Here is a 56,028-nt window from a genome sequence, read left to right as displayed (position 1 = left end):
ATGCCAAAGTGGATGCGCTTTGCACTGATGAACACGATTCCAACCCACATGAGGGACTTTAATCAGGGGTTTTCCCTGAGGAAAGGTGACGTTTTGTTCAGTGTTAAAGCGACGCACAGTGCCTTGGAATAAGCCTAAGCATGTACTGGGGCCTTCTTCGCTTGACTCAAATAGCATTTGCTCACCCACACAAATGCCAAGCAGGGGCTTATTAGCGGCGGCATGTAAGACCGCAGGTAATAAGCCCGAGTGGTGTAAGTGCTGCATGCAGTCGGGCATGGCGCCCTGCCCTGGTAAGACTACACGATCAGCTTGCAAAATAGCGGAGCAGTCGCGGGCTAGCAGAACATGGGCGGCCGGAGCAGCCGCTTGCAGTGCATGAGCAACGGAGAACAGGTTGCCCATGCCGTAATCAACAATGGCGATAGTGCTCAAGATGAGTGCACCTTAGGTAGGTTTACAGTACGCCTTTAGTGGATGGCACCACGCCTTCATTACGTGGATCGTGCTCTAACGCCATGCGTAGTGCGCGGCCAAAAGCTTTAAACACGGTTTCGCATTGGTGGTGTGCGTTTTCACCTCGCAAATTATCAATATGCACGGTAGCCATGGCATGGTTGACAAAGCCTTGGAAAAACTCACGAGCTAGGTCTACGTCGAACTGTCCAATACGAGCACGTGTGAAAGGCACATCATAGAACAGACCGGGGCGCCCAGAGAAATCTATCACGACGCGCGATAAGGACTCGTCCAGAGGCACGTATGCGTGACCATAGCGGCGTAGACCTGCTTTATTGCCTATGGCTTTGGCAAAGGCTTGGCCTAGCGCAATGCCGATATCTTCTACTGAGTGGTGATCGTCAATGTGATTGTCACCTTCACAGTAAACGTCCAGATCAATTACGCCGTGACGGGCAATTTGATCCAGCATGTGATCTAGAAAAGGTACGCCACTTTGTAGCTTGTGGGCGCCTGTGCCATCGATATTGATGGCGACTCGAATGCGAGTCTCGTTAGTATTGCGGGTAATTTCAGCGGTACGCATGGCAAATGGCCCCATTTGAGGGATCAAGAGAGTTTTAAGCGAAATTCCGCGCTAGCGGCGTGGGCATATAGGCCCTCGCCTTTGGCCAGCGTGGCTGCGATAGGTCCTAGGGATTGTGCCCCCGATTCAGAGATCTGAATAATGCTGCTGCGTTTTTGAAAGTCGTAGACTCCGAGAGGCGACGAGAAACGAGCGGTGCGGGAGGTAGGTAGGACATGGTTCGGGCCAGCGCAGTAGTCGCCTAACGACTCTGAGCTATAGGCGCCCAAGAAAATAGCGCCAGCGTGGCGTATTTTCCCTAATAAGGAGGTAGCGTCCTGAACGGAAACTTCTAAATGCTCAGGGGCGATATGGTTACTGATGCGACAGGCTTCATCTAAATCACGTACCTTAATTAAGGCTCCACGATCAGCTAGGCTGCGACGAATAATGTCGGCGCGTGGCATGCTAGGCAACAGGCGTTCGATAGCTTGTTCGACTTGATTAAGGAAGTTGGCATCGGGGCATAACAGGATGGATTGAGCCAGTTCGTCATGTTCAGCTTGTGAAAACAAGTCCATAGCAATCCAATCCGCAGGGGTCTGACCATCACAGATAATAAGAATTTCACTGGGACCAGCGATCATGTCTATACCCACCACGCCGAAGACACGTCGCTTGGCAGCGGCGACATAAGCATTACCGGGGCCAACGATTTTATCCACGGCAGGAATGGTGGCGGTACCGTAGGCTAACGCCCCTACTGCTTGGGCGCCACCTATGGTGAACACACGGTCCACGCCGCCCAACGCCGCTGCCGCCAGTACGATGGGGTTGCGAAGGCCGTCGGGAGTGGGCGTCACCATAACAAGCTCGGCAACACCTGCCACCTTGGCAGGGACTGCATTCATGAGCACAGAGGAAGGATATGCTGCTTTACCACCAGGCACGTACAGGCCCACTCGGTCTAGGGGCGTGACTTGTTGACCTAGCACCGTGCCATCTGGCTCGGTATAAGTCCAAGATTCGGTGCGTTGGTGCTCGTGATATCGACGTATACGTTCGGCCGCTTGCTCGAGCGCGCGTCGCTGATCAGTGGGCAGGCCATCTAGGGCTGCTTGCAGTTCTGTGCGGCTAATTTCTAGCTGTGCAGCCGATTGCACCGTTAAATGGTCAAAGCGCGCCGTGTACTCAAGCAGTGCAGTGTCGCCAGTATGCTGAATACGATGCAGAATCTCGGCGCAAGCCGCTTCGATAGAAGCATCTTCGGACGCCTCGTAGGCAAGTAAAGATTTCAGTTCTTCATCAAACTGGGCAGATTCGGCATTTAAACGGCGTATGAGCGACATAGTTTATATATGAAAGCTTGGTTGCAAAAAGAAGTGTATCCCGATTTACTTATGCTGAGGTTTGTTCGACCGAGGCGTGCATGAAAGCGTCAATTAATGGTTGTAATTGTGCTCCGCGGTTTTTCATGGCCGCTTGGTTAATAATTAGGCGCGAGGAAATTTCAGTGATCTCTTCAACCTCAACCAGGCGGTTGGCCTTAAGTGTGCTACCCGTGGAAACCAAATCGACGATAGCATCGGCTAGACCGACCAAGGGAGCAAGCTCCATTGAGCCATAGAGCTTAATCAGGTCTATGTATACCCCTTTGCTGGCAAAATGTTCTCGTGCGGCACGCGTGTATTTGGTAGCAATGCGCAGACGTGAGCCTTTCTTGACCGCTGTATGGTAATCAAAGCCTTCTTCAACCGCTACACACATGCGGCAGCGTGCGATGTTTAAGTCGATAGGCTGATATAAGCCGCCCGGGTGCTGCTCCATGTGTTCATACAGCACATCTTTGCCTGCTATACCAATGTGGGCAGCGCCATATTGCACGTAGGTGGGCACGTCGGAAGCCCGCACAATAATCAATTGTAGATCAGGGGTGCTAGTGGGCAGGATAAGCTTACGGGAGGACTCAGGACGTTCCAGCACGTGAATACCAGCTTGCTCCAGCAAGGGTAAGGTTTCATCAAAGATGCGTCCCTTAGATAAGGCGAGCGTAAGCGGCTTGTTCGGGCTGGGTGATTTCATGCCTGTTCCTTGCTAAGACGTTCAATGTGAGCACCGATGGCCTGCAGTTTGCTTTCCATGCGGTCGTAGCCTCGGTCTAGGTGATAAATACGTTCGATAGTGGTTTCGCCGCGCGCCGCTAAGCCAGCAATGACTAAACTAGCAGAGGCGCGTAAATCGGTAGCCATTACCGTAGCACCACTGAGCTCTGGCATGCCTTTTACCACGGCGACATTCCCATCTATTTCAATATCTGCACCTAAGCGATTGAGCTCCTGCACATGCATATAACGGTTCTCAAAGATGGTTTCGACAATAGAAGCCGTGCCATCTGCGATAGCATTGAGCGCCATAAGCTGTGCTTGCATATCGGTAGGGAAGCCGGGGTATTCGGTAGTGCGAAAACTGACTGCCTTAGGGCGTGTATTCATGTGCCCGCGTATGGTGTTGGGGCCTAGCTCAAGCTGCAACCCCGCTTCACGTAATTTGTCGAGCGTTGCGCCTAGTGCGTCGGCGTTGGTGTTATGCAGGGTAATATCGCCGCCGGTGGCGGCCACCGCACATAAGAACGTACCGGTTTCGATGCGGTCGGGGCAAATGGTGTGTTGGGCGCCGTGTAAGCGCTCTACCCCATCAATCACAATTCTGTCCGTACCGTGCCCTTGGATGCGGGCTCCCATTTTTATCAGCAGTTCGGCCAGATCAATAATTTCGGGTTCGCGTGCTGCATTTTCTAAGATGGTTTGGCCTTCAGCCAGCGTGGCAGCCATCATCAGGTTTTCGGTACCGGTGACAGTAATCATGTCAGTACGTATCGTGGCACCTTGGAGGCGTTTGGCTTCAGCGATCACAAAACCATGCTCTACGCGTATGTCGGCACCCATCGCGGCTAAGCCTTTGATGTGTTGATCGACGGGGCGCTGACCGATAGCGCATCCGCCTGGCAGGCTAACACGAGCATGGCCAAAGCGTGCCAACAAGGGGCCTAGCACCAGAATCGAGGCGCGCATGGTTTTGACCAGCTCGTAGGGCGCCTCAGAGCTATCGATGTGCTCAGCTTGTAGTTCCACGCTAGCACCGTCGCGTACTTGGCGTACACCCAGCATAGCCAGAAGCTTCAGCGTGGTGTCTATGTCGCGCAGACGCGGTACATTATCCAGCTGTATGGTGTCTGCGCTAAGTAAACTGGCGCATAAGATGGGCAGTGCGGCGTTTTTTGCACCGGAAACGATCACATCGCCGTTCAGACGCTGCCCGCCTGTAATGCGTAATTTATCCATTCGGATTGGCCTTGTATTCATCGGGAGTAAGAGTACGCATGGACAAGGCATGAATTTCAGCTTTCATGCGTTCACCCAAGGCGGCATAGACGAGCTGATGGCGTGCAATAAGGCGCTTGCCTTCAAAGGCTTTGCTGACGATGAGGGCTTCAAAGTGCGAGCCATCGCCCTGCACTTGCAGAACTTCATGCTCAAGGTTGTCGGCAATATACTGTCGTACTTGTTCTGGTGTCGGCAACATAGGATTAATTCCGTAACTTATAACCTGAGGCCAGCAGGCGTAACGAGGCGAGGCAAAGCAGGATGAAAACCCCTGCTACCACCGCTAGGCTATGCCAAGGCGAAGCATCAGATTGAGTAAAAAAGCCATAGCGAAAGCCGTCTATGGTGTAGAAAAGCGGGTTCCAGTACGACACAGCTTGCCAGAATGGCGGCAGACTATGAATGGAGTAAAACACGCCGGATAAAAAAGTGGCGGGCATAATCAGAAAGTTCTGGAAAACCGCTAATTGATCAAACTTTTCTGACCATAAGCCCGCGATCAGCCCTAGGGTGCCCATAATGCCGCAGGCCATGACGGCAAATAATATGACCCATAGCGGATTATGCAAGGGTAAATCCGTAAAAAACAGGGCTACCACCCAGACGCTGATGCCTACACATAAGCCGCGGGCCATAGCAGCCAGCACATAGGCAGCGAATATTTCCCGGTAGGACAACGGCGGGAGCAAGATAAACACCAAGTTGCCGCTAAGCCTACTTTGTATGAGCGATGAGGAGGGGTTAGCAAACGAATTTTGCAACATGCTCATCATCATCAAACCTGGGATGAGGAAGGATGTGTAGGGAATGTCGTGGTAAATGCTGACTCGCTCTTCTAAAACGTGGGCAAAGATCAGTAAATACATCAGGGCGCTCAGTACCGGTGTTGCTACTGTTTGTAGCCCGACTTTCCAAAAGCGCAGTAATTCTTTGCGTAATAAGGTGGGAAAGCCCGAACCCATGGCCGGTTGTGGTGGTAAAGAGCGCACGGGGGTGGCTAATTTTTTGCCCTCGTCTGTGGGGACTCCCCAGCGTTTGTTCTCTGGGCTTGATTTCATAGGGCTATCCCTTGTTTGCTTTCATCATGCATGATGCGCACAAAGGCGGCCTCTAAGTCTGTGCTGCCTGCTCGCTCCATGATGGCTTGGGTGGTATCGAGGGCGACTATTTTCCCCTGCTTAAGTAAGGCGAGTCGGTTGCACAAGGCCTCGGCCTCCTCGAGGTAGTGTGTCGTGAGCAGGATGGTGTGACCTTGCTGATTAAGCCCCACGATAAATTCCCATAGGGTGCGGCGCAAGTCTACGTCTACCCCTGCGGTAGGCTCGTCCAGAATAATGACGGGTGGCCGGTGGACTAAGGCCTGTGCTACCAGTACTCGTCTTTTCATGCCGCCTGATAAGGCGCGCATATTGCTATCGGCTTTATCCGTGAGCGCCAAATTAGCTAAAATTTCGTCGATCCAGTCATCATTATGTTTCAAGCCAAAATAGCCTGACTGCAAACGTAAGGTTTCACGTACTGTAAAAAAAGGGTCAAACACAAGTTCTTGCGGGACGACACCGAGGGAGCGTCGAGCTTGCTGGTATTGGCTGCGCACATCGTGACCACAGACGCTGACTGATCCGCTAGTGGGAATAGTCAGGCCTGCCAGCATGGAAATAAGCGTAGTTTTACCTGCCCCGTTAGGGCCTAATAAACCGAAAAATTCGCCCTCTTGAATAGTCAAAGAGACGTTATCTACGGCAAGAAAGCCTGCACTGCTCGTGGAGGCTGAAGGTATCAGGCGTTGTAAAAGGCTACGCGGTGAGGCAAAGCGTTTACTGACGTTAGTAAAGTTAAGAGCTGACATGTTCAATCAATAAAGCCCGATCCACCAATTGGATCAGGCTTTACATTATAGGCTAGAGTCAGGGTTGGTAAAAAGTGTCTGACTTATTGAGTTTGGGCTTGAGAGTTTAGAGCTTTGATTAAACCGTCTATGCCTGTTTTGGCAATTTGTTCGGCAAACTGATTGCGATAGTTCTGTATCAGCCAGATGCCTTCTACGTTGAGGTCATAGACGCGCCAGCCTTCAGGGGTACGCTCTAGGCGGTAATCTACGCCTACCGGTGAGCCGTTAGGCTGGATGAGCGACGAGCGTACAACGACATCCTCCGCTTTGGGATCTCCACGGAAAGGTAGGATGGTGAGAGCAGTGCGTGTGTCAACATGGGCAAGTGCGCCGCTGTAGGTACGGATCAAGGTATTTTTAAAGGCCTCGGTCAGATCCTTGCGCTGTTGCTCATCGGCTTGGCGCCAGTGACGGCCTGCAGCTAAGCGGGTGGTTTTTTCGAAATTGACGTAAGGCATCACATAGGTGTTGACGGCCTCTGTGATGGCGTTGCGATCTCCCTTGCGAATTGCCTCGTCGGTTTTTACAGCGGCTAGCGCATTGCTAGCAACTGCTTCTACAAACTCGGCGGGTGGGCCATTAGGATTAACCACTTCCGTGTTGGCTTGCGCAACAGAAGCGACGCAAAACAGGATTAGGGAAGCGGCACAGGTAATGAGCTGCTTGCGAGGCAGCGCAACACTTAAAAAACCCAAATGGGGGAGAGAGAACGTCATACAAACAGCTCCAGAGGCAAAATATAAAGCGCAGATGAAAAAGTGAGGTATTTACTCATCGTCTTCATCATCTGAGTAGTCAGGTAGCCCATCAGTGTCGGCATCGCCGGTACGGGCACGTAACTGAGCTTCTCGGCGTTGTAAGTAAGCGTCGCGTATGAAGCTGTATCGGTCAAGGGCAATTTCGTTAATAAGTTTCTCTGTATCGAGCAGGTTTGCACGAGCATCTACGGCATCTAGGGCCAAAATGCTGTTACGTACGGGTACATTACTGAGGTCAAAAATAGGCCCTACACCTGAGGCGCCGGATAGAAAGCCCAACCCTGCTCCACTGGCATCACGCACAGTGCTGGGGCCTAAGAAAGGCAATACAAAGTAAGGGCCAGCATCTAGCCCCCACACACCCAAAGTGATGCCAAAGTCGTTTTGTATGCGGCGTGAGCCGTTCATGGTGGCGACATCTATGCAGCCGCCTAGGCCCATGGTGCTGTTAAACAGCACTCGCCCGAGAGTATTGAAAAAATCGTGCGGCTCGCCTTGTAGGAAGCTGTTTAACCCGGACCAGATGTCACGTAAGTTGTTGAACATATTGTGCACGCAGGTGCGCACAGGCTGGGGAGTTAAGGCCACATAGCCAGAGGCAACAGGTTTAAGGATGGCGCCATCGATGGCATCATTAAAGGCAAAAACAGAGCGGTTGTAGCTTTCCCAAGGATCTTGGGGCGGAGGGTTAGGCACGGAGGTACAGGCCGTAGCCAGCAGCACGGTGGCCGCGATGACCGGAAGTTTTGCCCAATGCAGCGAGATTTTTTTTGAGGTGTTTGAGTTCATGATGCGTATCAGTGCGCCGCTAAGGCGCCAAAATGCCGGTAAAGGGGGCGAGAGCGGCTTAGTCGGACTCTTTGCTCGCTGAGTTATAGAGGAATTTACTGATCAGCTCCTCAAGCACCACGGCGCTCTGGGTGTACTTTATCGTACTGCCATTTTCAAGGTTTTTATCATCGCCACCTGCTGTCAGGCCTATATATTGCTCACCTAGTAGCCCTGATGTCAGGATAGAGGCCGAGGAGTCATCTGGAAATTGATACTTTTCATTCATATCTAGGGTGACCACGGCGCGAAAATCCGTATTATCAAAGCTAATGTCTTTGACACGGCCTACTACTACACCACTGCTTTTGACGGCAGCACGGGGTTTCAAGCCACCTAGGTTATCAAAGGCGGCAGTGACTTGGTAGGTTTTAGCGAGCGAAAATGAGCTTAGGTTACCCGCGCGTAGGGCCAAAAATGTCAAGGCAATCAAGCCAAGTAAAACAAATAGGCCTACCCAAAAGTCGGTTTTGTCTTGTTTCATATCCAAACAGTTCCGAATCAGAATTCTAGCTAAACATGAGTGCGGTCATAAGGAAGTCTAGCCCTAATACGGCTAGCGCTCCGCTGACTACGGTTCGTGTAGTGGCTCGGGACACCCCTTCTGGAGTGGCTTTTGCGGTCCAGCCCATATACAAGGCGATGAGTGTCACAACGAGACCAAATACAATACTTTTAATGACGCCGTTGAGTACATCGTTAACCGCATCAACGCCGCTTTGCATTTGCGACCAAAAAGCACCTGGGTCGACGCCAATCATCACGACCCCCACTATATAGCCCCCTAAAATGCCAACGGCCGAAAATACCGCGGCAAGTATGGGCATGGCGATTAAGCCGCCCCAAAAGCGGGGTACTAAGATGCGACGTATAGGGTCGACCGCCATGACCTCCATGGCTGCCAGTTGCTCGCCTGCTTTCATCAAGCCAATTTCGGCCGTTAAAGAGGTGCCAGCCCGGCCCGCAAACAATAAGGCTGTCACTACAGGGCCGAGTTCACGCACCAGAGATAGAGCGACCAATAAGCCTAACGCCTCTTCGGAGCCGTAGCGGTTCAAGGTGTAATAGCCTTGCAGGCCTAAGACAAAACCAACAAATAGCCCGGATATGGTGATAATCAGCAAGGAGTAATTGCCGATAAAGTGTATTTGTTGCGAGATGAGCCGCGGCCGCTGAAAAAGCAAGCTGGAGCGGGCCAGTATGGAGCACAGTAAGCGAGTCAGCGCACCCAGGCTATAAACGCTAGCGCGGCTGGCAGAGCCTACAGCAGAGATAGAATGGTTAAAGAGACTCATTAGGCTGATTTCTTGGCGGTTTGCCAAGCTTTAAAGGCGGGAGTTTCAGGGTAGTGAAACGCAATTGGGCCATCAGGGCGTCCGTGCAGAAATTGATCGACAAAAGGATCAGCGGAGGCCGATAGCTGAGTGGGCGTACCTTGTGCAATCAGCTTACCTTGACCGACGAGGCAGACATGGTCGGCAATGGCGAAAGACTCTTGCACATCGTGGGTAATCAACACGGAGGCACAGTTGAGCTGATCGGTTAAGTGGCGGATAAGCTGCGCAGTAATACCCATAGAGATAGGGTCTAAGCCAGCAAAAGGCTCGTCGTACAGGATAAGTTCGGGTTCAAGCACAATGGCGCGCGCCAAGGCAACTCGTCGGGCCATGCCACCGGAAATTTCAGCGATCGATAAGTGTGCGGCGGCGCGCAGACCAACGGCATCCAGCTTATCGAGCACGCGTTGAAAAATCTGCTGTTCTGACACTTCCGTGTGTTCGCGCAAGGGGAACGCCACATTTTCAAAAACATTGAGGTCAGTGAATAAAGCACCTTGCTGAAACAGCACACCCATACGCTTACGTACGGCGCGCAGCGCATGCTCGTTTAAATGGGCTAAATCTTGGCCAAAGGCACTGACTTGTCCGGCTTGTGCTCGAATTTGTCCTGTGGCGGCACGCAAAAGTGTTGTTTTTCCGGAACCTGAGCCGCCCATCATGGCAACAACTTGGCCCCGATAAACCTCTATATCGATCCCGGCAAGCACGGTAAAGTCGCCGTACCCTAAGGATGCGGCGGACAGTTTCAGTACAGGCTGGTCAATATTTGCGGCGCTCATAAGCAAAAAATTCAGTACACGTGACCCGCTATTGTAGCGTTTGCTGAACACTAGGCTCAAATATATACGATCAGCTAGTGACGACCTTGATTTAAGGGGGGGTAAATCATGATCGTCGAGTGAGGCAGGCTAGTCTGTTTCGCGACGTAGCCGGTGTAATGAGTTACTGGTAATGAGTGTGTAACGTATGCAAAGCGTGCTCAATACATTGTCGTACTTTGGGTGCTAGCTTGCTAGCCCTCTCTACATCATAGTGATAGGGGCGCGATTCGTCCATATAGCAAAGTTGCGCCAATTCAAGTTGAATGGCATGCACGTGTTGTTGGGGTTGCCCATAGTGGCGGGTGATATACCCTCCCTTGAAGCGGCCGTTAGCCACGGCGGTGTAATGACCTCCTGCGCTGGCTAGCTCGGCCAGCTCTTGCGCTAAACCAGGTAGGGCACTGCGATCGCTAGCGCTACCAAAATTAAAGTCATGTAGCCGGCCCTCGAATAAGCGGGGTAGATAAGCGCGTATGGAATGGGCCTCCCAGAGCAGCACATAGCCATGCTCTTGGCGTATTCGGGCTAGCTCGGCCACTAACGTTTGGTGATAGGGGTCCCAGTAGAGGGCGCGGCGCCGGTCACGCTCCTGCTCTGTGGGGCGTTGACCTTCGGCATAGAGCGCCTCATCAGCAAAAGTGTCTACGGGCAGTAGGCCTGTGGTGTTTTGCCCTGGATACAAGTTTTCGTCATTCGGAGGACGGTTTAAGTCGATGACGTAACGAGATAGACGAGGTTGCAAGATAGAGGCGCCCAATTCGCTGGCAAAGCTGTATAGCTGATCTAGATGCCAGTCGGTATCGTCTCGGTGCTGGGCTACCGGTGTCATCGTGGCCAGAATATCAGGTGGTATTTCTGTGCCCAAATGAGGAATGGAAATCAGTAAAGGGCTGGTGCCACGGCTTAAAACGGCATTACTAGGCATAAGTAACCTCAAGTAGTTTGCAAGAGTTCGTGTAAGGTGTGTTGATAACGCTGCCATGCTTGATCTTCTTGAGCGTGGCGTCCTTCTTGGATCACTGCTTGGCCGGCGACATACACATCGCGTATAGGTTGGCTACCGGCTCGCTCAGTAAAGACTAAAGCCGACAGCCAAGTTTCTGGTTTGTGTCCAGCCAAGATGGGATCGTGTAGATCAAGCACCATGAAATCGGCCTGTTGTCCGATTTGTAAACCGTGTACGGGTCTTGCGCTTGCTTGGGCGCCCCCTTTTATGGAAGCATCAAACAGATAGTCGGCGACGTGCGCTTGTGCGGGGTGGCACAGTACATTGCGCTGTCGATGCAACAATCGCTGTCCATATTCTAGTAAGCGTAATTCTGTACGCCAGTCAACGGCGATGTGACTGTCTGAGCCTACTCCGATCGCGCCTCCAGCCTCTAAGTACTGAGGGGCAGGAAAAAAACCATCGCCTAAATTTGCCTCGGTGCTAAGGCAAAGCCCCGCTACCGCTCCGCTAGCTGCCGCTTGCACCGTTTCTTGCTCGTCCATATGGGTAGCATGCACCAAGCACCAACGTCGGTCTACCGAGGCGTTGTCTAGGAGCCATTGCACGGGGCGTTGACCATGGTGGTTGAGGCTGGCCTGTACTTCGGCGATTTGCTCGGCGATGTGGATATGAATGGGGCTGTGGGGAAAGTGCTCATCCATTAATGTCAGCATGGTGCGCAGACTGTCGGGCGATACGGCTCGTAATGAGTGGGGGGCGACACCATAGCGACGGTGTGCTTGTTCGGGATACTGCTGACGTAAGGTGAGCAGTAGTTCTAATAATGCCTCGGGCTGGTTTAAGAAACGCGCCTGATCCTGACGCGGTGGTTGGGCCCCAAAATCACTGTATTGATACAACACGGGTAAAAAGCTCAGGCCTATGCCGGCGTCTTGACTGGCCTGTACGACGGCGGCAGCTAAGGTGTGCTGAGGGGTGTAAGCTTGGCCATCGGGCTGGTGGTGCACATAATGAAACTCACACACCGAGGTGTAGCCCGCTTTAAGCATCTGGATATAAAGCCAATGGGCAATGGCTTGTATATGTTCGGGCCGTAATTTGAGCGCAAAGCGGTACATCAGGTCGCGCCAACTCCAAAAGCTATCTTGCGCTTGGCCACGATACTCGGCCAAGCCGGACATGGCACTTTGGAAAGCATGGGAGTGTAAGTTGGGCATGCCGGGCAAAACGGCACCTGGCAACTGATGCAGGGAGCTACCCGGCACAGATTGGTAGTTGGCGTGAATGTCGGTGAGTCGGCCGTGCTCATCCCAACTAAGTAAAACATTTTTTTGCCATTGGCCTTCAATGCGTGCCCATGGCGCTAGGACGCTATGTGTCATCGTATCGCCTCGTGGGTAAAGCTAATTTTTCCGTGTCTTACAACTTGCGTGCAGCGCGGCAGCCCCATCCAATAAGCAAGCTCGGACAGGTCCTCAATGTCCCATACGGCAAAGTCTGCCTTGTGCCCTGGTGCTAGGCGCCCGCTAATTGAGGGATGGCCTAAAGCTTGTGCCGCGTGTCGCGTCACTCCTGCTAGGACTTCAGCAACCGAAAGACGAAATAGCGTGCAGCTCATGTTGAGCATAAGCAGTAAGGAGCTACAGGGCGAGGTGCCGGGGTTGCTGTCGGTAGACAGAGCAATGGGAACGTCGTAACGGCGCAAGAGCTCAATGGGAGGGAGTTGTGTTTCACGCAGAAAATAATAAGCGCCTGGCAATAGCACGGCGACGGTGCCACTGGCTTTCATTGCTTGCACACCAGCTTCATCTAGGTATTCTAGATGGTCGGCTGACAATGCGCGGTACTGGCAGGCTAACGTTGTACCGCCCATGTTTGAAAGCTGCTCGGCATGAATTTTGATCGCCACATTTAGATCTTGTGCTGCCTTAAAGACTCGTTCAGATTGCTCCAGACTAAAAGCAATGCGCTCGCAAAAGACATCCACGGCGTCCACCAAGCCTTCGGCGACCAGAGTGGGCAGCATAATCTCGCAAACATGGTCAATATAGTCGTCCGATCGTCCAGCATACTCAGGGGGTAAGGCATGGGCACCTAAAAATGTGGTGCGAACGGTGATAGGAAAGTGCTTGGCCAAGCGTCGGGCGACGCGTAGCATTTTGCGTTCGCTGTCTAAATCAAGCCCATAACCCGATTTGATTTCGATTGCCGTGACGCCCTCTGCCATTAAGGCGCGTAGCCGTCGGCTTGCTTGATGATAAAGCTGGTCTTCGGAAAGCTCGCGGGTGGCTTTTACGGTAGAGGCAATGCCACCGCCTTGGCGGGAAATTTCCTCGTACGAGGCTCCTTCCAAACGTAGCGCAAATTCGCGCGCTCGATTGCCGCCGTACACCAAATGTGTGTGGCAATCAATCAGGCCCGGCGTCACCCATTGACCTTGTAGGCTATGGCGTTGTGAAATGTGCGCGTACTGTGCTGGCAAGGCCTCTTGGGGGCCCAACCAGCGTATTTCTTCATCCTCTACCACGATGCAGGCTTGTCGAATGACCGTATCAGGATTTGCCTCGGGGGCCAGATGTAAGTCGGTCCACAAAGAAAGTGTCATAAGGTCGCCTTTTTAAGTAAGAGAGTGAATATGTGTGTAGACCAAGCAATTACCCGTTGATTGGGGCTGTACCTTTAGCACTTGCTGGTGTTCGTGTGGTTGTCTTATCCACAACGTGTCGCCTGCTTCAAGGCGATGGCTAGCATGTCCGAGTATGATCTCGTGCGCCCCCACGGCACAGTGCAACAACGTGTGCCCTGCCTCTAATAAGCCACTGTAAGGTTCAGTCCAAGCCTGAAGCGTACCTTGCGCCCGATCGCGCCTGACCATCAGGTTGAAGTCCGTGGTGGAGCCATGCGGCAAGGTTGCATAAATTGAGGCCTCGCCGGGAAAAGAATAAGGCTGATAGGGCAACAAGGTATGCTGTGTTGTGTCGCTGTGCAGCACCATGCTGGTGCCGCTGAGCAGCATGATATGTCTGTCTACATCAGGAAATTGGGAAAAATTACCCTCTTGTTCGACGGCGGCGATACTGACGCGCCAGTCGAAGTGTTGAACATCACTTTGCTCAGGGTAGATCATGATCTCCCTAGTGCTGCCTCCGCCGTTTTTCCAGGGGCTGCTATGCAGGCTCCGGCCAGGAATGAGCAGCAGGTGTTGGGTTGGCAATACCATATGCATCCTCGGTTTAGTTGTATATACAATTATGCGTGATTCCGCATGCTCCGACAATGTTTGAGGGGGCGGAAAGTCATGGGATCAGGGTAAATACGGGGCTGGCGAGCTGGTCGTTAGGTACTTGACGCTTGCGTAAGATCAATCTTGGTGGCAATGTAGTGTTTACGCTATATATAAAAAGTAAGCGGCGTGCATGCGCCCAGCCTATGAAGTCTATGGTTTTTGCTTCAGCAGGTGTAAGGCATCGGTATCAATATGTTCTTCTATCAGGATAATTCCTTATTATGGATTCCCTCTCTGTTCCCTTTTCCAGACGCGCTCAACAATTATCAGGCTCAGCCATTCGTGAAATCTTGAAAGTCACTGTGCGGCCTGAAATTATTTCTTTTGCAGGGGGCCTGCCCACTCCTGCAGGTTTCCCTGTGGCGGAAATTCAACAAGCGTTTGATAAAGTCTTTGCGGAACAGGGGCGTGTCGCGTTGCAGTACGGGCCAACTGAAGGTTATACCCCTTTGCGCCAGTGGGTTGCGGACGAACTTGGCAAAGATGGCGTGGCCATCTCCGCCGATGAAGTACTGATTGTGAATGGTTCTCAGCAGGCTTTGGATATGCTGGGCAAGCTGTTCATTGACGAGGGTAGCAAGGTGCTTGTTGAGTCCCCCAGCTACTTGGGTGCCTTACAGGCTTTTTCCGTGTACGAGCCCGAGTATGTTGCAGTGCCAACGGACGAGCATGGCTTACTGCCCGAAATGATTTCTGGTCCGCAAGCAGCCGGTGCACGCTTTATTTATGCTTTGCCAAACTTTCAAAACCCAACTGGCCTGACATTAAGTTTAGAGCGTCGCCAGGAATTGGTTGAGCGTTGTGCGGCCGCCGGTATACCCGTGGTAGAGGATGACCCCTACGGCGAATTACGTTATGCAGGCAAAGCATTACCTAGTTTATTGAAATTAGGCCGTGACGTAGGCGCCTCAGTGATTCGCTTGGGTACCTTCTCTAAAGTGTTGGCTCCTGGTTTGCGTTTGGGTTATATCGTGGCCGATCGTCGTGTGATTGATAAGCTGGTACAGATCAAGCAAGCGGCCGATCTGCATACCTCTACCTTGACACAAATGGCCGTATACGAGACCGTATCCACCGGCTTCTTGGATCAGCATTTGCCAACCGTACGTGATATTTATCAGCAACAGTGCCAGTACATGTTGGATGCTATGGACGAACACTTCCCAAGTACGGCGCAATGGACACGTCCCGAGGGGGGGATGTTTATTTGGGTAACTTTGCCTGCCCATATTGATGCCACAGAACTATTGCAAACCGCCATCGAGCACCATGTAGCCTTTGTGCCTGGTGCACCGTTCTTTGTGGAAGGAAGTGTCCAGAAAAACACGTTACGTCTGAGTTTTGCGACGGTTCCCGAAGCAAAAATTCGCGAAGGCATTGCCACTTTAGGTAAATTGCTGAAAGCAGTAAACTAGGGCTTCGTCACCCTTATCATGCCCTCCTCCGAGGGCATGAGTTTTTTTGCCGCTGTAGCTTATGAGTCAGCCTTCTGCCCTCCCAACTCCTGCTCAGGCACGCCCTGATCTATCCGATATGCGTCCTGATGATTGGGTCGCGCATTACTTACCCGCTGCTTGGGGGCCCTATGCTCGTTTGGCACGCCTAGACAGGCCCGTTGGCACTTGGCTTACCTTGTTGCCTACCTTAGCGGCATTGGTACAGGCTGCCGACGGCGTGCCTACGTTTTGGCGTTTGCTAATTTTCTCACTGGGCGCCTTGTTAATGCGCGGTGTGGGCTGCTGCTTTAACGATATCTTTGATCGAGACATCGATCATCAGGTCGAACGCACCCGCTTTCGCCCCTTAACCAGTGGCCAGTTGAGGCTGTCTCAGGCCTTGTGGTTTGTATTGGCGCAGTTGCTCGTATGTGCGGTATTGCTCATGGCGATTAATAGCTATAGTCGCTGGCTAGCCGTGGTGCTGCTGCCCATTGTGATTATTTACCCCCTATGTAAGCGCTTTACCTACTGGCCCCAAATTGTTTTAGGCATAGCATTTAATTGGGGCATGTTGATGGCGTGGTCCGATACTCGGGGCATTGTACCTATCGCTGCTGTGTTGATGTGGCTCGGGGCAGTGCTGTGGCAGGTTGGCTATGACTCTATCTACGCCTATATAGATCGCTCCGACGATGTGCGCTTAGGCTTACATTCTACTGCGCTTCGTTTTGGTCTAGACGGTAAGCGGTGGATTAGCGGTTTTTATATTGGCGCACTAGTGTGTTGGCTGGTGGGCGGTGTGTTAATGGGTATGGGCTGGGCGTATTATTTGTTGATGCTCATGATTGCCTTGCACTTTACCTGGCAGATGCTAGCCTTTGATGTGAATCAACCTGAAAAAGGGCTGCCCTTATTTCGTGCCAATATGTGGGTGGGCGCAATGCTAGTAATTGCTGCGTTAGTCGGCGTTCAATAGATTACCATTTGGTAATGTTCGGGTAATTACTGTTGAGCGATAAGCCAAACTTCCCTACCATGGCGCCTTTTCTCCCACAAAAAATAGTTGTGGGAAGCGGGATAAGCGAAGCCATTACGCCTTTTCCTTGTCATAAGGTTTTTTCACAGCGAGTTTGGCGTTATGCTTGCTAGGCATCATTTATGGCCTGAAATTTCCCGTAATAAACTCAAGTAGTCCGTAAAAAGGGTAGAAGCATGCCTAGTACTTTGGAGCTAACAGCGAGCATATTGTTTGCTGTGGCAATCATCCACACATTTTCCGTCCCGGTTTTTGCCCGTTTAGCGAACAAAAACGGCGCTCATGCTGGCCTTTGGCACCTTTTGTCTGAAGTTGAAGCCGTGTTTGGCGTTTGGGCATGTGTTCTGGTTGCCTATATTGCTGTGTTTTTAGATATTGGTCAGGCCATTGAGTATTTGGAAACCCGCAATTTTACTGAGCCTGCCTTTGTCTTCACGATTATGGTGGTGGCCGCGAGCCGGCCGATTATTGAACTCGTCAATCGTCTAGTGGCGGTGTTTGCTCGGGTGCTCCCCATGAGCAAAGAAGTATCCACCTACTTCGTCATTATGTGTATCGTGCCTTTAGCGGGCTCGTTTATTACAGAACCGGCAGCCATGACCCTAGCAGCTTTGCTGTTACGCAGATTGTATTTCCGTCATCCAGGACATGCAGGGTTCAAATACTTAACTATCGGTGTTTTGTTCGTCAATATTTCTATTGGTGGCGTCTTAACCGCTTACGCTGCTCCGCCTGTTCTAATGGTGGCCGGAACGTTTGGCTGGGATAGCGCCTACATGGCTACACACTTTGGTTGGCGTGCCGCCGTGGCAGTCTTTCTGAATGCCACCTTAGTAACGGTGTTGTGCCGTGGTGCATTGATTGAAATGGGGAGCATGGGCTCAGAGGACAGCGGGAGTAAAAATAAGCCTGTGCCTGCGATCGTAATTGCTATTCACGTAGCCTTCTTAGTCGCGGTAGTCTTAGGCGCACATCATCCCATTTTATTTTTGGCCTTGTTGATGCTGTTTATTGGTTATGCCCATGCCTATCAACAGTATCAAAACCCGTTGCTGATTCGTGAAGGGCTAATGGTGGGCTTCTTCTTGGCGGGCCTAGTAGTGTTGGGCGGTCTGCAAAAGTGGTGGTTGCAAGACCTGTTAGGAGGGCTGCAGCCGATAGTGTTGTTCTGGGGCTCTACTGCCTTAACTGCTTTAACTGACAATGCCGCTCTGACGTATTTGGGCTCCTTGGTTGAAGGCACCAGTGAAACTTGGCGTTATATGCTGGTGGCCGGTGCGGTTACCGGTGGTGGCTTGACGGTTATTGCTAATGCTCCTAACCCAGCAGGCTTCTCCATCCTGAAATCTAATTTTCCTGATGGTGCCATTTCCCCATTGAAATTATTGGCTTCTGCTGCGGTGCCTACCTTGATTGCCGCGGGAATGTTTTTATTACCTATCTAAGTCAGGTTGGCCTTTAGGCCAGCCTGACTTTTCTGCTACCTTGGGTGTTCTTTCGTAAATGGGATACCCATGCTTGCTGTATAGCGCTAAAATAAGCCGTTCCCGTATGGAGGCAAACTTGGGTAAGTTTGCTTTTCCGTGTATTCGTTTCGGCTTTTTTTAGGATTGAGTCGTGCCCATATACGCTTACAAGTGCAGTGCTTGCCAGCATGAAAAAGACGTGCTGCAAAAAATGTCAGATCCAATATTGGTTGATTGCCCCGCTTGTGGTCAGCCCACTTTTGTCAAACAAGTGACTGCGGCGGGTTTTCAGCTCAAGGGTAGTGGTTGGTATGTTACAGACTTCCGTGATAATGCCAAAAAACCGGCGGCCGACTCAAGTGCGGCCAGTAGCCCTGCTTCCACGACTAGCTCTTCATCCTAATTGGATATAGGCTTTATGCGTTTCTTTAAGCGCTACCTAATAACTGGCCTGCTGATCTGGGTGCCATTGGTTATTACACTTTGGGTGTTGGTATTGCTTATCGACACCTTGGGTGGAATCGTGCCCGAGTTTCTCAGTTCGCAGGCATTATTTGGTTTAAGCATCCCAGGCTTTCGTATCCTTTTGGTGCTAGTGGTATTATTAGCAACGGGCTTATTCACTGCCAATTTTATCGGACGTGCTTTTGTAGAGCGTTGGGAATCCCTGTTAGGGCGGATTCCCTTAGTGCGCTCTATTTACAATTCGGTAAAACAGGTTAGTGATACGGTGCTTGCCCCTGATGGACAAGCGTTTCGCGAGGCCGTGCTGGTGCAGTTTCCCCACCAAGGCTCATGGACAATTGCATTTTTGACAGGCGCGCCAAGCGGAGCGGTAGCGGATTTATTAGAAGGCGAGCATGTCAGTGTGTACGTGCCCACTACGCCTAACCCCACGTCTGGCTATTTTTTAATGATGCCGCGTGACCATGTGCGCAAGCTCGACATTACGGTCGATGCTGCGCTTAAATACATTGTTTCTATGGGAGTGGTTGCCCCGTCTGGGCGCGTTGATGCGCTTGCAGATGAGTCCTTGCCGCCACCTTCCATGCCTATTTGAATTTTATCTTTATATCGGAGTCATCCTAGATGCGTACGTGTTATACCGGCGAGGTTTCTAAAGCATACCTGGGCCAGACGGTCACTTTATTTGGCTGGGTACATCGTCGCCGCGATCACGGAGGCGTAATTTTTATTGATTTACGTGATCGCGCTGGTTTGGCGCAAGTGGTTGTAAATCCCGATAACGCTCAGGCTTTTGAGATTGCGGAGCGCATCCGTAACGAGTTTTGCTTGCGTATTACCGGCACAGTACATGCAAGGCCAGAGGGTACCGTTAATCCCGACTTGCAATCGGGCGAGATCGAAATCATTTGCGATGAAATCGAAATTTTAAATGCTTCGATGACTCCTCCCTTTCAGCTCGATGATGACAATCTGTCGGAAACCACACGTTTGACGCACCGAGTCCTAGATTTGCGCCGTCCGCAAATGCAGAACAACTTGATGCTGCGTTATCGCGTCGCGATGGAGTCACGCAAGTTTTTGGATGAGCTTGGCTTTATTGATATCGAAACACCGATGCTCACCAAAAGCACGCCTGAAGGTGCGCGCGATTACCTTGTGCCGTCGCGTGTGAATGCGGGCGAGTTTTTTGCCCTGCCTCAATCACCACAGCTATTTAAACAAATGTTGATGGTGTCTGGGTTTGACCGTTACTACCAGATCACTAAATGTTTTCGCGACGAAGATTTGCGTGCCGATAGGCAGCCTGAGTTTACGCAAATCGACTGCGAAACGTCTTTTCTCACCGAAGAGCAGATCCGTGATATTTTCGAGTCCATGCTGCGCCATATCTTTAAAACGGTGCAGCAGGTCGAGTTGCCTGATCCATTCCCCACCATGACCTGGCACGAAGCCATGCGTTGCTATGGGTCAGATAAGCCTGATTTACGCGTTAAGCTTGAGTTCACTGATGTGGCCGACTTAATGCAGGACGTTGACTTCAAGGTGTTTTCGGCTCCGGCTAACGATCCTGGCTCACGCGTGGTCGCATTGCGGGTACCAGGTGGCGGTAGCATGCCTCGCAGTGAAATTGATGCCTACACAAAATTTGTGGGTATTTATGGTGCTAAAGGCTTAGCCTACATTAAAGTCAATGACATCACCGCCATTCCTGAAGGATTGCAATCACCTATCGTGAAGAACATTCACACTGATGCTTTGCAAAAACTGCTCGAGCGTACCGGTGCTCAAAATGGTGATTTGATTTTCTTTGGCGCTGATAAAACCTCTGTGGTCAACGATGCGATAGGGGCGTTGCGCATCAAGATTGGTCATAGTGAATTCGGTCGCGAACAGGGCTTATTAGAAAAATCCTGGAAGCCATTGTGGGTGGTGGACTTCCCCATGTTTGAATACGACGCCGAAGAAGGTCGTTACACGGCTGCGCACCATCCTTTCACTAGTCCTAAAGATGGCCACGAGGAATACCTTGAGACCGATCCCAGTCAAGCCTTAGCGAAAGCCTATGATCTTGTGCTGAATGGCTGGGAAATAGGCGGCGGATCGGTGCGTATCCACCGTGCAGAGATTCAAAGTAAAGTATTTAATGCGTTGAAGATCGGTCCTGAAGAGGCTAACCTGAAATTTGGCTTCTTGTTAGATGCGCTCCAGTACGGTGCCCCGCCACACGGTGGATTGGCATTTGGCTTGGATCGCCTGGTTACCCTAATGGCAGGGGCCGACTCTATTCGTGATGTGATTGCTTTCCCTAAAACGCAGCGTGCACAGTGTCTGTTAACCCAGGCACCGTCCGAAGTAGATGAAAAGCAGTTACGTGAGCTGCATATACGTCTGCGAGCGGTAGAGCCTAAGTAAGTTGTTTATTCAGGAGGGCCGGTGTCGATTATCCGCGTAGTAAGTTACAACATACACAAAGGTAAGTCAGCAACGGGGGGACGTGACTCATTAGCTGACTTGCGTCTGGGCCTGTACGGACTGGCCCCGGACCTTCTGTTTTTACAAGAAGTGCAAGGTCGAAACGACTTGCGCGGTAACCTTGACGCGCAGCACGAGTCCCTAGCTGCTGCGCTATGCATGAATACGGCGTATGGTTGTAATGCAGTGCGACAACACACCGATCACGGGAATGCCTTGTTGTCGCGCTTCCCTATTCTGCAGTACGAAAATCAAGATATTTCCGATCACCGCCTTGAGCAGCGAGGGCTGTTGCATGCGGTGATTGATGTGGGCGGGCGACCTGTGCATTGTATCGTGGTGCATCTGGGCCTGTTTAAAAGCGGGCGCACGCGGCAAACGCAAGCACTACTAGATCGGATTAAACGCATTGTGCCCGATGATGAGCCCTTGCTTATTGCGGGTGACTTTAACGACTGGAACAACCGTTTGGCCCCTATTTTCGTTGAGCAATTGGGGCTGTACGAGGTGTTTTCTTTTTCCCCTCAGGGGCCAGATGACTCGCGGTTTCGCTTGCGGGCACCCTTAAATTGGCTCAAAGCGAGTCGCAGTGCAGGGTTACCCGGCGAGGCCGCTAGTGCCATTGAGCTGGGCGCTAATGGGGCGGCTCGTATGACGCCCCCGCCACGCACTTTTCCTTCGATTTTTCCATGGCTACGCTTAGATCGTGTTTACCAACGTGGCTTTGCTGTTCGTAATGCGAAGGTATTGCAAGGCAGCCCTTGGACGCAGTTGTCTGATCATTCACCTATACTGACCGAACTCGAACTTCCTTAATCCCGTCGGCTTATTTTCTAAGGCGGTATGCCTATGTCTAAGTTGCTCCGTCGTTTATCCTGGACCACAGGTAATCAGGTGGAGCTATTACACAATGGCGGTGAGTTCTTTCCGGCCTTGTGCTTAGCGATTGATCAAGCACAGGTCAGTGTTCATCTGGAAACGTATATTTTTAGGCTAGATCACGCCGGTCAGGCTGTGCTGGACAGCTTAAAACGCGCTTGCGCGCGCGGGGTACGGGTGCGTGTAGTGGTGGACGGCTTTGGCAGTGCTAAGGATTTAACGCGCTTAGCGGAGCAGTTTGCACGGATGAAGGCGCGTTTTCGTATTTACCGTCCTCCTCCTCGTGCGTGGCGCGATAGTTGGCTAAGCTTGCGCCGTTTACGTCGCCTGCATCGTAAAGTAGCGGTGATTGATGGGACGATTGGCTTTGTAGGGGGCATTAATATTCTGGATGACTTTCAGGATGTACCCAATGTTACTGGTCAAGCTAGCCCCCGGTTTGACTTTGCAGTACGCTGCACTGGGCCGGTTGTTGCTGGGCTAGAACGGGCCCAATATGCACTGTGGTTACGTATGTCGTGGCGTCGCCGTACCGATTGGGATACGTTCACCCAGCGGTTTCAGCTTTGGGCACAGCGCCGTCAGCAACGCCTGCGTATGCGTTATCAGTCGCAGGTCACAGCCGAAGGGCGTACGGCGCTGTTGCTACGCGACAATGTGCGCCATAGGCAGAGTATAGAGCGCGCGTATTTGCACCTGTTAGCGCAAGCCAGCGAAGAGGTCATTATTGCGAATGCCTATTTTTTTCCCGGTCGTCGCTTGCGTAAAGCACTTAAACAAGCGGCCCTACGTGGTGTGCGTGTACGTTTATTGCTGCAAGGGCATGCCGAATATTTTTGGCAGTATCGTGCTAGCTGTGCCTTGTACCAAGAGCTGTTAGATAATGGTTTAGAGCTTTATGAGTATCAGGCTAGCTACCTGCATGCTAAGGTGGCGGTAATAGATGGCTACGCCATGGTGGGCTCGTCCAACCTAGACCCTTTTAGCCTTTTACTTGCACGTGAAGCAAACTTGTTGCTGGCCGATACAGACTTCACGCGGCGATTACGAACCATTTTAGAGCATGAGCTAAGTACGCATGCCAGTCAGGTAGCGGCCGATGTTTGGTTGCGACGAGGCTGGCTTGGGCGTTGGGTAGATACCTGCGCATATGGCCTTCTGCGGCTTGGAGTGTTACTTACCGGTAAGTCGTCGCGTTACTGATGATGAGTGCATGTCGAGTAAATGTTTATACATATATGTAGATTTTTGCATATAGATTTAATTGCTCTAGGCTTATATCATCAGTATTTTTGCAGCAACACATACCAGGAGGAAATCATGAAAACACGCGCAGCAGTTGCCTGGAGGGCGGGTGAGCCGCTCACCATCGAGGACGTTGAACTGAGCGGCCCGAAGGCAGGTGAAGTGTTAGTGGAAATCAAAGCCACTGGTATTTGCCACACTGATCTCTACACTTTGTCAGGCGCTGATCCCGAAGGCCTGTTCCCGGCGATTTTAGGCCACGAGGGGGCGGGTGTCGTGCTGGAGACAGGGCCTGGTGTTAGCAGTCTGCGTCCCGGCGACCACGTGATTCCTTTATATACACCTGAGTGTCGTCAATGTAAGTCGTGTTTGTCGCGTAAGACGAACTTGTGTACAGCCATTCGAGCTACACAGGGCAAAGGTTTAATGCCCGATGGTACCTCGCGCTTTACCATTGGTGGAAAACCGGTGCATCACTACATGGGTACGTCCACCTTTGCCAATCACATTGTGGTGCCCGAAATAGCATTAGCAAAAATCCGTAACGATGCTCCGTTTGATAAGGTGTGCTATATCGGCTGCGGAGTGACCACAGGCTTGGGGGCCGTACTGTTTACTGCCAATGTTGAGGCCGGTGCGAACGTGGTGGTTTTTGGTTTGGGCGGTATTGGTTTGAACGTGATTCAAGGCGCCAAAATGGTGGGTGCGAATAAAATCATTGGGGTCGATTTGAATCCCGAACGTGAAGCCATGGCGCGTAAGTTTGGTATGACCGATTTTGTGAACCCCAACGAGGTGGAAAACGTCGTCGACCATATTATTCAGCTTACCGATGGCGGCGCTGACTATAGCTTTGAGTGCGTGGGTAATACCAAAGTGATGCGTCAGGCACTTGAGTGTTGTCACCGTGGCTGGGGGCAGTCCATCATTATTGGTGTTGCCGAAGCCGGGGCCGAGATTCAAACTCGTCCTTTCCAGTTGGTGACAGGCCGTGTCTGGAAAGGCTCCGCTTTTGGTGGCGCCCGTGGGCGTACCGATGTACCTAAAATTGTCGATTGGTACATGGAAGGTAAGATCAATATTGACGATTTGATTACTCATCATCTGCCCTTAGAACGTATTAACGAGGGCTTTGACCTGATGACCCGCGGTGAATCAATTCGTTCTGTGGTTGAATTTTAAGCACTGATTAGTAGGTAGACAGGCAGGCGCTGGGCGAGTGGGCGTCATCAACATCTGTCTCATAGTCCTAGCGCCTTTTCTGGGCGCTATTTACTCAACCCTGTGACAAGCTGGCCTAATCAGCAAGTCCTGTTTTGGAGTCATTATGAGTCACAGTCTTGAACTGTTAAGCGAACACCGTTGCTTTGATGGTTGGCAGCGTTTTTACAAGCATGAGTCGCAAGCCATAGGTTTACCTATGCGGTTTTCTGTTTATTTGCCACCGCAATTGCAGGCACAAGCAGAAAAAGATGCCACAAGTGGCGCCGCCTTAATGGGCCAGGGCAAAGTTCCTGTATTGTTCTTCTTGGCAGGGCTGACCTGCACAGAAGAAACGTTCATGATTAAAGCGGGTGCTCAACGTTATGCGGCTGAGCACGGCTTGATGTTAATCACTCCGGATACCAGCCCTCGCGGTGCGGGTGTAGAAGGTGAAACTGATCATTGGGACCTGGGTGTAGGAGCCGGCTTTTATTTGGATGCGACCCAACCTGGTTGGAATCAAAACTACCGCATGGAAAGCTATGTTACGCAAGAGCTTTTCGAGATTGCGACACAAGTGTTGCCCGGTGACAGTCAACGCATGGGCATTTTTGGTCACTCGATGGGAGGGCACGGTGCGCTGACATTGGCATTGCGTCACCCAGGAAAATATCAGTCGGTTTCCGCGTTTGCGCCTATTTGTGCACCGTTACAATGCCCTTGGGGTGAAAAAGCCTTTAGCACTTATTTGGGGGCAGACAAGGCGGTATGGGCGGAGCATGACGCCAGTGTCTTAATGAGCAAGGTGCGCAATCCTTATCCTGCTGGAATTCTGGTCGACCAAGGCTTGGCAGATAACTTTTTGCCCACCCAGTTATATCCCGAAGCCTTCGAGCAAGCGTGTCAGCAAGCGGGGCAGCCGTTAACGCTACGTCGTCATGAAGGATATGACCATGGGTACTACTTTATCGCCACCTTTATACAAGATCATATGGAATTTCATGCCCGTCATCTGAAGTAAATACTTCTTGGGTAGAATGCAAGTTCGTCCAGCTTAGGTTGGACGAACGTAAAAATGGGTTGAACTTTTTTACCGTGGCTGTATCTAAACACAGTATTAAAGATTAGCACTCATGCTCAACGAGTGCTAGAATCAAGAAGTTATCCTCTGTTCAATTGTCTAATTTCTTGTACCCAAGAGCCTTTGACAATATAAGGAATCGCCCATGACATATGACACGCAAGCTGTGGCCTTAGCGCCAAGTAATGATCTTGTCGCAGCCGTCGCCAACCCCGGCGCCTTGGGCACCATAGAAGCGTATATTAGCGCGGTGCAGCGTATGCCTATGCTGACAGCCGAGCAAGAAGCAGAATACGGACGTAACTTGCGCGATCACGATGATCTAGAAGCCGCCCGTAGTCTTATTATGTCGCATTTGCGCTTGGTGGTGTCTATTGCCCGCCAGTACCTAGGCTATGGCCTGCCGCATGCCGACCTGATACAAGAAGGTAATGTAGGCTTAATGAAAGCCGTTAAGCGTTTTGACCCAGATCGTGGTGTGCGTCTGGTTTCGTTCGCTGTGCACTGGATTAAAGCAGAAATCCATGAATATGTGGTGCGCAATTGGCGCATGGTTAAGGTGGCCACTACCAAAGCACAGCGTAAATTATTTTTTAACTTACGTCGCATGACTCCAGATGGTCAAACCCTAGACCCTGAACAAATCGACGATATTGCCCGTGAATTAAACGTACGTCCTCAAGATGTCACCGAAATGGAAGTGCGTATGTCAGGCCACGATATGGGCTTAGATGCTCCCGTCGAAGACGAAGATATCTACGCACCTATTTCTTATTTATCTGACGACGATCTAGAGCCCTCACGGGTCCTTGAACAACGTGACAACGATCACTTGCAAAGCAGTGGGCTGGAAAGCGCACTGGAAGCGCTTGATGAACGCTCGCAGCGGATTGTACGTGCCCGTTGGCTGCAAGACGATGGCACCGCCACCTTACATGACTTGGCGGGCGAGTTTGGTGTCTCGGCAGAACGGATACGCCAAATTGAAGCAGCGGCGTTTAAAAAGTTGCGTTTAGCGTTAGCCACTGCGGCGTAAGCGTGGCAAAAAACAGTTACACTTTAGCCGGGAGATCAGGCGAACTAAGTTGAAGCATTGAGGACTAACCCTTATACACATTGATTATTACGTTGATGTGTATCGTCCGCTTCTGCTTCTCCTCTTCCCCTCCCTTTTGAAGCGGATGTTTTCTAAGGCACCTGTTACTCAGGTGCCTCTTTTTTTATATATTTTGCATTTCCTTCCCTAGCTTGTCGTACGTACACGATAGAATACGACGGTATAGCGAAGGCCTCAGAGCTATTCTGAGTTCTATGTCGCTATCGTTAAGGGTTATGTCCCGCTACAGCCCATGGTAGAGCGTGGGAGGAAAAAAATGCAGATTGAGCAGTTTGTTTTTGGCGTCGCTGGTTTACTGGCACTGGTTGCTTTTATGCCGGTGTTAGCCGGCCGCTTGCGGTTACCGTACTCTGTATTACTGGCAATTATCGGTTTTGCTCTTGGGGTGACGTTGCACCTGCACCAATGGGCACCCAAAGTGCTGGGCGACTTTCTGAATACTCTCCAGGCTTTTCAGATTTCCTCCGAAACCTTTCTTTATCTGTTCTTGCCCATCTTATTGTTTGAGACGTCGCTGTCTATGAATTTACGGCGTTTACTGGACGATGTAGGCGCTATTTTAATGATGGCAGTCGTGGCAGTAGTGGTCTGTACGTTTGCCGTGGGTTTTGCCCTGAACGAAGCCTCGCATTATGGTCTGTTGGTATGTTTGCTGTTAGGCGCCATCGTTGCCACCACTGATCCCATCGCTGTTGTAGGGGTTTTTCGCGAGGTGGGCGCGCCCAAGCGTTTATCTACCTTAGTAGAAGGTGAGGCGCTCTTTAACGACGCGGCTTCAATCGCACTGTATACCGTTCTACTAGCGGTGCTCACGCAAGGTGGCCATTTATCCGGATCTTTGGTTTTACAAACATTTTTAGTGAGTTTCCTTGGTGGAGGCTTGGCAGGTTATTTCTTTGGGGTGCTAGCCAATCAGTTATTTATTGTTTTGCGGGGCTGGCCCGCTGCAGAGGTAACATTAACGATTGCACTGGCCTATCTTTCTTATTTTGTGTCTGAGCATTATCTACAGGTGTCGGGCGTCGTGGCTACCGTTATTGCTGGCTTGGTAGTGGGCTCTAACGGGCGCACGCGGATGTCGCCGGTAACCTTTGAGCTGCTACGTAGTTCTTGGACGCAGATGGGTTTTTTAGCCAATTCGCTCATTTTCCTTTTTGCCGCCATGCTGATTCCTCGACTGATGGCTGACATCAGTTGGAAACAGGTGTTTTTAATTGTTTTGTTGTTTGCGGTCACCTTGTTAGCTCGTGCAGTGATGGTTTTTGGCGTCTTACCTTTGCTGGGCCGTACGCGTTTCGGTAATAAAGTCAGTGCTCCGTATTGCACGGTGATCTTGTGGGGTGGTTTGCGCGGTGCAGTCTCGCTTGCCTTGGCGTTGGCGGTGACAGAACAGCAGGCTTTACCGTATGAGATGCGGCAGTTTATCGGGGTGGCGGCGACAGGCTTTGTATTGATGACATTATTCATCAATGGTATGACGCTGCGACCGCTTATCCGAGCATTGAAGCTCGACCGCCTAAGTCCTGTGGAAAGCAGCATACGTGATCAAGCGGTGGTGTTGGCCCTCGATGACTTACAAGAACGTATCCAAGGCTTTGCTCACAGCGAAAATATCCCCGATTCAATTACTAAACGTGTCAGTAACGTATTTGATTCGGCTCGTTCAAGCGTGGCCCTGCCGCATATACAGGCTCTTACCCTAGAGCAAAAAATCAATATTGGTATGGGAATGTTGATCTCCCATGAAATTGAGAAATATTATGAGCAGTTAAGCGCGCAAGTAGTTGATTGGAAAAGTGCAGAAACTTTGCTGGCCCGCGCCGAAAGCCTAGCAGATGCCGTTCGGGGTGGCGGTATAGCTGGCTACGAGGCCGCCATAGCGCGAGATATGCGTTATAGCTATCGCTTCAGAGTAGCATTGCGTTTGCATTACTTGTTTGGTTTTCAGGCTTGGTTGGCTTTTGAACTTGGCCAGCGTTTCAGTAATTTAATGGTCAAGTCGGTGATTACTCGTCGTTTGACGGCATTCATCCATACGGAACTTAAGCCTTTACTCGGCGACGAGGCATCAGATCGCATACTTGAAATACATAATTTGCGGGTTAAACAGTTGGAAGTGTCGTTGCACGCCTTGAGCCTGCAATACCCTGCTTTTTCGCATTGGCTACAAGAACGTTATTTGGCGCGTATTGTGGCAGCCCAAGAGCGCAGCCGCTATCGCAGCATGTTGTCGCAAGCCTTAATCAGCAGCGAACTGTACGTAGAGTTGGTACGAGAATGCGATGCGCGGTGGTCATACGTGAGCAAACGCCCCGACGTGGACTTCATTATGAGCGCTGCAGACCTCATTCAGCGGGTACCCATGTTGCAAGGCGTAAAGCCAGAAACGCTTAAACATTTGCTCAAAAAAATGAGGCCGCGTCTAACGTTACCGGGGCAGCAAGTGCATTTGCGCCAGGGCAGTACGCACAATATGTATTTTATTGCCTCGGGGGCTTTATCAGTGGATTTGCCTGATGGTACTCAGATAGAGCTTGGAACGGGTAATACAGTGGGTGAGCTCACGATGCTGTCGGGGGTAGACCTTGAAGGAACCGTGCGCTCGCTCAGCTATAGCCGTTTATTGATGCTGCACGGCAAGGATTTTGAGTCCCTAATGGAGCAGGATCCGTTGTTGAAAGAGAAAATGCAGGCAGTCGCTGCGCAACGCAAGCGAGCTTATGAGGTCTGGCGCGAGTATCAACAAGGCAAGTTTGAGCCTACTACTGACAAGCCTGTGTTTCAAGTGGCAACGGCTCTTAGTGCTGCATCGGAGTTTGTGGGGCCTATGTCGCCCACCGATCCAGTATTGCCACGCAGTACGGATATGCCGCACTAAGTACAAGCCTCTGTAAGCTGGTGATGCTATGGGTTAGGGAGCACTAGACGTATATCATGGGCGAGTTCTTCAGGGGTGGCGTCACCTCGTAGTAGCGAGCGTGCTTCCCCTTGTGGATCGATGATGTAAAACGAGGAAGAGTGATCCATGGTGTATTGCCCCGGTTTTGCTCCAGGGGCACGTGCATAAAAAGCTTTAAAGGATTTAGCGGTTTTGGCTAACTGTGCTTCCGAACCCGTCAGCCCATCGAAGTCGTCGTGAAAAATTTGTACGTAGTCTTTCAAGACATTTGGTGTGTCACGTGCGGGGTCCACAGTAATCATCAGAACCTGTGTTTTACTGGCATCAGGGCCCAGTAAATCGATAGCTTGTGCGAGTTGCGTCATGGCAGTCGGGCAAATATCTGGGCATTGTGTAAAACCGAAAAATCCCACCACTACTTTACCTTTGTAGTCTTTCAGACTGCGTGGCTGACCTGCTGTGTCCACCATGTCGAGATCCTTGCCTAAATGCGAGCCAGTGATATCGCTACCCTTAAAAGGCAGGGTGGGTTGATCTGGGCTACAAGCGTTCAGACTGAGGGTAAGCACCGCTACGCCACTTAAAGCGAGGCAGCGTTTGATTAAGGTGGCAGCAGGTTTAAACATGATGGGTTACTAGTCACAAGAGAGGATTCAGCCAATGGTCTAACAGCAACGCTCCAAATAGCAGCGCTAAATAGACAATTGAATATCGAAATAGTTTACGCGCTAAGGTATCTGAATAGTCTTTATACAATTGGTGGGCAAGAAAGATAAAGCGTAGGCCTAGCGCTAATGCGGCACTCAGATACAGCAGGCCATTCATGAGTATGATATAGGGCAGCACGCTAGCAGCAAGTAAAACGTAGCTATACAGCACAATATGTAGACAAGTGAAGTGTTGCCCATGCGTTAACGGCAGCATAGGTAGACCGGCTTCTTTATAGTCATGACGGCGATATAAGGCCAAGGACCAAAAGTGCGGTGGCGTCCAAATAAAAATAATCAGCACCAGTAACCAAGCTTGGGCTGGGACTTGGTTAGCAATGGCGGCCCAACCTAGTGCGGGGGGCATGGCGCCAGCAAGCCCTCCAATTACTATGTTTTGCGGTGTCAGGGGTTTAAGTATGACGGTATACACCACGGCGTAACCGATAAAAGTGGCTAGAGTCAGCCACATGGTTAATGGGTTAACGCCATAACGGAGTATCAGTATGCCTGCACTGCCTAACAGCATGGAAAATACTAATGCTTGGTTTGAGCTAATTGTTCCGCTGGCCGTACCGCGCCTAGCCGTACGCAGCATACGTGCATCAAGCTCTCGCTCAATTAAACAGTTCAACGCGAAAGCGGCGGCGGCAAGCATCCATATGCCAACCGTGGCTGCCAGTACTGTTCCCGGGTCGGGCAAGCCTGGGCTGGCCAAGAACATACCAATAACGGCACAGAATACGGCCAGTTGGGTAACTTTAGGTTTGGTCAGTGCCAGGTATTGGCGCAGAGTGGAGTGAGGGGTGAGAGACTGACTCATCATAGCGCTTTCCTTGCAAAAATAAGGGGGGGTACGAGAGACGAATTAAGATCGTCACGCAGCTTAATACCAAGGCTGCGGCCCCCCCGTTGTGTAAAACGGCGATGAATAAAGGCCAACGAAAAAAAATGGTGCTCAGTCCAGTAATGAGTTGGGCGCACAGCAACCCCAACACCAAGGCTGCGTAGCGACGCAGAGCGGGGTCAGGTAGCAGTCGGTAGGCACTCACTCCCAATAGCAAAAACACGAGCCATGCGGTATTTCGGTGTACCCAGTGAATGGCAGTTAGAGCGTTTTGGGGTAGAGGCTCCCCTGAGGCTTGTAGGCCCAGAGGGCGCAAGAAGGTATACCCTTGTTGGAAGTCCATCTCGGGTATCCATTTGCCATGGCAGGTGGGAAAGTCCAAGCACGCTAACGCTGCATAGTTGCTGCTCACCCACCCACCTAGAGCGATCTGTATGATCAGCAAGCCAAGAGCGACAATAAGCCACGGACGCATTGCTTTGGAGGCGGCTGTGGGTGTTGGGTATGGGCTGGCCCGCGTGGCTAAACAAGTCATTAGTGCCAGCACGCTTATGCCTCCTAACAGATGAGTGGTGACAACGATAGGCATAAGCTTGTGGGTGACGGTCCAAGCGCCTAAAGCTCCTTGCAGACAAACAGTAAACAGTGTGAGAGTTGCCAGTGTGGCGGATTGCCGCAACGCTTTTTTGTGGCGCCATGCCATCCAGGCGATAGCGATAATCAGTAGGCCGAGACTAGCGCCGACGTAGCGGTGCACCATTTCTATCCAGGCCTTAACCCAGCTTACGGGACCATATGGCATCTCAAGGTAGGCGTTGTGTATGGCTTGGCTAGCGCCAAACGGGCTGATGCTGCCATAGCAGCCGGGCCAATCGGGGCAGCCTAAGCCCGAGTCACTCAGACGTACGAAGGCGCCAAACATAATGAGGTCTAGCGTTAAAAACCACGTTAGATACACAAGCGTGCGATAACGCCGTTCAATAGCACCCATGAAAACTATCCTATCCGTGAGTATTGCAACAGTTTGCTAAGATCTTTGCGAACTCGTAAGGGGTCGGCATCAGGAGGAAACATCAGCATTAGATTGCCGTTGGGATCAATCACCCACATACCCGCATGTAAGTCAGATACGTTGTGATCGTGGTGGAGGGGCAGGGGCAAGAAGTGCTGGAGTTGCTCAGTGGAGGCTCGTAGCATGTGTGTGCCCTGATAGGCCTGCTGAATACGTGCACTAGGGGTGATCTGATCGGTAATTAACCAGACGCGCGCTACGCGGCCTACGTTTTTACCTTGGCTGGCGTGTGAGTTACGTAAGATAAATAATTTGCGTACGCAGCTCTCGGGGCAGGCGCCTGAGTCTACGTTCAGCAAGACCCATTGCCCGCGTAGGCTTTGTAGGTCGAAGTTGTCACCTTGTAGGGTATGCAGGGTTAAGTCGGCCGCGCTCGGAACGGGCCGCTGCGGTTCAATCAAATGGCCATAATTACTTTGTCCAGGGGGGCGCAGGCCTAAAGCCGGTAAGTAGTAGGCGGCTAATGCAAACAGAAGAGGGGCTAGGCAAATGGCCATAATGCTATAAATAGGCCATAAACTGCGGCGCATAGTGGGGCTATGACTGGCCATGCGAATGATCCTTATAGGCAATAGAGGAAGGGTGGACATAGCTAGATGCTCGACGTATTTGTCGTAGGCGGTAGAGCAATCTGAAGCAGGCGAGTACAACAATTAATGCGAAACCAAACCATTGCAGCGCGTAACCGCGGTTTTGGTGATAGTTCAGGTTGGGGGTGGGCCAGTCTTGTAGTAAGGGGGGTGCGGGATTGAGTTGTGCTAGTACTGATGTATGAAATAGCAATCCACTGGCTTGCTCCATGTCTGCTACATCCAGGTTTTGTACCACCGGGGGCATGGCGTTAGTATCTGGTAATTGGGCTGGTAAACCATGACGTGCCTGTTTGGTACCGGGCAGTTCATATAACCGTGGCACATGCGTCCACATTTCTGCATCCAGCGAGACGGTGCCTTCTGCGGCAGGGGGTACTTTAATGGCTTGCTCGGTAGACCGTGGTAGCCAGCCTCGCAAGACCAATGCGGCACGCTTTGTATCAACTGGAGTATTTAGTAATAAAGGTGTCGCTACCCAGTAACCAGGACGACCTTGATAATTGCGGTTTTCTACGAGTACAGTTAAGTCATTACGCCACACACCCCGGAGCTGCACAGGTTGCCATGGTTGAGCCTTCTCCCAATCGTGTTGATGTTCAAGTAGCAACGGAGCCTGATGACGACCGGTAGTCATCGCGCTGGCCAACTGCTCGCGCTCTGCTCCACGCTGAATTTGCCATAAACCTAAAGTAATGAACAGCCCTGCGAGAAGCACCAAGGCAAGGATGCTTAAGCGGTAGATAGTTAAACTGCGGTGTGGTGTTGGCTGTCCCATTCCTACTCCCTGCGAGGTATTACGATGCAATGGTCAGTGTTATTCGTCTTCTTGGGTATAGTGCTTGCTTTAGGGGTGGCTTTGTTTTTTCTCCTTAAAGACCAGAGTGGCGGTGCGCGTATGGCTTATGCGTTGGCAGTGCGCGTTGGGTTATCGATTGCCCTCTTTTTGTTGGTATTGCTAGCGCATTTTGCAGGTTACTTACCGGGTACGGGGGTAGCCTGGTATTAACATAGCGGCTAAAACCAGTACACATACAAATACAATCCTAGCCAGACCACATCGACAAAGTGCCAATACCAAGCAGCGCCTTCGAAACCAAAATGATGCTTGGCCGTAAAGTGCCCGCGCAGTAAGCGGATCAGTATCACGGTTAGCATGGTGGCGCCAATGATGACGTGTAAGCCATGAAATCCAGTGAGCATGTAAAACAACGACCCATAAGCACCTGAGGTGAATTTCAAATTCAACTCGGTATAGGCATGATGGTATTCATAGGCTTGGCAAGCAACAAACACGAACCCTAAGCTGACGGTGATAGCCAGCCAGACGATGGCGGCTACGCGCTTACTTGCTCGTATGGCGTAGTGTGCCAAGGTTAGCGTTACCCCAGAACTTAGCAGTAGAGCGGTGTTAATGGTTGGTAGCCATAGAGGGCCTACGACTTCGAAGGGGGCGATGGCATTACCCGGCCCCTGATTAGGCCATATGCCATGAAAATCGGGCCAAAGTAAAAGCCGATGTTCCAAATTGCCCAAGGTGGGGGTGGCAATTTCACGCGTGTACCAAAGAGCACCGAAAAAAGCCGAAAAAAACATGATCTCGGAAAAAATGAACCACGCCATGCTCCAGCGATAGGCGGAGTCTACTCGCTGGCCATACAAGCCTGATTCAGACTCCTGTATGGCGTCGCCGAACCAGAGGTACAGCACCACGAAAAGACCAAATAAACCCACCAAAAATAAGTAAAAGCCAGGCAGGTAATCATTGATCCACAACGCCGCCCCCAACAAAATTAAGGCGAGTGCAAGGCTAGCTCGTACAGGGTGGGCAGATAAGCCAGGCACGTAATAGTAGGGGGCTTGGCGAACATCAACTCGGGGCTCGACACTCATGTTGTGCTCCTTCGCTGCGTCAGACGCAAGCAGTGGACTTAGGTATAAAAGTGACTCAAATAGCGAGCTATGGCAATTAGCACGACGATAAATAACAAGGCAGCAAGCAAGGCCGACACGATTAAAACGACGGGATTAACACGGCTTATGTCGTCTTGATGGCCTTGTCCACGACGCAATCCCAAGGCTCCCCAAGCAATCGCTTTTAGGGTCTGCCATAAGCTCAGTTTGCGGCGTGCAATCTTACGAAAGTCTTTATCCATATCACGCTCGCAGTAGGTAGGCACCGCGGAAAAGCGCCCACCCTGAAATGGCGCATACCAGTAGCACCAAAATAAAGGCCAAGCGGCGATTGCGGCGGCGTTGCTCAGGCGTCATGTTGGGGCTCCTTAAGGAATAACGGGAGGGGTCTCAAAGGTATGATGAGGTGCGGGTGAAGGCACCGTCCACTCGAGCCCTTCGGCTCCATCCCACGGTTTGGCAGGGGCGATAGCCCCTTTTCCCCGTGCAGCTTGAACGACGATATACAATAAGATCAACTGACTAAAACCAAACCAAAATGCGCCAATGGTGGCAATTTTATGGAAGTCAGTGAATTGAGCCGCATAGTCGGCATAACGCCGCGGCATGCCTGCTAAGCCTAAAAAATGCATGGGAAAGAACGTGATATTGAAAGAAATCATCGTGAACCAGAAATGGATCTTTCCCAGTCGCTCGTTATACATGCGCCCTGTCCACTTAGGTAGCCAATAATAGGCTCCACCGAACAGGGCAAATAGTGAGCCGGCCACTAGCACATAATGGAAATGCGCCACCACGTAATAGGTATCGTGAACCGCTATATCGATGGGAGCTACCGCTAGGATAAGGCCCGTGAACCCCCCGACAGTAAATACAAAGATAAAGCCAATCGCAAAGAGCATGGGCGTTTCAAAACTGAGTGAACCACGCCACATAGTGGCTACCCAGTTAAAAATCTTAACGCCAGTGGGGATGGCAATAAGCATGGTGGAGTACATGAAATAGAGTTGCCCAGTGACGGGCAAACCGGTTGCAAACATATGGTGTGCCCAGACCAGAAAAGAGAGCACCGCAATGGCGGCCGTAGCGTAAATCATGGACGCATAGCCAAACAAAGGCTTGCGTGAAAAGGCCGGCACTATCGCAGAAACAATTCCAAAAGCCGGCAATATCATGATGTAGACTTCAGGGTGGCCGAAGAACCAAAAAATATGCTGGTACAGCACAGGGTCACCCCCGCCGGCTGCGTTGAAGAAATGGGTGCCAAAATGCCTATCGGTAAGGAGCATGGTGACGGCTGCAGCCAAAACAGGCATCACGGCAATAAGTAGATAGGCAGTGATCAGCCACGTCCAGCAAAACAGTGGCATTTTCATCATGCTCATGCCCGGGGCACGCATATTTAATACGGTCACGATGATATTAATAGCCCCCATAATCGAAGAGGCCCCTAGCAGGTGGACAGCAAAGATAGTGAAATCCATGCCGGGCCCCATCTGCAGGGAAAGCGGGGCATACATCGTCCAGCCCGTGGCGGGGGCACCACCAGGAACAAAAAACGATAAGGTGAATAAAAGCCCGCCAACTGGTAAGAGCCAGAAGCTAAAGTTATTCATGCGGGCAAAGGCCATATCCGATGCCCCAATTTGCAGTGGAATCATCCAATTGGCAAAGCCTACAAAGGCCGGCATGATAGCGCCAAAAATCATGATTAAGCCATGCATAGTGGTGAACTGATTAAACAGCTCTGGACGGAAAAATTGCAGGCCAGGGGAAAAGAGTTCCGTGCGAACCAATAGAGCTAACACCCCTCCTTCGAGTAGCATCGCGAAGGAGAAAATTAAATACATGGTTCCGATGTCTTTATGATTCGTGGCAAATAACCACCTTCGCCATCCATGTGGCATCGCGTGCTCGTCTTGGACGGGCTGCCGAGGGTCTGCGGTAAGGCTGCTCATGTTGTCTCCTTCCTGCCAGTGTGCGGTTCTCTCGTAGGGTAGCTAGGGTGATGCTTAGCGTTGAGCGCTGACATCCTTAGGCAAGACCACGGGGTCAGGCCCTTTGCCAGCATTACTCCATGCATTGCGGGTGTAGGTAATGACAGCAGCGATTTCCACCTCGCTGAGTCGGTCTCGAAAAGCGGCCATAGCGGTGCCGGGATGTCCATTGAGCACAGTAAGGATCTGTTCTTTCATGGGGGCTAATACATATTGTTCATTGCCATCAAGGGCAGGGAACGTATTGGCCACGCCTTCGCCTTGGGCTTGATGACACGAAGCACAGTTGGCCTGGAAAACTTGTTTACCCTTATCGATCAGTTCTTCTTTGGACCATTCTTTATCGGGATCGTCAGCGGCGGCTTGTAGTGCGACCTGTTGTTGGGCGACCCAAGCGTCATAATCAGTCTGCTCTACTACCTTGACCACGATGGGCATGAAAGCATGATCACGCCCACACAGTTCGGCACATTGTCCGCGGTACGTGCCTACTTTGTTTGCACGAAACCAGCTATCTCTTAAAAACCCCGGAATGGCATCTTGCTTGACACCCAAATCTGGCACCATCCACGAGTGAATCACATCCGCAGCAGTGACGATCACGCGTATTTTTTTATCCACAGGGACTACCAGAGGGTTGTCTACCTCCATTAAGTAGGTGTTGCTGCGCGGTTCTCGTCCTTCTATCTGCGCTCTTGGCGTAGACAAGGTAGATAGAAACTGAACTCCAGTCGCGGGCCCATCCAGATACTCATAGCCCCACTTCCATTGGTAGCCGGTGGCTTTAACGGTAAGGTCAGCACTGCTGGTGTCTTTCATCGCCACGACGGTTCGGGTAGCGGGTAAGGCCATGCCAATAACGATAAGAAAGGGAATTACCGTCCAGGCAACTTCTACACCGATATGCTCATGAAACGTCGCTGGCACCGCCCCTTTGGACTTACGATGTCGGACAATGGCGTAAAACATCACCCCAAATACACCAAGAAAGATAATGGCGCAGATGATCAGCATCATCCAATGCAGCCACGCAATATCAGCGGAAATCGGCGTCACCCCTTGGGGAAGGTTGAGCTGATTGACTTTAGGCCCACCGGGCATGTCGCTTACCTGAGCGTGTGTTAGGCGCGTGGTCAGACATAGGGCGCTAATTAAATAGGGTTTCCACTTCTTCATGTTGTCCCTCATTGTCGCGTTGCAAAGCCGGACAGTTCCGGTGACTTCGACTACGTAGAAAACAAACTCGAAACGAAACAGCGTTAATATTTATATTTATGCCATGTCAATAACATGGGTGCAGGCTGTGATGCAGATAATTTCTATTTTTATTCTTATAACGCAAATTCTAGCGCCGACTCACCCTCTGAAACAAGAGCAGAATATTTCTTTTGATAACAAACTTCGACTAAACAGCAATAATTCCGTAAGTGCTCTGCCTTCATTTACAATTAGCTCCTATGAAGCCAATTAACCCCTCCTCCCTCAAAAAGGCCATCGAGCAGCGCATTGCGTTGCTGACGCCGCAAACCCAGCAATTACCGCCGCTGGGCTCCCGTCCCGTTACTGTTGCTGGACGTGTGTCTGGTTGGGTAGGTGCCCGACCGGCTCAGCATATTGCCATGCTTGACGGTGTGGCTCTCGACGAAGAAGTGTTACGTATTGACGCATGTGCGAGTCAACATTTGTCCTTAAATCAGGTGTTAGAGCAAATTGCTCATCGTCTTGATCAAGGGGGGTTTGTGCGCAGTTGGCGGGGCGAGTTATTAGAAGTGATTGGCGAAGGCCGCACCTTAGGAGCCATTGAGCGCGGGGCGATGCGTACGCTTGGATTCTTGACCCAAGCCGTGCATGTTAATGGCTGGTCTAGCGACGGACGCATTTGGGCGGCTAAGCGAGCCGCAAGCAAGTCCTCTGATCCTAATATGTGGGACACCTTGGTGGGTGGCTTAGCAGTGGCCAATGAGTCGTTAGACCGCTCCCTGCTACGTGAAAGCTATGAAGAGGCGGGCTTAGAAGAAAGTATGCTTGTGGCGCGTGAGCCTATGCGTATGGTGGTGCGTATGCATAAACGTTTGCCTGAAGGTTATCAGGTAGAAAATGCCTTAGTGAGTGATTGCGTCCTACCAGACGGGGTCGTACCACGTAATATGGATGGTGAAGTCAGCGAGTTCCGTCTGCTTGATATGGACGAGTGGTGGGCCATGATAGAGGCAGAGCAGTTCACCTTAGAAGCACAGTTAGTCATGCTAGATAGCGTTGCACGACGCTTGAATCAATCCTAAGTTGTTTATCCAAGCAGCGCCTAGGCAAGTGCCTCAGCGTTTATTATCTGCTTTAAGGAGTGCAGTCATGAATACCAATCCATTCAATTTGCCCAACTTTGCCGCTTTAGGCGATCCCAACGAGAATCCATTGCTGCGTAGCATGGACATGATGTCGCAGGCCTGGAGAAACATGGCCACAGGAGGCTCAGCGGATATGGGGGCGGCGGTGATGGGGCAGCTTGATCCTGATGAGCTTGACCGCCGTATACGTGATATGCGAGCAGTGGAAAGTTGGCTGCAACTGAACCTGTCTATGTTAAGCGCTACTATTCAAGGCCTTGAAATCCAGCGCTCTACACTCAATACCTTGCACGAATTAGTACGCTCCACAGGACAAAAAAATCCTTTTGAAGGTTTCTTAGCAGCTCAGCCAACCAAATCCACTGCAGACGCCTCCGAGACAAGCTCAGCAGCTTCTGCCTCCGCGCCCACTGTCAGCGATAGTGGCACTACACATGATGCCAGTGCAGCCATGGCAGAAGAATCCGCCAAGGCTTTAGCGGAAGCCGGTGCGGCGGCCAAAGGTTGGTGGAATATGTTGCAGCAGCAGTTTGAGTCCTTAACCGCTGCGTCGTTAAAGCAAGCCGAAGCTCTGCGTCCTGCGGCACCCCAAGCAGTTAGCCCTGATACGACGCTAGGTGCGCGTCAGTCCCCGTTTTCTGGGACGGCAGCCACGTCCGCTGCAACTGCTCCGGTTAAGGCTTCTACCCCTAGCCCTCGTAAAGGGGTTAGCAAAACAGCTAAAACAGCCGCCAAGAAAGCGGCTAAAACCGCACCCGCTAGGAAAACGGCAGCAAAATCTGTGGCGCCTGCACGCCCGTCCGGTACGACTAAATAAGCCACACTAATTTTTACCTTGATAGGTTGTTTCACATGTTGAATATCGTCATTTTGGCCGCAGGCATGGGTAAGCGCATGCAGTCAGACCTACCAAAAGTACTGCATCCCATCGCTGGCAAGCCTATGCTTGAGCATGTATTAGGTACAGCCCAAGCGTTGTCGCCTCAGCAAGTGGTAGTGGTAGTGGGCCACGGTGCAGAGCAGGTGCAAACCCGTTATCCGGCACAAGCTGGGCTAGTGTTTGCACTGCAGAGCCCACAGCATGGTACCGGCCATGCGGTGCAACAAGCGGTGCCGGCCCTACTAGACGACGGCAGCGCGCAAGACGCCACTCTGGTGTTGTATGGCGACGTTCCTATGGTGCAAGCAGCCACCCTTGAACGCTTGCTGCAGGCCCGTGGTAACGGGGTAGCAGTGCTGACCGAATTCCTTGGCGACCCTACCGGCTACGGCCGCATTGTGCGTGGCGATGATGGCACAGTGCAACGCATCGTAGAACACAAAGATGCCAGCGAGACAGAGCGCGCTATTAACGAGGTCAATACCGGTATTCTGGTGGCGCCCACCGCTAAGCTGAAAGACTGGCTTAACCGTATTGATAACAATAATGCACAAGGTGAATATTATCTTACCGATATCATTGCTTTGGCAGTGGCTGATGGTGTGCCGGTGCAGGCAGCCCAAGCGCACGCGGCGTGGGAAACTTTGGGGGTGAATAGCCGTATCCAGCAGGCCCAGCTAGAGCGTTTATGGCAAGCGGAACTAGCCCGTCGTCAACTCGAGCAAGGCGTCACTTTAGCCGACCCTAGCCGTTTTGATCAGCGTGGCGATTTGCAATGTGGACGTGACGTATACATTGACGTGGGGTGCATATTTGAAGGCACGGTCGTATTAGGGGATGGCGTGCATGTGGGGCCGCACAGCGTTTTAAAAGATGTCGTCGTAGAGGACGGAGTGCGTATTGAAGCCTACTGTCACCTGCAACAAGCTCAGATAGGTGTAGAGGCAAAAGTGGGCCCTTATGCGCGTCTACGTCCAGGTACTCAACTAGGTGCCCAAGCGCATGTCGGAAACTTTGTCGAAATAAAAAATGCGATTTTTGGCACTGGCTCGAAAGCGAATCATTTGGCATATGTCGGTGACGCCGACATTGGTGAACGAGTCAATATTGGTGCCGGTACCATTACGTGTAATTACGACGGTGCTAACAAATACCGTACGGTCATTGAAGACGATGTGTTTATCGGTTCAGATACGCAGTTGGTCGCTCCTGTGCGCGTAGGTAAAGGGGCCACGATAGGGGCTGGTACGACGCTAACAAAGGATGCTCCGGCCGAGCAACTCACTTTGTCGCGTACGCATCAGCGATCTATCGAGGCATGGCGCCGACCGGTCAAGAAAACTTGATGCGCTCATTGGCTGTGTGTGCTAAGCATGGAACGCTAATATGCGCATTCTGATGCTAAATACCGAGCGGGGTTGGCGTGGGGGTGAACGTCAGACCCTGCTTAGTTTGCAACAGTTCCAAGCAGCGGGCCACGAGGTCACTTTGCTGGCGCGCCATGGCCATGAGCTAGCGCGGCGCGCCAACGCATCGGGAATTGCCGTTAAAACCGTGGCGGGTCCGTTTGCTGCCATGGTGTATTTGCTCAGCCACGGGCGGCGCTTTGATATTATTCACGCCCAAACAGCGGCTAGTATGTCGTGGCTGGCGGTATTGGCTCCGATCTTGGGGCCCCGAATCGTGTTTACGCGCCGCACGGCTTTTCCTGTAGATAAGGCGGGCAACGACCCGCAAGCTCTCAGACCCACCTTAAGTGCTAAAGAAAAACGTACCTTGTGGAAATGGCGGCAGGCGACGGCGCTAGTGGCCATTAGCCAGGCAGCAGCGGCTGAACCCAGACGCCTGGGTTTAGCGGTGGATATTATTGGAAGTGCCATTGATTACCAAGCGCCTAACCCTGAGCATATTGAGCAGTTACGCCAACGCTATCAATTACAACGCTATACCTATGTAGTAGGAACTGCGGCGGCCCAGACACCCGAAAAAGACCCTGCCACACTGGTCCGGGCGATCCATGCTTTATATTTACGGCGGCAGGATTTTATTTTCCTGCATTTTGGTGCATCGGGCAGCGAAACCCCCGCCTTGCAGGGTTTGATTCAGCAGTATGGCTTGCAGTCTTGTTATATATTGTGCGGTTTTCAAGAGCAAGTGCAAGACATATATCGCCTGCTAGACGTCTTTGTGCTCAGCTCTAGGCACGAGGCTTTAGGCAGTAGTGTGCTAGATGCTTTTGTGTATAAAGTGCCTGTGGTGGCTACCACTACGGGAGGCTTGCCCGAGCTGTTGGGAAAAAATCGTGGCTTAGCTTGCGCAGTAGGCGACCATATGTCTATGGCTACCGCCATCGAGCGTCTTTTAAATGAGCCTTCTTTGCGCGAACAATTACAGCATAACGCTTATGAATGGGTGCTTCGTACCCATGGTGTACAGTCAATGGCACAGCAATATTTGCGTTTGTACGAGCGCATCGTACAGCCTGCTTAAGGGATAGGATAACGGGTGTCGAATTTACTTTGATGCACGCTAAAAAAACTACGCACGTTACGTACATTGCGATGGCTGCTGAACAGTTGATGGGCTAACTCATGGTAAGCCTGCATCGTTGGAACATATAGAATCAGAATAAAGTCCGGTCCAGTTGCCACGTGATAACACTGCTGTACGGCGCTCTCTGATTGCATGCGGCGTTCAAACTCGTCCACGTGCTCAGCGCCTTGCTGATCCAGTGTCAATTCTACGATCACGGTAAGGCCCGCCTGGATCTTGCTGGGCTCTAGTAAGGCGACTTGTTTACGTATATAACCCTCTTGCTTCAGGCGTCGTACCCGACGTAAACAGGTTGGCGCCGAGACATGAACCAGCTCCGCGAGGTCTTGATTGCTGAGATCGCAGTTATCTTGCAACTGATTTAAGAGACGTTTATCGAGTTCGTCTAAAGGCATAGTGTATGCGCATCCAGTAATGTGAAATTAAATTTCAAAAAAATTAAATGGAATTATAAAAATTTCAAATTAAATTGCTATGAAATAATCATTCAAATAATAGCTATATTAGCAATAAAATTTCTTATGTTTTGCGTCAAAATAAAAAGATCTTATTTGTCTAACTTTGTGGAGACAGCCTTATGTGTGGAATCGTGGGCGCAGTAGCGCAGCGTAATATTGTTCCAGTATTGCTCGAGGGGTTAAAGCGTCTCGAATATCGAGGCTACGACTCCTGTGGCATAGCCGTACATGCAGAAGGGCAACTGCAACGGGCTCGCAGCACACAACGTGTTGCAGAGCTAGAAAAACAGTTGCAGGCCGCCCATCTGCAAGGCTTTACCGGCATTGCTCATACCCGCTGGGCAACCCATGGGGCCCCGGCCACACATAACGCTCATCCCCATTTTTCTGGTTTAGGTAAAGGCAATGCGCGTATTGCATTAGTGCACAACGGTATCATTGAAAACCATGATGAGTTGCGCACAGAGCTTCAGGCCAAAGGCTACGTATTCGAGAGCCAAACTGATACGGAAGTCATTGCGCATCTGATTGATTATTTATACGCCGGCGATTTATTTGTGGCAGTTCAACAAGCGATACAACGCTTGCGAGGCGCCTACGCTATCGCCGTACTGTGTCAACAAGAGCCTCATCGACTGATTGGTGCTCGGCATGGTTCACCTTTGGTGATTGGACTGGGTGTTAATGAAACATTTTTAGCTTCCGACGCGTTGGCCCTAGCTGGCACGACCGATCAAATTATGTATTTGGAAGATGGCGATGTGGCAGATTTGCAATTGGGCAAAGTCTGGTTGGCCGACCGCTACGGTCAATCCGTAGAGCGGCCCGTTCATACCGTGCACGTGCACACGGGCGCGGCTGACCTAGGCCCCTATCGCCATTACATGCAAAAAGAAATTTTCGAACAACCTCGTGCGGTGGGCGATACCCTTCAAGACATCAATAGTATCAACGCCGAGTTATTTGGCGATCAGGCTTATCAGGTATTTAAAACCATTGATCGTGTATTGATATTGGCCTGTGGCACCAGCTACTACGCAGGGTTAACGGCCAAGTATTGGATCGAATCCCTGGCACGTATTCCCGTCAATGTTGAAATCGCCAGTGAGTATCGGTATCGAGATAGCGTGCCCGATCCACGCACCTTGGTGGTAACTATTTCACAATCGGGTGAAACCGCGGACACCTTAGCCGCTTTAAAACATGCCCGTAGTTTGGGTATGGAGCATACCCTAACTATTTGCAATGTCGCCACCAGCGCCATGGTGCGTGAATGCAAGCTGGCGTATATCACTCGTGCAGGGGTGGAAATTGGGGTGGCGTCGACCAAAGCCTTTACCACCCAATTAACTGCCCTTTTCTTACTCACCTTAGCGCTGGCGCAGGTCAAAGAACAATTAAGTGCAGAGCAAGAAGCCGACTATTTGAAATCGTTACGCCATTTGCCTACGGCGATTGCCGCTGTGCTGGCACTAGAGCCTCAAGTCATCGATTGGGCCGATCGTTTTGCCAGTAAAGAAAATGCTCTGTTTCTAGGCCGTGGCATGCACTTTCCCATAGCAATGGAAGGTGCCTTAAAGTTGAAAGAAATCAGCTATATCCACGCCGAAGGCTATCCTGCCGGAGAACTCAAACATGGCCCTTTAGCCCTTGTTACCGAGGCGATGCCAGTAGTCACCATTGCACCTCGCGATGAATTGCTGGAAAAACTGAAATCGAACATGGAAGAAGTCCACGCCCGCGGTGGCGAGCTCTATGTGTTTGCCGACGCTGATACGCGCATCAGCAGCAGTGAAAAAATCCATGTAATCCGTATGCCCGAGCATTACGGCAAACTGTCGCCGATCTTGCACACCGTTACCCTACAACTACTCGCCTACCATGTCGCCTGCGCCCGCGGCACCGACGTCGACAAACCTCGTAATCTGGCCAAAAGCGTTACGGTGGAGTAAGAGGGGGGAAGCGGTTGTTTGTATAGTGACAAAATAGTTAGAGCTTGGATGATAAATGAAGATCGAGAGTGCAGGGAAAGCAGAGCATCAACAGCTGATCCAAATTTGGGAATCGTCGGTTCGAGCCACGCACGGCTTCTTGGCCGAGCGCGACCTCCTGGAGTTAAAGCCGCTTATCCTAGAGCAGTATTTCAATGCAGTTGATCTGAGTATTGCTAGAAGTCGTGAGGGAGAACTATTAGGATTCTGTGGCGTCAGCGATAGCAATATTGAGATGCTGTTCGTTGCGCCAAAGGCGAGAGGAAAAGGAGTGGGAGCGTCGCTTGCTAGGCATGCGATACGGACTCAGGGTGCCACTAGAGTGGATGTAAATGAGCAAAATGAGCAGGCGCTAGGATTTTATCAGTATCTAGGCTTTGAGGTGATCGGGCGCTCCCCCCTTGATGGCCAGGGCAAGCCTTATCCGCTTTTGCATATGCGTCTTAATACGTGATCCTTTATAGCCCTTATTTTTGTGATAAGAAGGTTGGGCAACTAGATTGGGAAATCCCTCATTTGAGTAACTAGGGTTACAGCTCTAAGTATTGCCTGTCATTCCAAAATGACTTGAAAATGGTACTCTATGATTTAAAGCTAGCGGTGATTGGAGTTAAACAGTCACAATAGCGCCATGAATAAAGGCCCCCTGCTAGTTCTAATTTAGCAGGAGGCCTTTATAGTCTAGGGACTAGCCTTCTAAGTTGAGCTGGCGGTCCGGGCTCAAGTGGTCTTGCTTAGCCCAGCATTCCGGTGTCGCCGCATACGGAAATTGCCTGTCCTGACACGGTCTTGCTGCGGGGGCTGGCTAGGAATACTACCTGATCGGCGATTTGCTGTGGGGTGACATAGTTACGAATCGACGTAAATGAAAATGCCTCGCGCTCTGCTTCTTCGAAGCTGGTGCCCTTTGCCTGTGCCCGTGCTTCTAGCACCCTGCGTTGACGGTCGCCGGCCACGATGCCAGGCAGGACGGCATTGACGCGGATATTGTCAGGTCCCAATTCTATGGCCATGGATTTGGTTAGGCCGATCACCCCCCACTTGGCTGCAGCATAAGGGCTACGCAGTTTGAAGCCTAGTCGACCCGCTAGAGAGGAAATATTCACGATGGACGGATTCTGGCTTTGCCGCAAGTGTGAGACGGCGCGGCCTATGGTGACGAATTGGCTGGTCAGGCAGATTGACAGGCATTGCTCAATCACGCCGACATCGAGGTCTTCAATTCGCCCAGTCGGTCCGGCGATGCCGGCGTTGTTGACTAGGCAGTCGAGCCCGCCAAGATGCTCCACCGCTGCGTCCATGAATTGGCTCAGGGCAACGCTGTTCGAGACATCGACTTTTTGCCGAAAGACGTCGTTGGGTAGCGTAGCCAGCGCGGCTTCGTCGATGTCACAGGTGGCAACTTTTGCGCCGGCCTCCAGGAAACCATCGACAATCGCGCGCCCAATGCCGCCAGCACCGGCTGTGATGATAATGCGCGCACCGTTAAGGGACAGATCCATGCAAATATTCCTTTTTTAATAACTGCGGTCCAAGCCGCCAATCGTATTGTTGATCCGTCATTGTCAGAGGCGGGCTGATCCTAGTGCGGAGTGGAATCAGAGGGCGTTCTAAGACGACGGTTGTTACTGCAAACTTGCGTTGCTACGGTACTGGTTACACACGACAATTTTTTGCTTAAAAGGTCGCCGTTGCACCACCGTCCACAACTAAAAGCTGTCCGGTCATATAGCTTGCTGAAGGCGAGCACAGGAAGACCACAGGCCCAACCATGTCTTGTGTTGTACCCCAGCGTTTTAGGGGCGTTTTGTTCACCACCTCTTGGCTAAATACCGGATCATTTTGTAGTACGGTATTGATGTCGGTTCGCGTATATCCCGGGCAGAGTGCATTAACGGTTGTACCCGAAGCCCCAAGCTCTGTTGATAGAGCACGTGTCAAGCCGATAAGAGCATGTTTGCTGGCGACGTACGATACCGCACAGGGTTTGGCCACTAGCCCCAACATAGAGGCGACATTCACCACGCGCCCCTGTGGGGAAGCGCGCAATTCCGGGGCAAACTCTCGCGTCATGATCATGGCCGCGGTCATGTTGGTACGCAGCACCTTCTCAAACTCTTCTGTATTGATCTCGTCAAGAGGCGCTCGGTCAATCATTCCGGCGTTGTTGATCACGATATCTGGTGCCCACCCCTTGGCCCGCGCCCTGTCGGCCATCGCTTTTACAGCAGTCTCGCTGGTGACATCGAACACTTCAATGATGCCTTGCTTTGGTGTGGGTAGCAGGCCCAGAGTCTCCTTGAGTGCGGCTTCGTCCCGTCCGCAAAGGATCACTCTGGCACCAGCACCACACAAGCCTATGGCTATGGCCTGACCGAGCCCCCTTGAGGCTCCAGTGACGAGTGCAGTTCGGCCTTGAAGCGAAAACAAGGTTTGTAGTGTCATCTGAACCTCTTGGGTTGTTACTTTGATAGAAGAACGATCGGGCTCATAGTAATTATCTACCCACCAGCGCCAGAGATAACCAGGGGATGAAACTGATGATCATTAACACGGCTAGCATCAGTACGACGAAAGGCAGTATTGCTCGCGTGAGTTGCGTAATGGATACGCGAGATATTTGAGATGCAATAAACAGGTTCAGTCCTACCGGGGGGGTGAACATACCCATCGCCAGGTTCACAACCATAATGATGCCGAAGTGGATCGGATCGATGCCGAATTTCAATGCGATCGGCAGCAAGATTGGCGTGAAGATCAGGATTGCCGCCGCCGCTTCGAGGAACATGCCGACAAAGAGTAGCAGCACGTTGACAAGAATGGCGAACATCCAAGGGCTTTCGATGAGGCTAAGCACCAGGTCGGAGATTTGTGCAGGGATCTGTAAGGAAAGAATGATGCGCCCATACAGCCCGGCCGTGGCGATGATGCTGACTACCACGGCAGAGGTGACCGCGGATCTGCGCAGAATGTGCGGTATTTCTTTCAGCGGCAGCTCACGGTAGATGACTGTGCCCACGATAAATGAGTAGACCACGGCGACGACTGCCGCTTCCGTGGGTGTCACGATGCCGCCGTAGATACCACCGAGAATGAGTCCGGGCATGAGCAAGGCAAGAATGGCCTTCCAGCCAGCTCGTAAAATGTCGATAAAGCTTGCTGGCTCGTCACGGGCGGTGGGGTGCTTCAGGGCATGATAATAAGCGTAAAGCATCAGCGACCCGACGACCACAAATCCCGGAAGGAAACCCGCTGCAAACATGTTACCTACGGATTGATTGGCGGCGATGGCATAGAGGATCAGTGGGATACTCGGTGGGATAATGACACCCAAGGCGCCAGACGCAGCCTGGTTGGCTGCAGCATAAGAGGCACTATAACCTTGTGAAATCATCGCCGGAATCAAGATCGCCCCGACTGCCGCAGTGGTTGCTGCGCCTGAACCTGAAATGGCGGCGAAGAAAGCCGAGGTTACGATGGCTACCATGGCCAGCCCGCCGTTCATACTGCCTACCAGCGTGCGCGAGAACTCAACCAGCCGGTGCGAGATGCCGCCGTGCTGCATGAGATCGCCTGCCAGGATGAAAAATGGGATGGCAAGTAAAGGGAATGAGTTGATGGAGCGGATCATCTCTTGCGGGACAATCAGCATTGGCATGATGTCGCCGAACCAGATAGCAGTAATGGCGGCCAGCCCGAGCGAAAAGGTGACGGGGACGCCGACTAGTAACAGTAATAGAAGTGCCCCAAAAAGTAGCATTGCCATGACCTAGTCCTTCTTTACGGTAAAGTGTTCAGCGATGATGGCGGCAGCATTGATCAGAATCATCGCTGCGCCGGCAGGCACCGCTCCGTAAAGCCAGGCCATCGATACTCGGGTGCTGGGTGCGGTCTGGGTGACCACGCGCTCGGTGATATTGAACCCCTCTTTGAGTAAGACCCAAGCAAAGATGCAAGATATCACTGCAACGAGCAAACGCAGTCCCCTCGCAAACCGACCCCCAGCGATCTCAGACAGTATGGTGACCGCGATCAGCGAACCGTGGCGATAGGCATAAGCCGCACCTAGCATAGTCAGCCAGACCATTGAGAACCGAGCGACTTCCTCGGAAAAGGTCAGTGAGTTGCCCATTACATAGCGCGCGAAGACCTGCCAGCTAATGAGCACAGTCATGACCAATAGTAGAGCGGCTAAAAGCCATCCACACAACCAGTTAATGCGATCCACGCCTTGTATCAGCTTTCGCAAAAGAACTTGCATGGGAGTTTCCTGAAATTTTGAAGTAAACAAGCCCGGTCAATTGCCGGGCTTGTGTCAAAGTGGGTGCAATTACTGCTTGAAGTTGATCGCGGCATCCACAAGATCGGTACCAACCGCACTCTTCCATTGTTCGATTACTGGTTGTACGCGCGCTTGGAAAGCGGCGGTATCGGGGCGGGTTACCACCATGCCCAGTTTTTCTAGCTTATCGATGTACTCTTGCTCAAGGCGCTGTGATGCTTCACGCTGGATCGGGGTGGCAATTTTTGCTGCTTCAAGTACCGCCGCTTGATCCTGCTCTGACAAGGAGTTGAACAATCGTGCTCCGATCATCAGAGGGGCTGGTGAGTAAACGTGTCCGGTGAGGTTCAGATACTTCTGCACTTCATAGAACTTGACGTCATAAATGGTTGGAACTGGGTTCTCCTGGCTGTCCATGACACCTTGCTGAAGTGCTGTAAAGACTTCGGTCCACGCCATAGGTGAGGCATTGGCGCCAAGAGCGGTCCAGGTATCAACCTGTACACGGCTTTCTTGAGTGCGGTGGCGGATACCTTTCAGGTCCTCTGGGGTGTTCAGAGGGCGCACGTTGTTAGTGTTGTGACGGTAACCGTTTTCCATCCAACCGATAATCTTGACACCGACTTGGTCTTCCAGCTTCTTGGATAATGCGTCGCCATGCTCACTGTCTAAGAAACCGTAAGCGTGTTCAGGCGTGGTGAAGATATAGGGGAGATCAAACAGCATGAAATCGTCAACGAAACCACCCATAGGTCCGGTTGAGGAAATGCCCATGTCGATCAGTCCAAAGCCGATGCCCTCGACAACTTCGCGCTCACCACCTAATGCATTGTCGTAATGGGGGCGAATGGTCATACGACCGTCGGTGAGCCTGCTCAGTTCCTCTCCGAATTTGAGCACGCCGACAGCGTGATGCGATTCAGCGCCCAGCGGCAAGCTGACATCAATTACCCGTGTTTCTTGTGCGGAGGCACTGCCAACCATGAGTAAGCACGCAGCAGCTGTGGCAAAAATGAAGTCTCGCATTGTTATTTTTCCTGTAGTAGTTCGTTTTAGGCTGCTAGCGACAGCCAGTCAAGTAACGCCAAAAGCGTGATCACGAGTTGTCACTATAACTTGTCATTTAAAAGTAGGTCAAGATACTTTGCTCTTCCCGAAATACGTACTTATATTTCCATAACGAGTAGCTTGCCAGATGTTCTGAGGGCCGCTATTCTTTATTTAATCGGCTCGGCAGTCCATGATATTGGGGCATCCATTCCTACGACTGGGTATGATTTGTCGATGTTCAAGTTATATTCGTAGGGTTGCCTTGACTCGTGGTAGGTTTTTGGGGCAATATTTTCGCCAATAATATCTAAATGAGATCACACTTTGAGTGACTTGATTATGCCTCCGAGCAACAACGTTCAGCATAACGGATGGGCCCGCTTGGGCCCACTCGAGCTGCAGGAAGGGGTTACTGCGCAATCGCTGGTTTATACGACACTTCGCCATGCCCTGATCAGCGGTTACTTTCGCCCAGGGGAGCAAATCAGTTTGCGGAAAGTGGCGTCGGTCCTTGAAATCAGTGTCACACCCGTGCGTGAGGCCTTGCGACAACTTGAGGGGGATGGGGGGCTTGAGGCGTATGGTGGCAACCGTGTTTTGCGCGTCCCTATCCTGACGGACGCAGAGTTGGTGGATATCCGTGATATTCGCCTTAATCTTGAGGGTTTTGCCGCAGTACAGGCTCTTAAGCAGATCGGACCTGCGCAGATGCGCGTCATCCGAAACGCCTTGAGTCTGATGGATATTGCCGCCGAAACAGGCAATATCGAGATGTATCTTGAAAATAATTGGCGCTTTCATTCGCTTATTTATCGTGCGGCTGATAGGCCCGTCCTGATGAATCAGATAGAGGGGTTGTGGCTGCGAGTCGGGCCTCTTATTCATATAGCAGTCGCGGCGCCTAAGCACTTCGACCAGTCTATGGCTAGCCATAGAGCGGCCTACAAAGCGCTGCAGGACCGTGATCCTGATGCTCTGCAGCGCGCGATTATCCAAGACATTTCCGAGGCCGCCGGCGATCTGAGAAAGACGCTGCGTAGCTGGGAAGAGCAGAAGAAACAACAAACCCGCGGCAGCGGGAGGAGCACTAAATGACACGACGTATTGCAGTAATAGGGGGCGGTCTGATTGGCCGCGCTTGGACATTGGTTTTTGCACGAGCAGGTTGCGAAGTGCGGCTGTGGGATCTCGATCCCGAGGTGCGGGCACGCGCGCTCGACGAGTTGGCTGAAACCTGCCGCCTGAGTGGTGACGACCCGTCTGCCATTGCGCAGGTGAGGGTGTGTGACGACATGGCCGCGGCGGTGGATGGGGTGGAATGGGTTCAGGAAAACGGCCCGGAAAACTTACAGATCAAACGCGAAATTTATGCTGAGCTTGATCGCCTCGCAGCGCCGGACACGATTCTTGCCTCCTCGAGCTCGGCGCTGGTCGCCTCGCTCTTTGCTGAAGGTTTGGCCGGTCGTTCACGCATCTTGGTGGCGCATCCCGTGAATCCGCCCCATCTTATTCCGGTAGTCGAGCTATGTCCCGGCCCGGATACCGCGCCAGAGGTCATGGATCGTGCTGAGGCGCTGATGCACGCCGTGGCGCAGGTACCCGTGCGCCTTACACGTGAGATTGACGGTTTTGTACTGAACCGGCTGCAAGCTGTGGTGCTTGCCGAGTCGCTCCGCCTGATAGAAGAGGGAGTCGTGACACCGGAAGGGCTAGACCACACAATTTGCCATGGATTGGGTCGGCGCTGGGCCTTACTGGGACCCATGGCAGCCATCAATCTGAACGCACCAGGAGGGGTGAAGGATTATTTGGCGCGCTATGCTCCAACTATGGCGCGACTGAGCGACGATGCCGCACGCGGCGAGGCCTTTACTGAGCGTGTCGCCGACATCCTTGCGGCGGCTATGCCCCCACCCTCACAGGTGCCAGAACTTAGCCGTCAGCGGGATGAACGTCTCGCCGCGCTGAGACGATTTTTACGCGACAACGACTGATAACAGGAGCAATGCCATCATGGCTACCAAAAATAAAGTGATCATCACCTGTGCCGTTACCGGCGCAATCCATACGCCGTCCATGTCGGAGTACCTACCGGTCACCGCCAGCGAGATTGCTGAAGCTGCGATTGGCGCGGCTGAGGCAGGAGCGGCGGTTGTGCATTTGCACGCCCGCAACCCCGAGGACGGTCGTCCAGACCAAACAGCGGAAGCCTTTCAGCCGTTTCTGGAAGAGATTAAGGGACGTTCCAATTGCGTGGTTAACATCACCACCGGCGGTGCACCTACTATGAGCATTCAGGAACGGGTTCGTCCTGCCGAGAAATGGCAGCCCGAGCTTGCGTCCCTGAACATGGGCTCGATGAACTTTGGTCTTTTCCCAATGCTTAAGCGTTTCGAGGCGCAACTGAAGCATGAGTGGGAGCGGACCTATATCGCTGACAAAGGCATTCTGTTCCACAATACTTTTGAAGATATAGAATATCTGCTTACCACGCTGGGCGCCAATGGCACGCGGTTCGAGTTTGAATGTTACGACACGGCTCACTTATATAACCTTAAGTACTTCGCAGATGCTGGGCTGGTTAAGGGGCCATTATTCATTCAGACAGTGTTCGGTCTTATGGGTGGCATTGGCGCGCACCCTGACGATGTAATGCACATGAAGCGCACCGCCGATCGCCTGTTTGGTGATAACTATCGCTGGTCGATTCTGGGGGCGGGCCGTAACCAGTTGCCGCTTGCAGCGATGTCGGCTTCCATGGGCGGTCACGTGCGCGTCGGTCTAGAAGATTCGCTCTGGGCAGGTCCTGGACGTTTGGCAACTAGCAGTGCCGAACAGGTGCGCGCAGCACGGCAAATCATTGAAGGGTTGGGCCTAGAGGTAGCTACCCCCGACGAAGCTCGCGAGATTCTCGCTCTGAAGGGCGCCGATAAGGTCGCGTTCTAAGACTACTGTTATCGCAGCAAGCATGCTTCGCCAAGGCCATGGCTCCGCACGGACCAAGGTGCTTGGCGAGCGATCCACGAGTTATCTGCAAGAACTGACAGGACATGCCAGATGATCATCTCTGCTTCCACCGATTATCGTGCCGCGGCCAAGCGCCGGTTACCCCCTTTCTTATTCCACTATATTGACGGTGGTGCTTATGCCGAGCGAACGCTCAAACGCAACGTTGATGACCTGTCGGACATCGCTCTGCGTCAGCGGGTGCTAAACGACATGAGCGAACTCGACTTGGAAACCAGACTGTTTGATGAAACCCTGTCTATGCCGGTAGCGCTATCGCCGGTGGGGTTGCTGGGCATGAGTGCCCGCAGGGGTGAAGTTCAGGCTGCCCGTGCAGCGGCTAACCATGGTATTCCGTTTACGCTATCGACGGTATCCGTGTGCCCCATTGAAGAGGTCGCCCCGGCTATCAGCCGGCCCATGTGGTTTCAACTGTATGTATTGAAAGACCGTGGTTTCATGCGCAATGCACTAGAGCGAGCGAAGGCTGCAGGCGTCACCACCTTGCTGTTCACGGTGGACATGCCGGTGCCAGGCGCCCGTTACCGCGACGCCCACTCAGGGATGAGTGGACCGTATGCCTCGGCTCGGCGCATGCTACAGGCTGTGACTCACCCACGGTGGGCGCTGGATGTGGGCCTGCTGGGTAAACCGCACGATTTGGGCAATATTTCCACCTATCGGGGCAAGCCCACGGGGCTGGAAGACTACATTGGTTGGTTGGGCAAAAACTTTGACCCCTCCATTAGCTGGAAAGATTTGGAGTGGATTCGTGAGTTCTGGGATGGCCCCATGGTGATTAAGGGGATTTTGGATCCAGACGATGCTCGCGATGCGGTTAGGTTCGGTGCTGACGGTATTATTGTGTCTAACCACGGTGGACGCCAGCTTGACGGTGTTCTGTCCAGTTGCCGCGCATTACCGCCGATTGCGGACGCGGTGAAGGGTGAACTGAAAATACTCGTAGACTCTGGCATACGCACTGGCCTAGATGTTGTGCGCATGCTAGCACTGGGTGCCGATTGCACGATGCTGGGGCGGGCCTATATTTACGCTTTAGCGACAGATGGTCAGGCTGGTGTCGCCAACCTGTTGCAACTTATTGAAAAAGAACTTCGAGTGGCCATGGTGCTTACGGGCGCCCGTACCATCAGTGATATCACATCAGACTTGTTGGTGCGTGAGTTTAAGCAGACTGGTTGAGTTGGTAAAAGCTATCTCGTCGCCCCGAGACGGTTGTTTTGTTCATCATAGTCTCCTACTTGGAGAGCCTTTATTTACCATTTGTAGAGCCCCTGCGATACCCTCAAGTCGTAAGCAGAAATGTAGCAATGGATGCAGTCTTTCCATTCATGAGCTTAACGTACCTTTTGGAAAGTATAGAGTTGAGAGAGAGTAACGTCTTTTATCATTTAACCGATTGCGCTGGCTCGCGGGTGAAGAGTATTATTTTTAGCATTTTAATTCTTGTTAGCTTTTCTAGAAATATGCTGAAAAAAACGTTTTCCTCAATGCTCTTGATGTTATTGGCTGGTGGGCTGAATAGCGTAGTAGCGGCTGATGTGAAAGGCTCAGCAGACCATCAGTTATTGGGTCGGTTTCCTGGAGCTGAGATCCGTCATTATTTGGCGAAAGATTACGATGCTGCTTATTTGCCAGCGGCTAAGATTGACGATAGGAAAGCGCCCGGCGCATTGCTTGAGTTGGAAGGCAAGGTAACGAGCATCTCTTACCGCATCCCAGGTGAACGCTCCGCCCTAGAGGTTTTTCGAAACTACGAAAAGGCACTGCAGCAAGCAGGCTTTGAAACCTTGTTCACTTGTCATGGCCCAAAAACATGTGGAACCGACATGATGTCTTTTATTGCTTTAGAAGATCGTGTCCGACCAAACTCCTTTGGGGATGCAGTCTTCGGTAGCCCAAGTGAACGCATCGTACTAGCGCGTCGCAGCGATGACGCAGGAGAGGCACACGTCTTTTTGCATGTGGTAGAGGATACTTCTAACAATAGAACCTATCTGTATCAGCAAATTATAGAAGGTACAGAGTTAGCGCTGGATGAAGTAAAAGTGCTCCAGGCCGACGAGTTGCAAACAATGCTTGAACGTCAAGGGTTTGTGGCCGTACCGGGTATTTACTTCGATACTGCTAAAGCGCAGATTAAACCAGAGTCTAGTGGGGCCTTGGCAGAAATGGCGAAGCTACTGGAGAGCAAGGGGGATCTGAAAGTGTATGTGGTAGGGCATACCGATAATCAGGGCTCTCTTGATACCAATCTAGCCTTGTCTCAGAGCAGGGCACACGCAGTGGTTGAGGCTTTACGTGCGTCCTATAGTATTGATGCGGCACGGATGAAAGCCAAAGGCGTTGCTTCTTTTTCACCGGTAGCAAGCAATGCTCAGGAAACTGGCCGAGCTCGCAATAGGCGGGTTGAGCTTGTGGTGCAGTAATTAATCAATATCTCGTAGGGGAAGCATGACTTACCCCACGGGTAAATCAAAATCGCGTGTGCTTAACCAAGGTGCCATCTGCGTTAAGCGTGACAGATGGTGCGAGCGTAGCAAGCTGGGGACGATTTCGGCGACGGTTTCTGGTAGCTTGCCTAACCTTCCGCGCCTAGAGGACACCTGAAAGCTGCGAAATAGCGGAGGCCCAGGAAGGGGAACGACATAAAAACCGTCTTTTTCAACATTTCCGCCCAGTAGACAAAGAGGGGTGCTAATAGCCCATCCCAAGCCTGCTTGAACCATT

The 56,028-nt window shown here is 51.7% G+C and carries 58 protein-coding genes (2 of these 58 cut by a window edge); 24 read left to right on the top strand and 34 right to left on the bottom strand.

The genetic code is table 11. The annotated features are described in order from the left end of the window. The 17 genes from hisH to OSH01_RS03605 all read right to left on the bottom strand — a co-directional run. Positions 1–435, bottom strand: partial view of an imidazole glycerol phosphate synthase subunit HisH gene (gene hisH / locus OSH01_RS03685; RefSeq protein WP_266122690.1) — the 5' portion only. The gene continues 210 nt to the left of window position 1, outside the view; the window shows 435 of its 645 coding nt (coding positions 1–435); the start codon lies at positions 433–435; the stop codon falls past the left edge of the window. A 22-nt stretch (positions 436–457) separates the two neighbouring features. Next, entirely contained in the window at positions 458–1,045 is a 588-nt protein-coding gene (gene hisB, locus OSH01_RS03680; RefSeq protein WP_266122689.1) for an imidazoleglycerol-phosphate dehydratase HisB, read from the bottom strand. A 23-nt stretch (positions 1,046–1,068) separates the two neighbouring features. Beyond that, on the bottom strand, positions 1,069–2,373 hold the full coding sequence (gene hisD / locus OSH01_RS03675; protein WP_266122688.1) for a histidinol dehydrogenase: 1,305 nt from the start codon (positions 2,371–2,373) through the stop codon (positions 1,069–1,071). 49 nt (positions 2,374–2,422) lie between these two features. After that, positions 2,423–3,106: an ATP phosphoribosyltransferase gene (gene hisG / locus OSH01_RS03670; RefSeq protein WP_266122687.1), complete on the bottom strand. Its 684-nt coding sequence runs from the start codon at positions 3,104–3,106 to the stop codon at positions 2,423–2,425. Beyond that, positions 3,103–4,365 (bottom strand): UDP-N-acetylglucosamine 1-carboxyvinyltransferase, encoded by a 1,263-nt coding sequence (gene murA, locus OSH01_RS03665; protein WP_266122686.1) that lies wholly within the window; start codon positions 4,363–4,365, stop codon positions 3,103–3,105. The genes hisG and murA overlap by 4 nt, the downstream gene beginning before the upstream one ends. Continuing rightward, positions 4,358–4,606: a BolA family protein gene (locus OSH01_RS03660; RefSeq protein WP_266122685.1), complete on the bottom strand. Its 249-nt coding sequence runs from the start codon at positions 4,604–4,606 to the stop codon at positions 4,358–4,360. Before OSH01_RS03660 ends, murA begins: the two co-directional genes overlap by 8 nt. A gap of 4 nt (positions 4,607–4,610) precedes the next feature. Beyond that, positions 4,611–5,369: an ABC transporter permease gene (locus tag OSH01_RS03655; protein ID WP_266122862.1), complete on the bottom strand. Its 759-nt coding sequence runs from the start codon at positions 5,367–5,369 to the stop codon at positions 4,611–4,613. A gap of 92 nt (positions 5,370–5,461) precedes the next feature. Continuing rightward, positions 5,462–6,256, bottom strand: a complete 795-nt coding sequence (locus OSH01_RS03650; protein ID WP_266122684.1) for an ABC transporter ATP-binding protein — start codon at positions 6,254–6,256, stop codon at positions 5,462–5,464. An 83-nt stretch (positions 6,257–6,339) separates the two neighbouring features. After that, positions 6,340–7,014, bottom strand: a complete 675-nt coding sequence (locus OSH01_RS03645) for an MlaC/ttg2D family ABC transporter substrate-binding protein (RefSeq protein ID WP_266122683.1) — start codon at positions 7,012–7,014, stop codon at positions 6,340–6,342. A gap of 51 nt (positions 7,015–7,065) precedes the next feature. Further along, positions 7,066–7,845: an MlaA family lipoprotein gene (locus OSH01_RS03640; protein ID WP_266122682.1), complete on the bottom strand. Its 780-nt coding sequence runs from the start codon at positions 7,843–7,845 to the stop codon at positions 7,066–7,068. A gap of 58 nt (positions 7,846–7,903) precedes the next feature. Next, entirely contained in the window at positions 7,904–8,368 is a 465-nt protein-coding gene (gene mlaD / locus OSH01_RS03635; protein WP_266122681.1) for an outer membrane lipid asymmetry maintenance protein MlaD, read from the bottom strand. A gap of 25 nt (positions 8,369–8,393) precedes the next feature. After that, complete coding sequence (gene mlaE, locus OSH01_RS03630; RefSeq protein WP_266122680.1) at positions 8,394–9,179, bottom strand: lipid asymmetry maintenance ABC transporter permease subunit MlaE; 786 nt, start codon at positions 9,177–9,179, stop codon at positions 8,394–8,396. After that, positions 9,179–10,003 (bottom strand): ABC transporter ATP-binding protein, encoded by an 825-nt coding sequence (locus OSH01_RS03625; protein WP_266122679.1) that lies wholly within the window; start codon positions 10,001–10,003, stop codon positions 9,179–9,181. Before OSH01_RS03625 ends, mlaE begins: the two co-directional genes overlap by 1 nt. A 163-nt stretch (positions 10,004–10,166) precedes the next feature. After that, positions 10,167–10,970: an N-formylglutamate deformylase gene (gene hutG, locus OSH01_RS03620; RefSeq protein WP_266122678.1), complete on the bottom strand. Its 804-nt coding sequence runs from the start codon at positions 10,968–10,970 to the stop codon at positions 10,167–10,169. Between the two features lie 8 nt (positions 10,971–10,978). Then, positions 10,979–12,376, bottom strand: a complete 1,398-nt coding sequence (locus OSH01_RS03615) for a formimidoylglutamate deiminase (protein WP_266122677.1) — start codon at positions 12,374–12,376, stop codon at positions 10,979–10,981. Further along, a complete protein-coding gene (hutI, locus tag OSH01_RS03610) occupies positions 12,373–13,599 on the bottom strand; it encodes an imidazolonepropionase (protein WP_266122676.1) in 1,227 nt (408 codons plus the stop codon). The genes OSH01_RS03615 and hutI overlap by 4 nt, the downstream gene beginning before the upstream one ends. Before the next feature lie 12 nt (positions 13,600–13,611). Then, positions 13,612–14,214, bottom strand: a complete 603-nt coding sequence (locus tag OSH01_RS03605; protein WP_266122675.1) for a HutD/Ves family protein — start codon at positions 14,212–14,214, stop codon at positions 13,612–13,614. Between the two features lie 287 nt (positions 14,215–14,501). On the opposite strand from OSH01_RS03605, the gene OSH01_RS03600 reads away from it, so the two are divergent. The 12 genes from OSH01_RS03600 to OSH01_RS03545 all read left to right on the top strand — a co-directional run bounded on the left by OSH01_RS03600 (position 14,502) and on the right by OSH01_RS03545 (position 29,564). Beyond that, the gene (locus OSH01_RS03600; RefSeq protein WP_266122674.1) at positions 14,502–15,695 is read left to right on the top strand and encodes an aminotransferase-like domain-containing protein; all 1,194 of its coding nucleotides are present in this window, start codon (positions 14,502–14,504) and stop codon (positions 15,693–15,695) included. Positions 15,696–15,756: 61 nt separating this feature from the next. Then, positions 15,757–16,695 (top strand): 4-hydroxybenzoate octaprenyltransferase, encoded by a 939-nt coding sequence (gene ubiA / locus OSH01_RS03595; protein WP_266122673.1) that lies wholly within the window; start codon positions 15,757–15,759, stop codon positions 16,693–16,695. Between the two features lie 236 nt (positions 16,696–16,931). Next, positions 16,932–18,200: a putative Na+/H+ antiporter gene (locus tag OSH01_RS03590; RefSeq protein ID WP_266122672.1), complete on the top strand. Its 1,269-nt coding sequence runs from the start codon at positions 16,932–16,934 to the stop codon at positions 18,198–18,200. 172 nt (positions 18,201–18,372) lie between these two features. Then, positions 18,373–18,624, top strand: coding sequence for an FmdB family zinc ribbon protein (locus tag OSH01_RS03585; RefSeq protein WP_266122671.1), 252 nt, complete (start codon positions 18,373–18,375; stop codon positions 18,622–18,624). A 15-nt stretch (positions 18,625–18,639) separates the two neighbouring features. After that, the gene (locus tag OSH01_RS03580) at positions 18,640–19,281 is read left to right on the top strand and encodes a DUF502 domain-containing protein (protein ID WP_266122670.1); all 642 of its coding nucleotides are present in this window, start codon (positions 18,640–18,642) and stop codon (positions 19,279–19,281) included. 29 nt (positions 19,282–19,310) lie between these two features. Further along, entirely contained in the window at positions 19,311–21,101 is a 1,791-nt protein-coding gene (aspS, locus tag OSH01_RS03575; protein WP_266122669.1) for an aspartate--tRNA ligase, read from the top strand. A gap of 21 nt (positions 21,102–21,122) precedes the next feature. After that, a complete protein-coding gene (locus tag OSH01_RS03570) occupies positions 21,123–21,977 on the top strand; it encodes an endonuclease/exonuclease/phosphatase family protein (protein WP_266122668.1) in 855 nt (284 codons plus the stop codon). 33 nt (positions 21,978–22,010) lie between these two features. Continuing rightward, positions 22,011–23,243 (top strand): cardiolipin synthase ClsB, encoded by a 1,233-nt coding sequence (gene clsB / locus OSH01_RS03565; protein ID WP_266122667.1) that lies wholly within the window; start codon positions 22,011–22,013, stop codon positions 23,241–23,243. Between the two features lie 117 nt (positions 23,244–23,360). Continuing rightward, positions 23,361–24,467, top strand: a complete 1,107-nt coding sequence (locus OSH01_RS03560; protein ID WP_266122666.1) for an S-(hydroxymethyl)glutathione dehydrogenase/class III alcohol dehydrogenase — start codon at positions 23,361–23,363, stop codon at positions 24,465–24,467. 145 nt (positions 24,468–24,612) lie between these two features. Beyond that, positions 24,613–25,509: an S-formylglutathione hydrolase gene (gene fghA / locus OSH01_RS03555; RefSeq protein ID WP_266122665.1), complete on the top strand. Its 897-nt coding sequence runs from the start codon at positions 24,613–24,615 to the stop codon at positions 25,507–25,509. A 205-nt stretch (positions 25,510–25,714) separates the two neighbouring features. Further along, on the top strand, positions 25,715–26,605 hold the full coding sequence (rpoH, locus tag OSH01_RS03550) for an RNA polymerase sigma factor RpoH (protein WP_266122664.1): 891 nt from the start codon (positions 25,715–25,717) through the stop codon (positions 26,603–26,605). Positions 26,606–26,942: 337 nt separating this feature from the next. Then, positions 26,943–29,564 (top strand): cation:proton antiporter, encoded by a 2,622-nt coding sequence (locus tag OSH01_RS03545; RefSeq protein ID WP_266122663.1) that lies wholly within the window; start codon positions 26,943–26,945, stop codon positions 29,562–29,564. Positions 29,565–29,590: 26 nt separating this feature from the next. Here the strand turns inward: OSH01_RS03545 and OSH01_RS03540 are convergent, their stop codons facing one another. From OSH01_RS03540 to OSH01_RS03520, 5 genes are read right to left on the bottom strand one after another with little or no spacing between them, the layout of a single operon-like run. Then, entirely contained in the window at positions 29,591–30,211 is a 621-nt protein-coding gene (locus OSH01_RS03540; protein WP_266122662.1) for an SCO family protein, read from the bottom strand. Between the two features lie 13 nt (positions 30,212–30,224). After that, a complete protein-coding gene (locus OSH01_RS03535; RefSeq protein ID WP_376918080.1) occupies positions 30,225–31,118 on the bottom strand; it encodes a heme o synthase in 894 nt (297 codons plus the stop codon). Further along, positions 31,054–32,130 (bottom strand): COX15/CtaA family protein, encoded by a 1,077-nt coding sequence (locus OSH01_RS03530; protein WP_266122661.1) that lies wholly within the window; start codon positions 32,128–32,130, stop codon positions 31,054–31,056. Before OSH01_RS03530 ends, OSH01_RS03535 begins: the two co-directional genes overlap by 65 nt. 5 nt (positions 32,131–32,135) lie before the next feature. Next, entirely contained in the window at positions 32,136–32,762 is a 627-nt protein-coding gene (locus tag OSH01_RS03525) for an SCO family protein (protein WP_266122660.1), read from the bottom strand. Further along, entirely contained in the window at positions 32,749–33,579 is an 831-nt protein-coding gene (locus OSH01_RS03520) for an SURF1 family protein (RefSeq protein WP_266122659.1), read from the bottom strand. The genes OSH01_RS03525 and OSH01_RS03520 overlap by 14 nt, the downstream gene beginning before the upstream one ends. A gap of 24 nt (positions 33,580–33,603) precedes the next feature. On the opposite strand from OSH01_RS03520, the gene OSH01_RS03515 reads away from it, so the two are divergent. Further along, positions 33,604–33,810, top strand: coding sequence for a DUF2909 domain-containing protein (locus OSH01_RS03515; protein WP_266122658.1), 207 nt, complete (start codon positions 33,604–33,606; stop codon positions 33,808–33,810). An 8-nt stretch (positions 33,811–33,818) separates the two neighbouring features. Here the strand turns inward: OSH01_RS03515 and OSH01_RS03510 are convergent, their stop codons facing one another. The 5 genes from OSH01_RS03510 to coxB are packed head-to-tail and all read right to left on the bottom strand — an operon-like array spanning position 33,819 to position 37,888. Next, the gene (locus OSH01_RS03510; RefSeq protein WP_266122657.1) at positions 33,819–34,694 is read right to left on the bottom strand and encodes a cytochrome c oxidase subunit 3; all 876 of its coding nucleotides are present in this window, start codon (positions 34,692–34,694) and stop codon (positions 33,819–33,821) included. A 38-nt stretch (positions 34,695–34,732) separates the two neighbouring features. After that, on the bottom strand, positions 34,733–34,957 hold the full coding sequence (locus OSH01_RS03505; RefSeq protein ID WP_266122656.1) for a DUF2970 domain-containing protein: 225 nt from the start codon (positions 34,955–34,957) through the stop codon (positions 34,733–34,735). 1 nt (position 34,958) lies between these two features. Further along, a complete protein-coding gene (locus OSH01_RS16570; protein WP_435574919.1) occupies positions 34,959–35,072 on the bottom strand; it encodes a cytochrome oxidase small assembly protein in 114 nt (37 codons plus the stop codon). Positions 35,073–35,083: 11 nt separating this feature from the next. Further along, complete coding sequence (ctaD, locus tag OSH01_RS03500; RefSeq protein WP_266122655.1) at positions 35,084–36,673, bottom strand: cytochrome c oxidase subunit I; 1,590 nt, start codon at positions 36,671–36,673, stop codon at positions 35,084–35,086. Positions 36,674–36,727: 54 nt separating this feature from the next. Continuing rightward, a complete protein-coding gene (gene coxB, locus OSH01_RS03495) occupies positions 36,728–37,888 on the bottom strand; it encodes a cytochrome c oxidase subunit II (RefSeq protein WP_266122654.1) in 1,161 nt (386 codons plus the stop codon). A gap of 281 nt (positions 37,889–38,169) precedes the next feature. Between coxB and OSH01_RS03490 the strand changes: the two genes are divergently transcribed. The 4 genes from OSH01_RS03490 to OSH01_RS03475 all read left to right on the top strand — a co-directional run bounded on the left by OSH01_RS03490 (position 38,170) and on the right by OSH01_RS03475 (position 42,427). Beyond that, positions 38,170–38,994, top strand: coding sequence for an NUDIX hydrolase (locus tag OSH01_RS03490; protein ID WP_266122653.1), 825 nt, complete (start codon positions 38,170–38,172; stop codon positions 38,992–38,994). Positions 38,995–39,061: 67 nt separating this feature from the next. Further along, positions 39,062–39,874 carry a PhaM family polyhydroxyalkanoate granule multifunctional regulatory protein gene (locus OSH01_RS03485; protein WP_266122652.1) on the top strand — a complete coding sequence of 271 codons (813 nt, stop codon included), beginning with the start codon at positions 39,062–39,064 and terminating at the stop codon, positions 39,872–39,874. 35 nt (positions 39,875–39,909) lie between these two features. Beyond that, positions 39,910–41,283, top strand: coding sequence for a bifunctional UDP-N-acetylglucosamine diphosphorylase/glucosamine-1-phosphate N-acetyltransferase GlmU (gene glmU / locus OSH01_RS03480; protein ID WP_266122651.1), 1,374 nt, complete (start codon positions 39,910–39,912; stop codon positions 41,281–41,283). 40 nt (positions 41,284–41,323) lie between these two features. Next, positions 41,324–42,427, top strand: coding sequence for a glycosyltransferase family 4 protein (locus OSH01_RS03475; protein WP_266122650.1), 1,104 nt, complete (start codon positions 41,324–41,326; stop codon positions 42,425–42,427). Here OSH01_RS03475 and OSH01_RS03470 read toward each other — a convergent pair. Further along, entirely contained in the window at positions 42,424–42,885 is a 462-nt protein-coding gene (locus OSH01_RS03470) for an Lrp/AsnC family transcriptional regulator (RefSeq protein WP_266122649.1), read from the bottom strand. The genes OSH01_RS03475 and OSH01_RS03470 overlap by 4 nt on opposite strands. 182 nt (positions 42,886–43,067) lie before the next feature. Here OSH01_RS03470 and glmS point away from each other — a divergent pair, with 182 nt between their 5' ends. Both glmS and OSH01_RS03460 read left to right on the top strand, forming a co-directional pair. After that, positions 43,068–44,900, top strand: a complete 1,833-nt coding sequence (gene glmS, locus OSH01_RS03465) for a glutamine--fructose-6-phosphate transaminase (isomerizing) (RefSeq protein ID WP_266122648.1) — start codon at positions 43,068–43,070, stop codon at positions 44,898–44,900. A 55-nt stretch (positions 44,901–44,955) separates the two neighbouring features. Further along, positions 44,956–45,393 carry an acetyltransferase gene (locus OSH01_RS03460; RefSeq protein ID WP_266122647.1) on the top strand — a complete coding sequence of 146 codons (438 nt, stop codon included), beginning with the start codon at positions 44,956–44,958 and terminating at the stop codon, positions 45,391–45,393. Positions 45,394–45,673: 280 nt separating this feature from the next. Here the strand turns inward: OSH01_RS03460 and OSH01_RS03455 are convergent, their stop codons facing one another. From OSH01_RS03455 to OSH01_RS03435, 5 genes are all read right to left on the bottom strand, one after another. Next, a complete protein-coding gene (locus tag OSH01_RS03455; RefSeq protein ID WP_266122646.1) occupies positions 45,674–46,441 on the bottom strand; it encodes an SDR family oxidoreductase in 768 nt (255 codons plus the stop codon). Between the two features lie 175 nt (positions 46,442–46,616). Next, a complete protein-coding gene (locus tag OSH01_RS03450) occupies positions 46,617–47,384 on the bottom strand; it encodes an SDR family NAD(P)-dependent oxidoreductase (RefSeq protein WP_266122645.1) in 768 nt (255 codons plus the stop codon). A 52-nt stretch (positions 47,385–47,436) separates the two neighbouring features. Further along, positions 47,437–48,705, bottom strand: a complete 1,269-nt coding sequence (locus OSH01_RS03445; protein ID WP_266122644.1) for a TRAP transporter large permease — start codon at positions 48,703–48,705, stop codon at positions 47,437–47,439. A 3-nt stretch (positions 48,706–48,708) separates the two neighbouring features. After that, positions 48,709–49,200 (bottom strand): TRAP transporter small permease, encoded by a 492-nt coding sequence (locus tag OSH01_RS03440; protein ID WP_266122643.1) that lies wholly within the window; start codon positions 49,198–49,200, stop codon positions 48,709–48,711. A 69-nt stretch (positions 49,201–49,269) separates the two neighbouring features. Continuing rightward, positions 49,270–50,247 (bottom strand): TRAP transporter substrate-binding protein, encoded by a 978-nt coding sequence (locus tag OSH01_RS03435; RefSeq protein WP_266122642.1) that lies wholly within the window; start codon positions 50,245–50,247, stop codon positions 49,270–49,272. A gap of 348 nt (positions 50,248–50,595) precedes the next feature. Here OSH01_RS03435 and OSH01_RS03430 point away from each other — a divergent pair, with 348 nt between their 5' ends. From OSH01_RS03430 to OSH01_RS03410, 5 genes are all read left to right on the top strand, one after another. Further along, the gene (locus OSH01_RS03430; protein WP_266122641.1) at positions 50,596–51,366 is read left to right on the top strand and encodes a GntR family transcriptional regulator; all 771 of its coding nucleotides are present in this window, start codon (positions 50,596–50,598) and stop codon (positions 51,364–51,366) included. Next, positions 51,363–52,265, top strand: coding sequence for a 3-hydroxyacyl-CoA dehydrogenase (locus tag OSH01_RS03425; RefSeq protein ID WP_266122640.1), 903 nt, complete (start codon positions 51,363–51,365; stop codon positions 52,263–52,265). Before OSH01_RS03430 ends, OSH01_RS03425 begins: the two co-directional genes overlap by 4 nt. Positions 52,266–52,284: 19 nt before the next feature. Next, positions 52,285–53,217, top strand: a complete 933-nt coding sequence (locus OSH01_RS03420; RefSeq protein ID WP_266122639.1) for a BKACE family enzyme — start codon at positions 52,285–52,287, stop codon at positions 53,215–53,217. Between the two features lie 111 nt (positions 53,218–53,328). Then, entirely contained in the window at positions 53,329–54,480 is a 1,152-nt protein-coding gene (lldD, locus tag OSH01_RS03415) for an FMN-dependent L-lactate dehydrogenase LldD (protein WP_266122638.1), read from the top strand. A gap of 284 nt (positions 54,481–54,764) precedes the next feature. Then, positions 54,765–55,727 carry an OmpA family protein gene (locus OSH01_RS03410; protein WP_266122637.1) on the top strand — a complete coding sequence of 321 codons (963 nt, stop codon included), beginning with the start codon at positions 54,765–54,767 and terminating at the stop codon, positions 55,725–55,727. Positions 55,728–55,757: 30 nt separating this feature from the next. Here the strand turns inward: OSH01_RS03410 and OSH01_RS03405 are convergent, their stop codons facing one another. After that, on the bottom strand, positions 55,758–56,028 hold the final stretch of the coding sequence (locus OSH01_RS03405; protein WP_266122636.1) for a LysR family transcriptional regulator. It continues 698 nt past the right edge of the window; only the last 271 of its 969 coding nucleotides appear in the window; its start codon lies off the right edge, out of view; the stop codon is at positions 55,758–55,760.

Origin of the sequence: Alcaligenes endophyticus (assembly GCF_026344035.1) — a bacterium.
Classification (GTDB): Bacteria; Pseudomonadota; Gammaproteobacteria; order Burkholderiales; family Burkholderiaceae_B; genus Alcaligenes; species Alcaligenes endophyticus.
The sequence above is the reverse complement of the archived record's forward strand: the minus strand, read 5'-3'. Positions and strand labels throughout refer to the sequence as shown.

What these genes read in the sequence shown, in the direction of transcription:
- OSH01_RS03580 (WP_266122670.1), top strand. Translation starts at nt 18,640, where the DNA reads ATGCGTTTCTTTAAGCGCTACCTAATAACTGGCCTGCTGATCTGGGTG.
- OSH01_RS03505 (WP_266122656.1), bottom strand. Translation starts at nt 34,957, where the DNA reads ATGGATAAAGACTTTCGTAAGATTGCACGCCGCAAACTGAGCTTATGG.
- lldD (WP_266122638.1), top strand. Translation starts at nt 53,329, where the DNA reads ATGATCATCTCTGCTTCCACCGATTATCGTGCCGCGGCCAAGCGCCGG.
- hisG (WP_266122687.1), bottom strand. Translation starts at nt 3,106, where the DNA reads ATGAAATCACCCAGCCCGAACAAGCCGCTTACGCTCGCCTTATCTAAG.
- OSH01_RS03420 (WP_266122639.1), top strand. Translation starts at nt 52,285, where the DNA reads ATGGCTACCAAAAATAAAGTGATCATCACCTGTGCCGTTACCGGCGCA.
- OSH01_RS03605 (WP_266122675.1), bottom strand. Translation starts at nt 14,214, where the DNA reads ATGGTATTGCCAACCCAACACCTGCTGCTCATTCCTGGCCGGAGCCTG.
- OSH01_RS03540 (WP_266122662.1), bottom strand. Translation starts at nt 30,211, where the DNA reads ATGTTTAAACCTGCTGCCACCTTAATCAAACGCTGCCTCGCTTTAAGT.
- OSH01_RS03440 (WP_266122643.1), bottom strand. Translation starts at nt 49,200, where the DNA reads ATGCAAGTTCTTTTGCGAAAGCTGATACAAGGCGTGGATCGCATTAAC.
- OSH01_RS03450 (WP_266122645.1), bottom strand. Translation starts at nt 47,384, where the DNA reads ATGACACTACAAACCTTGTTTTCGCTTCAAGGCCGAACTGCACTCGTC.
- OSH01_RS03435 (WP_266122642.1), bottom strand. Translation starts at nt 50,247, where the DNA reads ATGCGAGACTTCATTTTTGCCACAGCTGCTGCGTGCTTACTCATGGTT.
- OSH01_RS03525 (WP_266122660.1), bottom strand. Translation starts at nt 32,762, where the DNA reads ATGGCCAGTCATAGCCCCACTATGCGCCGCAGTTTATGGCCTATTTAT.
- hutI (WP_266122676.1), bottom strand. Translation starts at nt 13,599, where the DNA reads ATGACACTTTCTTTGTGGACCGACTTACATCTGGCCCCCGAGGCAAAT.
- OSH01_RS03425 (WP_266122640.1), top strand. Translation starts at nt 51,363, where the DNA reads ATGACACGACGTATTGCAGTAATAGGGGGCGGTCTGATTGGCCGCGCT.
- OSH01_RS03660 (WP_266122685.1), bottom strand. Translation starts at nt 4,606, where the DNA reads ATGTTGCCGACACCAGAACAAGTACGACAGTATATTGCCGACAACCTT.
- OSH01_RS03535 (WP_376918080.1), bottom strand. Translation starts at nt 31,118, where the DNA reads ATGATGAGTCAGTCTCTCACCCCTCACTCCACTCTGCGCCAATACCTG.
- ubiA (WP_266122673.1), top strand. Translation starts at nt 15,757, where the DNA reads ATGAGTCAGCCTTCTGCCCTCCCAACTCCTGCTCAGGCACGCCCTGAT.
- OSH01_RS03460 (WP_266122647.1), top strand. Translation starts at nt 44,956, where the DNA reads ATGAAGATCGAGAGTGCAGGGAAAGCAGAGCATCAACAGCTGATCCAA.
- OSH01_RS03520 (WP_266122659.1), bottom strand. Translation starts at nt 33,579, where the DNA reads ATGGGACAGCCAACACCACACCGCAGTTTAACTATCTACCGCTTAAGC.
- OSH01_RS03470 (WP_266122649.1), bottom strand. Translation starts at nt 42,885, where the DNA reads ATGCCTTTAGACGAACTCGATAAACGTCTCTTAAATCAGTTGCAAGAT.
- OSH01_RS16570 (WP_435574919.1), bottom strand. Translation starts at nt 35,072, where the DNA reads ATGACGCCTGAGCAACGCCGCCGCAATCGCCGCTTGGCCTTTATTTTG.
- OSH01_RS03445 (WP_266122644.1), bottom strand. Translation starts at nt 48,705, where the DNA reads ATGGCAATGCTACTTTTTGGGGCACTTCTATTACTGTTACTAGTCGGC.
- OSH01_RS03530 (WP_266122661.1), bottom strand. Translation starts at nt 32,130, where the DNA reads ATGGGTGCTATTGAACGGCGTTATCGCACGCTTGTGTATCTAACGTGG.
- ctaD (WP_266122655.1), bottom strand. Translation starts at nt 36,673, where the DNA reads ATGAGCAGCCTTACCGCAGACCCTCGGCAGCCCGTCCAAGACGAGCAC.
- coxB (WP_266122654.1), bottom strand. Translation starts at nt 37,888, where the DNA reads ATGAAGAAGTGGAAACCCTATTTAATTAGCGCCCTATGTCTGACCACG.
- mlaE (WP_266122680.1), bottom strand. Translation starts at nt 9,179, where the DNA reads ATGAGTCTCTTTAACCATTCTATCTCTGCTGTAGGCTCTGCCAGCCGC.
- OSH01_RS03510 (WP_266122657.1), bottom strand. Translation starts at nt 34,694, where the DNA reads ATGAGTGTCGAGCCCCGAGTTGATGTTCGCCAAGCCCCCTACTATTAC.
- glmS (WP_266122648.1), top strand. Translation starts at nt 43,068, where the DNA reads ATGTGTGGAATCGTGGGCGCAGTAGCGCAGCGTAATATTGTTCCAGTA.
- hisD (WP_266122688.1), bottom strand. Translation starts at nt 2,373, where the DNA reads ATGTCGCTCATACGCCGTTTAAATGCCGAATCTGCCCAGTTTGATGAA.
- OSH01_RS03410 (WP_266122637.1), top strand. Translation starts at nt 54,765, where the DNA reads ATGCTGAAAAAAACGTTTTCCTCAATGCTCTTGATGTTATTGGCTGGT.
- mlaD (WP_266122681.1), bottom strand. Translation starts at nt 8,368, where the DNA reads ATGAAACAAGACAAAACCGACTTTTGGGTAGGCCTATTTGTTTTACTT.
- OSH01_RS03545 (WP_266122663.1), top strand. Translation starts at nt 26,943, where the DNA reads ATGCAGATTGAGCAGTTTGTTTTTGGCGTCGCTGGTTTACTGGCACTG.
- OSH01_RS03650 (WP_266122684.1), bottom strand. Translation starts at nt 6,256, where the DNA reads ATGTCAGCTCTTAACTTTACTAACGTCAGTAAACGCTTTGCCTCACCG.
- OSH01_RS03645 (WP_266122683.1), bottom strand. Translation starts at nt 7,014, where the DNA reads ATGACGTTCTCTCTCCCCCATTTGGGTTTTTTAAGTGTTGCGCTGCCT.
- OSH01_RS03655 (WP_266122862.1), bottom strand. Translation starts at nt 5,369, where the DNA reads ATGGGTTCGGGCTTTCCCACCTTATTACGCAAAGAATTACTGCGCTTT.
- OSH01_RS03640 (WP_266122682.1), bottom strand. Translation starts at nt 7,845, where the DNA reads ATGAACTCAAACACCTCAAAAAAAATCTCGCTGCATTGGGCAAAACTT.
- OSH01_RS03590 (WP_266122672.1), top strand. Translation starts at nt 16,932, where the DNA reads ATGCCTAGTACTTTGGAGCTAACAGCGAGCATATTGTTTGCTGTGGCA.
- OSH01_RS03485 (WP_266122652.1), top strand. Translation starts at nt 39,062, where the DNA reads ATGAATACCAATCCATTCAATTTGCCCAACTTTGCCGCTTTAGGCGAT.
- OSH01_RS03615 (WP_266122677.1), bottom strand. Translation starts at nt 12,376, where the DNA reads ATGACACATAGCGTCCTAGCGCCATGGGCACGCATTGAAGGCCAATGG.
- OSH01_RS03455 (WP_266122646.1), bottom strand. Translation starts at nt 46,441, where the DNA reads ATGGATCTGTCCCTTAACGGTGCGCGCATTATCATCACAGCCGGTGCT.
- clsB (WP_266122667.1), top strand. Translation starts at nt 22,011, where the DNA reads ATGTCTAAGTTGCTCCGTCGTTTATCCTGGACCACAGGTAATCAGGTG.
- OSH01_RS03475 (WP_266122650.1), top strand. Translation starts at nt 41,324, where the DNA reads ATGCGCATTCTGATGCTAAATACCGAGCGGGGTTGGCGTGGGGGTGAA.
- rpoH (WP_266122664.1), top strand. Translation starts at nt 25,715, where the DNA reads ATGACATATGACACGCAAGCTGTGGCCTTAGCGCCAAGTAATGATCTT.
- OSH01_RS03490 (WP_266122653.1), top strand. Translation starts at nt 38,170, where the DNA reads ATGAAGCCAATTAACCCCTCCTCCCTCAAAAAGGCCATCGAGCAGCGC.
- fghA (WP_266122665.1), top strand. Translation starts at nt 24,613, where the DNA reads ATGAGTCACAGTCTTGAACTGTTAAGCGAACACCGTTGCTTTGATGGT.
- glmU (WP_266122651.1), top strand. Translation starts at nt 39,910, where the DNA reads ATGTTGAATATCGTCATTTTGGCCGCAGGCATGGGTAAGCGCATGCAG.
- OSH01_RS03515 (WP_266122658.1), top strand. Translation starts at nt 33,604, where the DNA reads ATGCAATGGTCAGTGTTATTCGTCTTCTTGGGTATAGTGCTTGCTTTA.
- hutG (WP_266122678.1), bottom strand. Translation starts at nt 10,970, where the DNA reads ATGCCTAGTAATGCCGTTTTAAGCCGTGGCACCAGCCCTTTACTGATT.
- murA (WP_266122686.1), bottom strand. Translation starts at nt 4,365, where the DNA reads ATGGATAAATTACGCATTACAGGCGGGCAGCGTCTGAACGGCGATGTG.
- hisB (WP_266122689.1), bottom strand. Translation starts at nt 1,045, where the DNA reads ATGCGTACCGCTGAAATTACCCGCAATACTAACGAGACTCGCATTCGA.
- OSH01_RS03600 (WP_266122674.1), top strand. Translation starts at nt 14,502, where the DNA reads ATGGATTCCCTCTCTGTTCCCTTTTCCAGACGCGCTCAACAATTATCA.
- OSH01_RS03625 (WP_266122679.1), bottom strand. Translation starts at nt 10,003, where the DNA reads ATGAGCGCCGCAAATATTGACCAGCCTGTACTGAAACTGTCCGCCGCA.
- OSH01_RS03560 (WP_266122666.1), top strand. Translation starts at nt 23,361, where the DNA reads ATGAAAACACGCGCAGCAGTTGCCTGGAGGGCGGGTGAGCCGCTCACC.
- aspS (WP_266122669.1), top strand. Translation starts at nt 19,311, where the DNA reads ATGCGTACGTGTTATACCGGCGAGGTTTCTAAAGCATACCTGGGCCAG.